This is a genomic window from Dokdonia sp. R78006 (assembly GCF_042466145.1).
Lineage (GTDB): Bacteria > Bacteroidota > Bacteroidia > Flavobacteriales > Flavobacteriaceae > Dokdonia.
Map to the genome: position 1 here is coordinate 463,872 of NZ_JAXHBU010000001.1, position 56,129 is coordinate 520,000.

Consider the following 56,129-nt stretch of genomic DNA (forward strand, 5'->3'; position numbering starts at 1 on the left):
GCCAACTATAGAACTACCTCCATCAAATAAATTCCATCGTAAGGTTGCTCCCGTTTGAAAACCAGTAGATGTACTTGAAGCAAGAAAGTTAGTCGCCGGAAAATTTCCTTCATTCCATCCATAGCTTCCTGTTATTCCTACTGTAGGAAGTAAAAGTGATTTAGCCTGCTTTATCTGGTAATCACTAATGATTATATTTTGTTCTGATTGCAAAAGCGAAATGTTATTTACAGTCCCTTCATTAATATACTCTTCTATGCTTATAGGGTTTATAAAAGCAATTGTAGTATCTGCCACCTTCAGGTCTTCTAGCTCTCTTGCAAGCACCACATTAAGATCACGCTGTGCATTGCGCAGCTGCTGTCTTGCGTTAAGGATATTTGTACTATCGGTTACGATATCTACTTGCGCATTGAGGACCTCAAGCTTATTTACTTGCCCGTAATCAAATTGATATTGCGCTCTAAGCTCACGTTCTTTTGAAATTTCAAGTGCATTTTCTAGCACACCCAGATTTTCTTCAACGCGTGCAACTTCATAATACACCGTAAAGAGTTGCACCATCACATTTTCAATTGTCTCTCTAGCCTGCAGCTTAGATAAGCCATATTGTTCCTTGAGAGTCTTGTAGTTATAATACCTCCCTAAGCCATCAAAAAGTGTATAATCTAGATTTACAGATGCGTTGTACCTTGTCGTCTCTGCTCCATTTACAGATCTTGATGTACCATCTTGAAAAGTAGCTTCTTGATTATCTACATTATAATTTATACCCGCTGTAGTGCTTATCGTAGGTAAATATCCTGTATTTAAAATCCCTGTATTATTTTCGGCAACTGCCACTTGATTGTTAGCAAGTAGAATCCCGAAATTATTCTCAAGCATAGTACGTATCGCCTCTTCCTTAGTAAGTAAAGAAGTTGGAGTTTCTTGAGAGTACGCTTTCGCGAAAGCGAACAATAAAAGAAATATTGCTATATTTTGTACTGAAAGTTTCATTATTGATTCCTTAAAATGTTATGCAATAGCGCTTCCATCGTGAGTTTTTGAACTAAATTGTGTGGTGAAGTACGCATAATCTCAATCTCGCCAGCACTTAAAATAAGCTCATCTTCTCCCTCTTCTTCTAGTTTTAAATCGGCTGTATTAAATGTTTGCTCATCCTTAATATCACCTTTTTTGATGGTTACAGTGTCTCGCTGTTGTACAAATAAAAATGAGTTATAATCTAAGAAACGATTAATCCCTCCTAGCATTTTAAATCCAATGAGTCCTAGACTTATCATGAATACGTAGGTAAATAATTTTGTGAGCGTAAATTCATTACTTCCAGTAAAGATAGCAAGTAACAACCAGCAATGAATGAGCCCTACAAGTGATAAAATCACTCCTACAACAACAGCTGCTATGTCCATTAACTTTGCTCCAGAAGCTCTGCGTATGGTGATGGTGCCTGTATTTTTGTCCATCGTATACATGAAACCAATATCCTTTAAGTAGTCAAGGTTATTTATTGCAACCTCTTTTTGATTGATTTGTGACTGTAGCTCATCTGTAGGTGCGTCTATAGAACGCTTGTCTATCTCGTTAAGCAAGTTGAGCTTTGCCTCGTACGTAAGTTTATCGCTTTGCTCTAGCACGGCTAGTATCTCACGGTGGGTATGATTTTTATACAAATTCATATTAAACGATGTCTGTATTATGTGGTAAAGCTGCGTGATCTTCTTGAGCATCATTCTCTGCCTCTTCTTCCATCTCTTTTACTGCTCGCTCTTGATTTTCTCTAGGAGTTTTACGTCCCATAATTAATCTATCTGTTGTAGTCTTTGCCCAGTTACTAAAGGAAAGAAAGATAGGTAACATCACAAGGGTAAGTATCGTGGCAAAACCAATTCCATAAGCAATAGAAATCGCCATTGGTATTAAGAATTGTGCTTGTCTACTTTCTTCAAAAATAAGCGGTGCAAGTCCTGCTATCGTTGTTATAGATGTCAAGAATATTGCTCTAAAACGAGAACGTCCAGCGTCAAAAATAGCATCATCAAAAGTCATCCCCTCTCTAAGATTTGTATTAAACTTACCTATCAATACGAGCCCATCATTCACCATAATTCCTACAAGCGCGATAATACCTAACATAGATAAAATATTAAGTGGAAAATCGTGTATCCAGTGTCCCCACGCTACTGCAGGAAGACTTAAAGGAATCAAGAGCAATAACATTAATGGCTGACTATAACTTCTAAAAGTAAATGCAATCACAATGTAAATAAGCGCGAGTACCGTGAGTCCTACAGGCTTTAAAGATCCTGTTAATTTACCCGCTTCTCTATTCTGACCTTCATAAGATGGTGTTACCGTAGGGTACTTTGATAAAATGTCTGGCATTACGTTAGACTGTAAATCTGCCATCACATCTGTAGCACTTACCTCTTTCGGGTTCTTGAGATCTGCAAGTATTTGTATCTCTCTCCTTCCTTCTAGGTGATTAACAGCAACATCTCCTCTTTCTATGGTATAACTTGCAATCTCATTGAGTGGCACTTTTGATCCACTAGGAGTAAGTATACGCATATCATCAAGATTTGTAATAGAAGATCTATTATCACGATCATAGCGTACCCACACTCTTATTTCATCTTGCCCTCTTTGAAAACGCTGCGCTTGTGACCCAAAGAATCCTGCGCGCACTTGCGTCATTACTGTTTGTAAGTTAAGACCAAGCGCATAAGCAGACTCGTTAAGCTGAAGTCTTATTTCCTTAATTCCTGCTGGATCATTATCTGTTATATCCTTGAGTACAGGATTGGACTCAAGAGATTGTTTTAATTCTGCCTTTGCTGCTTTAAGCTCTGCAATATTATTTCCAAGTAAAGAAACTGCTACTGGACTTCCTCCAAAGTTTCCACCACCACCATACACGAGACTTTCATTTCCTATTACTGGGCCTACTTTCTCACGAATCATATTACCCACTAGAATGGAAGTAATATCGTTAGGCCTTTCCTCACCAGGTAGTAAGTTTACACTCAATGTAGCTGTAGAAGTTCCAGGACCTAAAGTTTTGATGATATTTTCAAACAATGGTCCGTCTATCTCGCTTTTATATTTTTCTGAAAGCTCTTTGTTTACTTCGACAGCTCTCATTTCAATCATAGAGATAATACTATCTGTAACACCCGCATTTGTACCGTTAGGCATGTTGAGTGTTATACGCACATTATCACTTGCAACGTTAGGAAAGAATGCTCCTCTTATGATCCCAGCTTGAAAACTCCCTGATGTCAATAAGATAAAAACAATGAAAAAGGAGAACATCAAAAACTTATAATCAAGTGCAAAACGCAAAGTAGGGCTATACACTTTATCACGTAACCATACCATTATACGATCACCAAACTCATTGACATATCGCAGCTTTGAAAATAAATTTGCAATACCTTTTTTAGGGCGGTTATCTTGCTTTTTCAAAGCCTTAGAGTGCGCAAGGTGCGCTGGAAGGATAATAAGAGCCTCTACTAATGATACCGCTAGGGTAAGCATAACTATTACAGAAACCTCTCCAAAAAACTCCCCTATTCTACCATCTAAGAATAAGAAAATACCAAAAGCAAGAATAGTCGTTAATATCGCCGAAATAATAGGAGGCAATACTTCCATGGTACCATCTACCGCAGCTTGCACTGGTGATTTACCACGTTCATAATGCTGATAGATATTTTCGGCAATTACAATACCATCATCTACTAGAATACCAATAACGATAATCATCCCAAATAATGATAGCACGTTTATGGTTACATTAAAATATCCCGCAAGCATAAACATTCCTAAAAAGGCCACTGGAAGTCCAAAGGCTACCCAAAATGCAAGACGTGTATTTAAAAATAATGAGAGAAATATAAGTACTAGTATCATTCCTACTACCGCATTCTCTGTAAGTAAGGCAGTACGCTGTACAAGTGTTATAGACAAGTCATTTACAACGGCAAGTTGCACGTTATTGTATTTGTCATTAAAATCTGCGATGTACTCTTTTGCTTTCTCTGCAGCACCTATAAGGTCTTCTGTGTTTGTAGAGGTAATAGATACATTTACAGCAAGATTTCCATTGAAGTAATTTGCATTAGGTGTTTCAGAAAAACGGTCTCTTACGGTTGCAACATCTTTAAGACGTATCGTTCTTCCGCTAGCGTCAGATCTTACAATCACATTAGAGAGTTCGTCGCCATAATAAGCCCTGTTATTTGCTCTTATGAGATACTCCTCTGCTTCTGTTTTTATGGATCCTCCCGTAGTAAGAATATTTGATCTACTTACAGCTTGAGAAACATCTGCAAACGACAGATTATAAGCTAGCAAGCTATTTTCGTTTACAGCGATTTCAATTTCCTCATCAGGATAACCTGATACGTTTATTTGTGATATACCCTCAATTGCTCTTAGGTCATTCTCAACCTGCCTCCCTATCTGCTTAAGCGTAGCTAGCGTTACATCTTCTCCACTTATAGAAAAAGATATGGTCTGGCGTATCGCTTCTTGTTTTGCCACTACTAGTGGCTCCATACCAGAAGGAAATGATGGTACTCGATCTACAGCATTCTTAACTTCAAGAAGCATAAAATCGATATCCTTCCCTTTTTCAATCTCTACATTTATATTTCCGCTATTCTCTCTTGAAGTAGAAGTTACACGCTCTACACCGTCTAAGCCTTTAAGGTTATCTTCTATTTTGAGTACAATACCTTCTTCAACTTCCTGAGGAGATGCTCCAGGGTAAACAACGGTAATGTTTATGTTTTTTGAATCTACAAGTGGAAAGAATGAAGACTTTAATGATAAGGCTCCAAATATTCCAAAAACCACAAACATTAATACCACTACGTTTACGGCTACGTGGTACTTTATGAAGTACTCTATAATTTTACGCATCTTACTCTGCTGGTGCTTGTGATGAATCTTTCTCTTGGTATATTTTTACAAGCATACCTGCATATGCTCCTGGAACTGGCTTGCTTACTAGCTTTGTCCCATTAGGCACTCCTTTTACAACAACTTCTTTATCTGAGAAGTATACTGGTTTTACATCGATAATGTCAAGAATTGAATCTCTTACAGTAAAAACTTGATTATTTGGCTGTAACAATCCTCTTGCTATTGCAATCGCATCTGTCTCCTCTTTAGCTTGGAGCACAGCCTCAAGATAAACACCTTCTCTAAGCGCACTGTCCTTTACCTCTATGTATGCATTTATAGTTTGTGAAGCTTGATCTATATTACCGTTTACTCTTGTCACCTTCCCAGTGTACGATTGGTCTCCATCTATCGTTGTAAGCGCTACTTCATTACCCACTTTGAGCAAGTCTGCATAATTCTTACTTATTGCAACTTCAAGCTCATAAACACTTGTATCAATGAATTCACCTAGTTTTTGGCCTGGGCGCACTAAAGTTCCCTCAGTAACCAATGCCTCGGTTAGTATTCCTGTAAAAGGTGCTACTATATTGTACTTACCAAGTCGTTGCTCGAGGTTCTTTACATTGTAGTAAGAAGTCTGAATGTTACGCCCTGAGATAAAATAACCTTCCTTTTCTGAAGTAATTTCTGGAAGTGCAGGAGTAGATTTATTTACATCGAAGTTATTGATATATTTCTGCCACTTAGGGTAAGCCTCTGGATAGTCTAATCTCAAATCTGGCATGATAGCCGTTATTTGATTAAACAAGGCACTTTTTTGTGATTGCACAGATGCGTAATACTCTGCACTATTTAAACGTAATATGGTTTCTCCTCTTCTATAGGTTTGACCAGGCTTAAAAAGTTTGCTGCCCTTTTGCAATATACCTTGCACCTCAGAGAACACCTCTAACCTGCGCTGTGCTACAAGATTACCATTTGCCGAAATCTCTATAGGCACAACACCATTAACAACATCTTCTACAAAGACTGTTTTAACCACCTTTTCTGGTTTTGGTCGTGTACGTTGGTTACTAGCAACAATTGCCTCAGAAGCAAAGAAAGCACCTATTATGAGTACTACTCCTAATAGAGAAAGGATGATTTTACGCATCGTAATTTTTTTGGTTGAAAATGACCTAATGATCAATACGCAAAGCTAACCATGTCAAGGCGCGACAGTTGTTAACGATGTCTTAAAAAATCTCATAGCTCATTAAACGACAAAAAGCACTAGCTACACCTAAAATACTGATTCCATAGCGGATACAACATGAAGAGTCTAGATGCGACTTCTCAACCCTAACGCTCTCATTCTTAACAAAAACCAAATAATACCAGACAACATCTTTAAAAAAATGCTCTTCAAAAACAAAACCCCACTTAAATCGTGGGGTTTATGAGTTATGTAATGTTATAAGTACGCTTTCGCGAAAGCGTAACTAAAATTTTAATTCAAAGCATCTAGCTCTTCAGTGATTTTGCCCCAATCCTCCATATATCCATCTAGCTTCTTTTTCTTACCGTTGTAATTATCAAAGAAGTCTGGCTTTGCCACGGTCTCGTCATAATTAGTTGCTAGCTCTGCGTCAAGTTGCTTTACTTCTCTTTCAAGCTTGTTGATATTAGACTCCACCTTACTCAGTCTATTATTAAGGGACTTGAGCTTCTTCTGATCTTCGTATGATTTTTTTGAACTTTTTACTGGAGCTTCTTTTTTGATGACGTCTCTCTTTTCTATCTCGCGTAAGTTTGTCACCTCACGCTGTTCAAGATAATAATCTACATCACCTAGAAACTCGCGTATGCGGTGGTCTTTAAATTCATAAACGCGATCTGTGAGTCCTTGCAAGAAATCACGATCGTGAGATACAACAATAAGTGTTCCTTCAAACTGCTTAAGACTATCCTTTAAAACATTCTTAGATTTTATGTCGAGGTGGTTAGTAGGCTCATCCATCACAAGCACATTAAAAGGCTGTAACATCAATTTTGCCAGTGCAAGCCTGTTACGCTCACCTCCAGAAAGTACGCGCACATATTTATCTACTTCCTCTCCTCTAAAGAGAAAAGAACCCAGAATATTACGCACAAGCGGTCTTGTGCGCTCATCTGCCGCATCAATCATTGTTTCCTCTACGGTTTTTGATCCGTCTAGGTATTCTGCTTGATTTTGAGCAAAGTATCCTATTTGCACATTGTGCCCTAACTTTACATTACCTTGATGCGCTAGTTCTCCTACTATAATTTTGGCAAGTGTAGATTTACCTTGACCATTTTGACCCACAAAGGCAGTCTTTGTATTGCGTTCTACAAGTAAATCTATCCCCTGCAGTACTGTTTTATCTCCATAGCTTTTCTCAACATCGTTTGCCTCTACTACCACTTTTCCTGGAGTAACAGATACAGGGAATTTTAATGTCATCACGCTATTGTCATCCTCATCTACCTCAATACGATCTATCTTATCAAGCTTTTTGATAAGTGATTGCGCCATAGTAGCCTTAGATGCTTTTGCACGGAATTTCTCGATGAGTTTCTCCGTTTGCTCTATTTGCTTTTGCTGGTTTTTTTGAGAAGCAAGCTGCTGCTCTCTTAACTCACTGCGTAATACAAGATATTCTGTATAGGGCTTGGGATAATCATATATACGACCTAAAGAAATCTCAATAGTTCGATTTGTAACATTATCTAAGAACATCTTATCGTGCGATACAATTGCCACAGCTCCAGAATATCCTTTTAAGAAGGTCTCAAGCCAGATAATAGATTCAATATCTAAGTGGTTTGTAGGCTCATCCAGCAATAATATATCATGGTTTTGAAGCAATAGCTTTGCAAGCTCGATACGCATGCGCCATCCTCCAGAAAATGTATCTGTGAGCTTATCAAAATCTTCACGCTTAAAACCTAGTCCCTGGAGTATACGTTCTGTCTCTCCTTTATAGTTATAACCTCCATGCACCTCGTATTGATGTTGCACATCGTTAATGTCAATCATTAACTGGTTATACCCTTCACTCTCATAATCTGTACGAGTAGCTAGCTGACTATTAATCTCATCAAGCTTCCCCTCTAGTTCTTTAATTTCCTTAAAAGCTTCATAAGACTCTTGAAGAACAGTTCTTCCTTCTACAAAGTCAATATCCTGCTTTAGAAAACCTATACTTATCTCTTTCTCGACAGCTATAGATCCTGTATCATAAGGTTGCTCACCAGAAATAATGCGCAACATGGTAGACTTTCCAGCACCATTTTTACCTACAAGTCCTACACGATCTCCTCCATTAAGACGGAAGGTGATTTCTTCAAAAAGATATTCGCCTTGAAATGAGACAGAAAGGTTATGAATATTAAGCATAAGGAGATAAGTAAATATTATGATTTATAAAGTTTGAGGACTGCAAAGATGCTTAAATTTGTACTCATAAACCAAGGAGATTATGGGAATTCTAAAAGGCACTAAACTTAACAGCATTATTAATGGTAAATGTCCTGTTTGCCATAATGAGTCCATGTACAAAAACCCAAATCCATATATACTTTCACAAACGCTTAAAATGCATGAGCGTTGTTCTCATTGTGACACAAAATATAAGATAGAACCATCTTTCTTTTATGGCGCTATGTATGTGAGCTATCCAGTAGGGATTGCTTTTGCAACGGCTGCCTTTGTCATAACTTACCTGTTTTTTGAGGCAAATCTTGTAAATTCTTTTATAGCAATTGTAGGAACCATGATTGTTTTCATGCCTGTAATTATGAGACTATCCCGCAACATATGGATCAATTTCTTCATGAAGTATGACCCAGCCAAAGATCAACTGTCAAGCTAATTACCAAAACCGACTACCTGAATTTTTTAGGGAAACGCATCACATCCACTTCTGCGGGGAGTGCTTCTTGATATTCTAAAAAGTTATAAAGATACTTTGCAAGTAATGGCCCTGCCATGATTCCTCTTGTGCCTAATCCATTTAATATTGCTAGCTGATTGCAGATAGGATGAACACCAAGCAGCGGCCTTCTATCACCGGTTGTAGGACGCACACCCGCCTCTTGATCGACGACTTCATAGGCAACATTAATTAGTGCGTCAAGCTTCTCTAAAAGCTCTTCACGAGCTTCTGTTGTAGTTTCCCAATCTTTATCTGTCCAATCATAAGTCGCACCAACTTTATAAAGATCGTTTCCTAAAGGAACGATAAAGAATGAAGATTTTATTGCTGCATTTAATTGTAATTGTGGAGCACTGATAATTATGTATTCTCCCTTATTGCCAACTAATGGCAATTTCCCGAAGTAAGGATTTTGCTTCACTCCATAACCTTCGGCAAAGACAATTCGAGAAGCTTTGTAACCATCATAGGTTACTGATGATTCTTGCAATTGTAATAAGTCATAATCAAATACCGCTTTCGCGAAAGCGGACTTAACAGCAAGGTATTGCTCATAACAGGATTGAAGTTTTGTGATTGCAACTCTACCCGTCTCTAGCACTTCTCCATAATGAAATGGCGCCGAAATCTCCTCACGCTCTTCCTTTACTATCGCAGTTTTCACAAACCGATCCAACCCAGGCTTATCACTTGCCGTAAACCAATTATTTTGATCTTCGACAGAGTGGAATACTTTGCGCACGGGTAGTTGCTCCATGAAGGACTCACCAAGTTTCTCTTCTAAAGCTCTAAAATAAGGGATTGCGAGATCAAACTGCTCAATGGCTTTCCAGGGCAGAGAGTAACGTTTTAATATAACTGGATTGTATAAACCAGCTGCTACGCGACTAGCACCTTCTGTACCTTTGTCTATAACAATAAAAGTCTTCCCATTGCGCTCACACTCTTCACAAAATGCGATGCCTGCTAGTCCAAGACCTACGATAATATAATCTACTTCTTTCACCATACAAAAATACAAGAATAGTAGGCTCACAAAGCGCATCACCTTCCTATTTATGAGTCTGAAAATTATAAAATAAAAAAGCCACCTAAACGTATAGCTTAGGTGGCTTATATTCTAATTGGAAATTAATCTAGTAATTCCAAAGATCTTGTTCAATATCTCTAATACGTTCTTTAATACGATCTGACTCTAATAACTGCATCATTGAGTTATCGTTGATGTACTCCTTAACCTTACGGTCACCTTGTACGTTATCCTCTTTATAAATAGTCGCGTTAAAACGTCTACTATTTAACAAGTGGTCAAATGATATAGGCATTGATGTGTTCTTACGGTTAAATGCTTTTGCATTGTGCAATACTTCACGAGCTCCTGGAAACCATATCCAAAAAAGTTCAATATCTGCTGCACTTGAATCGTCTAAGAAGTTTACATCACCAGAAACTGGAGCAATACCTAACAAGCGGTACTTAAGTTCTCCTTGACGCTTGTCGATATACCAGTAACCACGTATGTGGTATGCGTTGATATCATAAGCAGTAATTTCTGTACGTTCAATGTTATAATCAGAAATCGATTCTCCAGCATTTAATTGATCATATCCAGCATCAGAAGTATCAATCTTTACCATTGCGGCAGAAAGATCTCCTAGTTGAATTTTTTCTGTAAAATATGAATCTCTGTAAATAGCATCAATCTTTCCGTTTTTAATATTCTTAACAAGAACATCAAAAAGTGAACGACGATCTGACCCCATATTGATGGTATCAATAGGATAGTACAGAGGGAAATTTACGCGCTCATCAAGATCAACAACCTCCCAAGTGTTTTTTGCCCATAATACGTCACGCTTTTCTACGTAACCATACGGCAATGGATTGTCGTTGTCCTTTGCTTTTTGCTCTTCGGTAACTTCAAACATTTCATCCGGCGTTTTTGCATTAAGGATATTTCCTTGTGCAAATGCTTGAACTGCCATCAATAGACCGAGTGCAACAAAAATTAAACGTTTAAGACTCATAATTACTTTTATTTTAGTTTGCTAGCTCAATGATGATTGGAGAAACTGTCTTCAATCTATATCCTGAGTTACCTTGTATACTTGCTTTAATATCAAAGATCTGTACTGTAGATCCTCTTTTTGCACGCTTTAATGCAGATTGTGCTGCTCCATTAAGCTTATTTCCTTGTACAGAAACCGTAGCCGCATCTCCTGCTCTAAACTTGAAACTATTAACTCTTAAGTTAAGATCAAAGTCAAAATCTGGAAGACTAGCTCCTATTGGCGCTGCTGCAACTGTATTTCTAGGCTTCTTTAAGTTACCACCGTCATCACCTCCTAAAGTTCCCACTGGACGTGGAATATCTTTAATACGGAAAACAGCTTTATCAGAAGCACTACCTCCATCGGGAAGCTTTGCAGTTACATTAATCGTTACTTCACGACCTTGACCAGGAGTCATTGAATAGCTAGTTCCAGATCTTTTAGAAAGACCTGCTCCAGATGCAGAAACTGCATTATCTGACACACCAGCAAAAGATATCGTCATTGGGTTTGCAACACCACGATATACTACATTCATCTTATCTGCAGCAATAGTTGCAGAGTTAGGCTTGTTAATCGTAGTAAAAGCTTGTTCAACTGGAACTTCGATTTCCTTACCATCTTGAGGGTAAAATAATGATCCCGTAATTTTGTGATCACCTACACCTCCAGTGTTTACTCCTAAAACAAGTTTACCACCATCAAAAGAAACTTTATCAGCTGGGATTGCACGTCCATCTAATTTTAATTCCACTCTAGAAGGCTTAGTAGAAGAATCTACACGACCTAAAGAAAGAACACCATCAAATGTTGATCCTGTGTAATAAGCACCTTTTGAAGTTGTCATTACAGTTTCGTAGTTGTTTAAAGAAGCAAGTTCTTTAAGATTACCAGAAAGTAATTTTGACAATAATTCATTCTCAACAACTTTAATGTCATTTTGTAATTGAGACATTTTAGTTAAAGAAGATACTGATGGAAATCCTACGTAGTTATAAGATAAATAATCCTGAGTAACTTTTGCTCCATCTCCTTCTCCGCCTGTGACGATAGGAGCTGTACTAAAATCACTTTGAATTTGCGCCGCAAGCGCTTCATTATCTCCTGCAAGTTTCAACATCCCTTCTCGGTAAGCATCCATCTTTGCAAGAAATTCTTGTCCAGTTGGCGATACTTTACCTCCCTTATAATAACGCTCATCGATAAAGTTAGACTTATCCATAGCTTCATAATCCTTAGGGTCTTTTACTTCAGCCAAAAGTGCTGCTTTTTCAGAAGCTAAGTATGCGAAATATTCATCTCCAAGAGCTTTAGCAGATTTTGCTGTTGCAGCGGCTGCTTTAAACTCTTCGTTTTCATTTGCTTTCTTAGATATATCTGCTAGTGCAAGATCATTTTTTGCTTCAAACGTCGCATTAGAACGATCAAATTTTTCGTTTATTGAACCAAAAGCAGATAATACCTCTTTAGACATATTTAGTGCTAGCATTGCTATAAACACTAAATACATTAGGTTAATCATCTTTTGCCTTGGGCTTTGTTTTCCTCCTGCCATTTTTTAAATTTTAGTTGTTAGTTTATTAATTGTGTAAACAACTAAAATTAGTTTTTGTTCATTGCAGAAAGCATTCCACCATATACTCCGTTTAAAGAAGAAAGGTTTGTTGCAAGACTCTCCATTTGATCTTTAAGCTTCCCAGCATTTTGAGTTACTTGCTCGTTGATTTCTGCTTGACGGCTAGAAGACTCTACCTGTACTTTGTAAAGGCTATTTAAAGACTCCATTTGAGCTGCAGCAAGTGCCATCTCTTCAGAATATTTTTTAGTAGAAGACATTGCATCTGCTGTAGGTGCAATTCCTTTAGCAGCACCTTCGAAGCTACGTATGCTAGTTCCTAAGCTTGTCATAAGCTCAGAATCAATTTTTGCTTCTTTAAGCATGTTATCTAATTTTTTAGATAATTGAGCTTCTGCTTCAACAGGAGCTACTGCTTTTTTCTTAGATCCACTTGCACCACCTGCAAGTTCTGGGTACACTAATGCCCAATCAAGCTCATTATCCACAGGTTCAAATGCAGAAATAGCAAATACTACCGCCTCCGTAATTAGACCAACAATAAGCATCTCGTTACCGAAAGGCCAGTGCATTATTTTGAATAAAGCACCAATAATTACTACTGCTGCTCCTAGTCCGTAGACCATATTCATTAATTTCTTTCCAGTTTTTGATTTAGCCATGTTAAATAGGTTTTTTAGTTTAGTTAAGTAAGTTAATTAGATTAAGTAATTGTTATAATTTGGGAATTATTCAATTCGTTATTTCTTCGGCTTTCTAAGGTTGATTTTTTCATCAACACCCATAAAGTCCTGCACGGTTCTAAAACCGATATAACTACGAGCAGAGTCTTGATACTCATAGTCACGTGAGCTTACCTGTAGGAAGTAAGCAACATCTTTCCATGAACCACCACGTATAACTTTACGACGATTGTCTTTGTCATTTACGTTAGGGTTAATAGTAGACATATATTCATAAGAAGCTGGATCGTAAGAAGAAGCTACCCACTCTGATACATTTCCTGCCATGTTGTACAGGTTGTAATCATTAGGTTCGTAAGCATCTGCTTCTACTGTGTATAACGCTTGATCTGCGCCATAATCCCCTCTTAAAGGTTTAAAGTTTGCAAGGAAGCAACCTCTATCATTCTTAGCATATGGACCACCCCAAGGGTAATCACCACTTTCTAGTCCGCCACGAGCGGCATACTCCCACTCTGCTTCACCAGGAAGTCTAAAACGGTTTACAAATTGTCTCTTCTTAGATTTTTGATGAGCGTTCTTGTACATCGTTCTCCACTCACAAAAAGCTTTTGCCTGCATCCAAGTAACTCCAACAACTGGATACTCTCCATATGCATCATGCCAGAAATAGTCATTATGCATAGGCTCGTTATATGAGTATGCAAAATCTTTAATCCACACTGTGGTGTCTGGATATATATTTACTACTTCTGTTTTAATATGATCTTTACGACGACCGCCGTTTTTCTTTGCTGCTTCTTGAATATCAAGATATGTATAACGGAAATCTAACTTATCTACATCTATAGTGCGCTGTCCATTATAAGCTTCCTCCATTGGGATATACATCGTATCCATAACCTCAGCATAATACTCATCTGGATACTCTGATGTATCAGTAAAAAGATCTATTTCTTTATTGAGCTTACGACCTTCAAAACCAGTCTCTCCTAGTCCGAAATAATTATCATACATGTACTGCTCGTAAGGGGTCATGTTATCAGGATCTGCATCGCTAAATGCAAACTCGCCTATACCACCATTACCAGGAGTCTCTCCAAGCTCATCAGCTAAGATTGCAAGTTTCGTACGTATAGTAGAATCTTGAACCCACTCTACAAACTGTCTATATTCTGAGTTAGTGATTTCTGTTTCGTCCATGTAGAAAGAGCGCACAGTCACCGTTTTAGTAGGAGCGTCATTTACGGCAGCAAAGTCATCATCACTCTTACCCATTATGTAAGCACCTCCAGAAACGAGGGTCATTCCATAAGGTTTTTCAGGGTTCCATCGCTTGCCTTTGGCACCAACGAGTTCCCCTCGATCGCCTTTGCCACAACTAGACAGCAAAGCTACTATCGCAATAAATGCAATATACTTTTTCATAGGATATTAGGTTAAGTATTCTAAAGTTAAGGGCGTAAACCTATTTATTTTATTTGTAATAAACAATTTATTCGCCAAAAATAATCATTTCATCGTTGAAACACATTGTCAAATTTCGTTTTTCTTCCTTGCCTTGAACCAACGTTCAGGGATGTTTTGGTTACAAGCATCCAGATAATCTTGGTATGTGCAAGGTAATAACGTGTGCCTTTTTAATTTATTATTCAAGCCCATAATAAATGGAATCTCAATCCACCATCTGGCTGTTTTTTCACTTTTATAAAATGTTAACACTTCATCTTCAATTGGAACTTGATACGTAAGAAAATTTCCTTTCTCAATATCCATGTTTTCGCTTGCGCGAAAATTTACTCCCTCAATAAAGTACCACATCATTTGAGCAACGAGCATCGCTGCTTTTTCCTCGTGGGCGTCATTCTTATATTCAAAAACTCCAAAAGAGGTCACCTTATCGCTTATACCTGCATATCGAGCAATAGTACATATCTCCTTGCCATCAAACCCGTTAGGCATTTTATTATACCTAGTACTTAGCTCACTACTGCGCACAGCATTTAAGTCTATCGCAACAAGATCTGCATCTCTCATTACAGGCTCCACAATACTCATCATAGCCGAAACATTTCCTAATCGGTAACTATCAAAGTATAACTTATCCATCAAATCTATTTCCTCCTGAGGATTAAAATAGGTTTGGTACCCTATATTTGAGTAGTTGAAAAGATTATATGGTTTCTCAACAATAATCTTTCCTACATACGATTTATTATGAATAGGCTGGCTCGCATCTCCTAAGTCAAAACGACTATCTACATTCACCACATTTACCATTTGATCCAACTTATCATAAGACCTATAAATAGGATACACCAAATCTTGGCTTCCTCCTATGTACATAGGTACAATTCCTTTCTTAAAAAGAGTTTCGTTGACAGTTCTGATGGCAAAATAGGTATCATCTACACTTTCTCCTCCATGAATGTCACCCAAATCGGCAATTGTTGTGTGCCAGTTACCAGGGAAAAGTTCGTAAAAAGTGGCCCTAAGTTCTGTAAATGATAATGATTCTCCGAGGTTATTTTGATCACGCCTGTTTTCGCGCAAGCAAATAATAGCTATTTGCACACCTTCTAGATCTGGCATTCCCAACTCCTCACTGTGTAATCTAATGTTATTACCTAGTGATTGATGATGTTGCAATTGTATATGCGCAAGCGCAATTTCTGGTATAGGGCTTAGCACCTCAAAGGCCATATATTACTTCTTTTTTGCAGTCGTTTTTTTCTTTACAGGCGCCTTTTTCTTTGCTGGAGCTTTCTTTTTGGCCGGAGCCTTCTTCTTTGCTGCTGCTTTTTTCTTAGGAGCTTTTTTCTCTATGTACGCCTTGATTTCATCTAAGGTTAACGCTGCTGCGTCTATATCCTTACTTAGCTCAATTTTAGTCTTTCCTTTAATAATATTAGAGCGACCCCATCTTGCTTTTTCTACACGTATACCTTCTTCTGGGAAGTCTTGAAGCACTTTATCAATTTCCTTCTGCTTCTTCACTTCAATAAGCTCTACAATATCATCGTCAGAAAGATTATCGAAGTCGTACTTCTTATTGACGTTAATAAACATCCCATTCCATTTTATAAATGGCCCGAAACGCCCTGTTCCTTTTTGAACTGGAAGATCTTCATAGGTATAAATAGGAGCATCTGCCTTTTGCTTCTCTTTGATATACACAATAGCTTCATCAAGATCTACATCCATAGGGTCTCGACCTTTAGGTAATGAAACAAAGGTTGCCCCAAACTTCACATAAGGACCAAAACGACCATTATTTACAGACACTTCTTCTTCTTCAAAAGTCCCTAAATCTTTAGGCAGTTTAAACAAGTCCATCGCTTGCTCATAAGTCAGGTTTGCCAGTGTTTGATCTGGACCTAAACTTGCAAAACGTGGCTTTTCCTCATCTTCTACAGAACCTATTTGCACCATAGGTCCAAATTTCCCTAGACGAACACTTACCGGCTTACCACTTTCTGGGTCTTTACCTAAAATACGCTCACCTACCTCGCGGTCTGCATTTTTCTCTACGTCTTTTACATGCGGATGGAAATCCTTGTAAAAGTCCTTCATCATCTTTGTCCACTCCTGCTTACCCTCTGCAATATCATCAAAATCTGCTTCGACTTTTGCTGTAAAATTGTAATCAAGAATATTTTCAAAGTGCTGTACAAGGAAATCATTTACTACCATTCCCACATCTGTAGGAACTAGCTTTCCTTTATCTGAACCTACCATCTCTGTTAAGGTTCTATCTTTTATCTCGTTGTTTTCAAGACTCAAGACATCATACGCTCGTTCTTTACCATCTACAGTACCCTTCTCCACATACTTACGATTTTGTATCGTAGTAATAGTAGGTGCATATGTAGACGGACGACCGATACCAAGCTCCTCTAATTTCTTTACTAGAGATGCTTCTGTATATCTATACGGTGGTCTTGTAAAACGTTCTGTTGCGGTAATGTAAGAATTGAGTAATGTTTCTCCCGTTTTAAGATCTGGAAGTAATCCAGTCTCTTCTTCATCTTCATCATCATGACCTTCGAGGTAAACCTTTAAGAATCCTTCAAATTTTAAAATCTCTCCATTTGCAGTAAAGTTATCTGTTCCTGCGCTTGAAGCTATCTGCACATTAGTACGCTCTAGTTGCGCCTCACTCATTTGTGATGCAATAGCTCGTTTCCAGATCAAATCGTATAAACGCATTTGATCTCGCTCCATATTTACAGAATGCTTAGAAAAATCTGTTGGGCGTATCGCTTCGTGAGCTTCTTGTGCTCCTTTTGACTTCCCTTTATAGTTACGTTCCTTATGAAATTCTTTACCATAAGCAGCTAGTATTTCTGCTTGAGCACCGGCTTTTGCATCTTTAGATAAGTTTACACTATCTGTTCTCATATATGTAATGTGCCCCGCCTCATAGAGACGTTGCGCCATATTCATCGTTTTACTAACAGAGAAGTATAACTTTCTACTTGCTTCTTGTTGCAATGTAGAAGTTGTAAATGGTGGTGCTGGTGATTTTTTGGCTGGCTTTTTTGTAAGCGCATCTACTTTAAAAGTCGCCTTCAAGTTTTTCTCAAGAAATTCTTGTGCTTTTTTCTTAGTAGTAATGTTTTTAGGAAGTTTTGCTCTAAAAGATTTTCCATCTTCTGTAGTAAACTCAGCGTCTATTCTATAAGAAGCTTGTGCTTCAAAGTTTAACACCTCGCGCTCACGCTCTACAATAAGTCTCACAGAAACAGATTGCACTCGCCCTGCCGAAAGTCCTCCTTTTACCTTTCTCCATAATACTGGTGAAAGTTCGTAACCCACAAGTCTATCTAAAACTCTACGCGCTTGTTGTGCGTTTACAAGATCATAATCAATCTTGCGAGGATTATCGATTGCTCTTAAAATAGCAGTTTTTGTAATCTCGTGAAAAACAATACGCTTAGTACGGTCTGGTGTTAACCCGAGCTCTTGCTCGAGGTGCCATGCAATGGCCTCACCCTCGCGATCCTCATCACTTGCTAGCCAAACCATATCGGCTTTTGCGGCTAGTGACTTTAGATTTTTTACTACCTTTTTCTTATCGTCAGAGACTTTATATTTAGGAGTAAAATCTCCATCTACATCAACACCTAACTCCTTAGAGGGAAGGTCTGCTATGTGCCCAAAACTACTCTCAACTTTATAGTCAGAGCCTAGAAATTTTTCTATTGTTTTAGCCTTTGCAGGTGACTCCACAATGACGAGATTCTTTGCCATACATCTTATTTTTCAGGGTACAAAAGTAGATGTTTTATTTATATCGCAATCCGCAAGGGCATTATTTCTGTGATATTTCACTTTTTGAAGCATCGCAAATCACTGTTTTATGGAGTTGTTACGCTTTCGCGAAAGCGTAATAAAAAATCAAAAAAAAAAAAAAAAACCCTCAAAAAAAGGAAATCCTTTAAGAATGACAAAACTAAACCACTAGTTTAGCGGTTGGTACCAATCAAATTTTATAATTCTAAAACAAAAAACGAATGAAATTTACAAGCAATTACTGCCAGTTACAATGATAACAACTCTATCTCTTACTTCTTGTAGTAAAGAAGATATTGAATTAACAAACGAATCGCAAAATACAGAAGCGGCATTTACACTAGAACAAGTCCCTGAAACTAACATCATTTCATTTGATCTACCAGCAAGAGGCCGATCCCAAGGAGGCAATGCAACAATGTTATCTTTTGCATCTATCGAAGATTTTGTTGCTGCCGCAGAAGAACTTGAAGTTGCCATCGAAGCTCACGAAGATAAGTTTGTGGCTCAATATGATCATCTTACAGATGACGAACTTGATGATATGGAGGAAAGCACGCAATTTGATAGTAGAGCGCCTCTACGCCAATTCCAACAAACAAGAAGTTTTTCTAATTCTTTATTTAATTCATATGAGACTAAAGAAACAATATGGCTAGATGATGAAATCTTAGATGAGAACAAAGACCCGTCTTTAGATAATTTATTTGAAGAAGAAGAGATGGTGCTACTTAACCAAGATCAAGAAGTGATGATTGATGGTAAAGTTTTTAATTTTGGACACCCGCAGCTCAACTATGAAATTATAGGAAATTTTGGGGAATCTATTTTAAAAGTTCGAAATGATGAGGATGTCTCTAATGACCCAAATATAATTACTACTTCTAAAGCATCTTCTTCTTGTACTTCTTGGAAGAGATCTTGGGATCGTGACAATTATGCACATAATAAGAGAGTTAAGAGATCCGTCTCAATTAGAAGTCTTCCTTTCTGGACAAAATCTAAGTCAAAAGTAGAATCTTTTAGAAAGAGGGGGAATAGGTGGAAAAGACATCGCACACGTCTAGGTGTTGGTTTACAAAAAAACTTAAAAGGATCAGCTTGTTTTGGAGCAACTGTGAGACAAGGTTATAAGAGTAAAGAAAGAAAAGAAAGAAAAGAAAGGTTATAATGACAGACCATCCCGGGATGACTCTAAAAGCTAGAAACGGGCAAGGAGTAGTTGGTGATTATTATTATGGAGGCAAAACAACGTACAAAGCATTAAGTTGGTAATGAGGAAAGCTAAATTAATTTTAAAGGCAAGCCTATTTGGGCTTGCCTTTTTAACAATAAATATTGCATTGGGTCAGAGTAACTCTTCAAAATCTCAATTTCCAGAGTTTGCTAGTTATAAAACTTGGGGATTCACCTTTAATCCCGTATTAAACAGAGCCCCTAACTACACTAGAACATTAGGAAACATTGATATTAAAGGAAATAGCATTCCTGGAGTAAATTTTGGTTTTAACAAAGTAATTCAACCAGAAAGAGAGCTTTCATTTAGATATGGTGTACATCTTAATTTACTGCCTTTAGAAAGTATTCAATTTAGACTACCAGATGGGGATATACCAGGATTTACGAATTTTGAATCTAACGAGCGTACTTTAGGTCAACTCATAATTTCAGTACCACTAGAAATGGAACTGAAAAAGCAGATGGGATCTAGAATCTATTTTTCTGCTAGAATTGGCGTAAACTTAACCTTATTACGAGAAGGTTCGGTAGAAGGAACAGTAAGCGCTTTTGTAGAAGATCTAAACGAGGGAAGAGAGATTTTTGGAATAAGGGGGCAAACACGTAAGTTTCCTATTTATCCAAATCTAAAAATTAGTCCAGGTTTTTATTATATGACTAAACCTATTTTATATCAAGTGTCTATCATTTACCAGAAAGCAATACCTAATTATTTTACTGGAGAATATCTTTTTGACAATCTAGAAATATCTGAACGCACAGAGGGAACTTATTCTCTAAGTGGTGATCAACTAGGTATCGGTATTACTCTATTTCTAAGAAAAAGCCAAAAAAAACTTAAGAAGCTTGAAGAGAAGGCTGTCAAGAATGTTTACATTAATTAATTGCTTTTTATTTAAATCATAAAGGTCTGTTTATAGCAGCTTTCGCGAAAGCGGACTATTACTACACACCTATCTGAGCAATCATATCTTCATCTTCCGTAAAACCAACCACATCTTTATATATAAGGTAAGCCGGCAAATAGACAACAGAAACGGTTGCATACACACCAATAAAGCAAGCCATAACCCCAACAACAATAGCTAGAAAACCAATAACAAGACAAGTTCCAAAGGTAATTCCCCACTTTTTATTCCCTAGTGCAAAAGCTGCTTTGTAGATATCGTTTACGGACCAATCAGGATTAAAAGCAAATATCACAATGGCAAATTGTAACGGCACCAACACATAAAACAATGGAATTATAAAAAACAGGGCGGCAAGCACAGCAATCCCCACTTGCATCATGGATAGCACTAGCACCTTCTTGAGATACTTTTTCTTGATAAACATCCCGAAACCTACTCCGCGATCTCCACTTCGGTTGCGGTCTTTCATACGTATGATTCTGTAAAAAGCTGCTTGAAGTGCAAAGTTGACTACAGACATAACCACTAGAATCACTAAGTACATCACCATCATAAAAATTAAAGCAATGACACCTACCTCATCATCATTGTAGGAGACATCGCCATATTCTATAAATGCACCACCTAAGCTCATAGGCAACATGACCGCCATTGACACTCCCCAAGAAACAGCAATCGTTAACACTTGCATAAGCAAACCTTGAAGCCATACCTTTTGAAACAAATCAATCGCTCGGCCAAACAAGTCTCCAAAATCAATATGCGGTGCTTGTCTAATTTTGACAAGCATATCTGATAATATCATTTTTTATCTTTTATTACAGTCGTAAAAATATAAGATTAATCGACAGCCAGATTAAAATCTTCTAGCAAATTGCAAGGCTACATACTGACTTCTGCCTTCGCGTTTTGTTTCTCTTGTTCGAAAATTATAAACAATACTATAAAGATTATTTTCTCCACGGTACGTAATACCAGATTTAAAGGATAATACGGTTGATACTATGGGTAATGTAAAGGGAGAATCATCTCCAAAGGGATGCCCTTCAATAAGTGCGTTAAGAAATACATACTCTGCGCCCACTCCCGCAAAGCCATAAAACTCATGCTCACCTCCCAATCTCCCAAAAGCCGAAGAGCTAGCTACCACATTACGATTCCCTATGTAAAGAAGCGCTTCTTGTCTTGCAAAAACTCTTCGTGTACCTAGCGCCACCGTAGACTGAAGTGCAACATTTTTAAATAAATTAGAATTTTCTAACCGATAGTCTTTAACAAAAGTTCCAAAGCCGTTAAAATGCACACTATTACCTATCTCACCCTCCCAAACGGGTATAAATTCATTGATAAGTTCATGATAAGCAACTTGTATATCGCCTGCCTTAGACTGGTCTCCCGCAAGTCCTAGCTCTGCGTCAATTTTAAAAAGCACATCTTCTTGCGCTTTTGAAACGGAGCCTCTTACAAAAAGATACCCTGCATAAGGACGTTCAAAAAAATCAAAATTAGTTTCAAAGAGTTCTCTAGGCGTGTAAGTTTCCTGACCTAACATAAAATCTAACTGCAGCGGATACTCTTGCTTTTTAAAAATAAAGTCTCCTTGTAATTGCCTACTATAACTTAAGAATGTCCCTGCTGTATAATAACGATCTATAGCAAAAACAAAGTCGTTATCATGTTGCACAGCGATTTGCTGCAACAATCGTTGTGCTTTAGTCTCCTCAACAGATTGAGAATAACCAGTCTGAATGACTAGTAACAGCAATAAGATAAATAGTTTATGTAGCAATCTTCGGGTTTTAAAAAAGCAAATAACGAGAATTTTATGTAATTCTTGGCGTCTGCCACTTTGTCACAACTCTACATTAGACGTATCTTTGCATAATCCTTGACAAAGATTTTGGACGAATAAGCAGATGGAAAAAATAATAGAAGAACACAAACAAGGGGAAGCGCTTACACTAGAGCGCAAACTTGAGAATACAAAAAAGCTTTTTATAGAAAGTTACGGTTGCCAGATGAACTTTGCAGATAGCGAGGTGGTGGCTTCCATTCTTGCAAATGAAGGGTATAATACTACTCAAATTCTTGAAGAAGCAGATCTTGTGCTAGTAAACACCTGTTCTATACGTGAGAAGGCAGAGGTAACTGTACGTAAACGCTTAGAAAAATATCAAGCCGTAAAGCGCAAGCAAAACCCTAATATGAAAGTAGGAGTGCTAGGCTGTATGGCAGAGCGTCTTAAAAGCAAATTTCTTGAAGAAGAAAAAATAGTTGATCTCGTAGTAGGTCCAGATGCTTATAAAGATATTCCTAACTTACTTAGTGAGGTAGAGGAAGGTAGAAATGCAGTAAACGTAATCTTATCTAAAGAAGAAACTTACGGAGATATCTCACCAGTACGTTTATTAACTAATGGTGTCACTGCTTTTGTATCAATCACTCGTGGTTGTGATAATATGTGTACGTTCTGTGTCGTTCCTTTTACAAGAGGTCGCGAGCGTAGCCGTGATCCTCAGTCTATACTAGAAGAAGTACAAGATCTTGCTGAAAAAGGTTTTAAAGAAATCACACTACTTGGTCAAAACGTGGATTCATATTTATGGTATGGCGGCGGACTCAAAAAAGATTTTGACAAGGCTAGTGAAATGGCAAAAGCTACTGCGGTAAATTTTGCGCAGCTCATGGACACTGTTGCAAAGGCTCAGCCTAAAATGCGTATCCGTTTCTCTACCTCAAACCCTCAAGATATGACGCTTGATGTAATAGAGGTAATGGCAAAACACAAGAATATATGTAATTACATTCACCTGCCTGTGCAGTCTGGAAGTGATAGAATTTTACAATTAATGAATCGCCAGCATACAGTTGCAGAGTACAAAACGCTCATTGATAATATTAAAAATCTAATCCCTCATATTGGGATTAGTCAAGATATGATTACAGGTTTCCCCACAGAAACCGAAGAAGATCATCAAGGAACACTTGACCTTATCAACTATGTAAAGTATGATTTTGGTTTTATGTTCTACTATTCTGAGCGTCCAGGTACTATGGCAGAACGCAAGATGGAAGATGACATCCCGCTAGCGATAAAAAAGAGACGTTTACAAGATGTGATTGACCTACAAAGAGCAATCTCTAGAGACAACTTACTTCGCTACCAAGATCAAACGGTAGAGATTCTTATAGAAAAGGAATCAAAAAAGAATAAAGATGAGTGGAGCGGTCGTAATGATCAGAATGTCGTTGCCGTTTTCCCTAAAGGAGATTACAAAGTAGGTGACTTTGTTAATGTAAAAATTAATGAATGTACGACAGGGACACTTATAGGTGAGGCAACAGGCTACGCAGCGTACTGGCAATAGAAACACAAAGTACTGTGCTAGCAATAGTTTTTTGAGAATAACGCTTTCGCGAAAGCGCAACACATTTTATACTAATCAAATAGATACCCACTGTAATGGGCGTTTACTATGGAAGGAATACAAACCACAAAACAACGATTTGGTATCATAGGAGATAATCCTGCACTAAATCGCGCTATCGAAAAAGCTATACAAGTGGCTCCTACAGATATTTCTGTACTAGTGACAGGAGAATCTGGAGTAGGTAAAGAGAGTGTCCCGCGCATTATACACTCACTTTCTCATAGAAAACATAATAAATATATTGCTGTAAACTGTGGAGCAATCCCAGAGGGAACGATAGATAGCGAGCTTTTTGGACACGAGAAAGGTGCATTTACAGGTGCAACTTCTACAAGAAGTGGATACTTTGAGGAGGCAGATGGTGGGACGATATTTCTAGATGAAGTGGGAGAACTACCGCTACCTACCCAAGTACGTTTATTAAGAGTTTTAGAGAATGGAGAGTTTTTAAAAGTAGGCTCTTCAAAAACACAAAAAACAGACGTGCGCATCGTTGCAGCGACTAATGTGTCGATGTTTGAAGCTATCCAAGAAGGGAAGTTTCGTGAGGATTTATTTTATAGACTGAGTACCGTAGATATCCCGCTTCCTCCACTGAGAGAGCGCAAAGGAGACATTCATTTATTGTTTAGGAAATTTGCATCAGACTTTGCTATGAAGTATAAGATGCCAACGATACGACTGTCTGAAGAAGCAGTACAGCTTCTAGTTTCATATCGCTGGAATGGGAACATACGCCAGCTACGTAACGTAGCCGAGCAAGTATCTGTATTAGAAACTAACCGTGAAGTATCGGCTGCAACTATAAGCAACTATCTTCCCGACACAGGATCTAGACTTCCTGCCATCGTAAAGTCACAAGAGAAGTCTGACTTCTCAAACGAGCGTGAAATTCTATACAAGGTCCTTTTTGACATGAAAGCCGACTTGAATGATCTAAAAAAACTCACGCTCGAGTTAATGAAAAATGGAAATACCTCAGATGTACGTGAGGAGAATGAGAGCCTCATTAAAAAGATTTATGACGATGATGACGACTCATATGAGACCGTAGAGGAAGTAATGGACGTACTACAGATACCTCATAAATCACAAGCACAAGCTCCTACTCCACCTCAACCAGAACCTACCGCAGACCCCTATCATTTTGCAGAAGAAATTGAGGAAGAAGAAACACTATCGCTACACGATAAAGAGCTTGAACTTATCAAGAAATCATTAGAGCGTCACAAAGGTAAACGCAAAGTAGCCGCACAAGAACTAGGTATAAGCGAGCGCACATTATATAGAAAAATCAAGCAGTTTGATTTGTAAGTCATAATTGCAAGAGTATTTTAGTTAAAATAAATTTCATCAATCATCAATCAAAAAACTTTATTAAATGAACAAAACACTATTATTTTTAATTCTTTCATGTATTGGCATAAATAGCGTTGCACAAACGGAATACGTAAAGGGATATTTTATTGAAAATAACAACAATAAAATTGAATGCTTAATTAAAGACAATGACTGGAATAATAATCCAGAAAATTTTCAATATAAATTATCTAAAGACTCCAAGTCTTTAACGGGTGATATCAGTACAGTTAAGGAGTTCATGATTTTAAACTCTTCTAAGTATGTTAGGGCTACAGTAAAAATTGATATGTCAAGTGCTAGCGCTGATTTTTTAGATAAAAGTAGAGCTCCTATTTTTGAAACAAAAACGCTATTCCTAAATATGTTAGTTGAAGGAAACACTAGCTTATACTCTTACAAAAATGGAACTATAACCAGATATTTTTATAGTAAACCTGGGGCTGAAATCAAGCAACTTGTGTATAAGAAATTCTTAACTACAACTGGCAAAATCAGCACAAATACGCAATATAAACAGCAATTAAAAACAGAGATAACGTGTCCTAAAAACGCTACAAGTAGCCCAGAGAATGTTAGTTACAACAAGAGTAGTTTAATTGGCTACTTTATTGAACACAACGAATGCAATAATTATAGTTTTAAAAATTATAATACGGAGACAAAAGGCAAGGTCATTAACCTTTCTATAAGACCTAGAATAAACAATTCTTCCTTCTCAATTAGTAATCCAGGCGCCACCGTTAAAGAAGCTGACTTAGGCAGTAAGACAAACTTTGGTGTTGGATTAGAACTTGAATTAATCTTACCCACCAATAATAATAAATGGGCTTTCATTATTGAACCTTCATACCAAAGTTTCAAATCTGAAATAACTCAGGAAGCTGGATCTGTTTTTGGCGATGCTATTACTACATCAATTGACTATTCATCTATAGAAATACCATTGGGTCTAAGACATTATTTTTTTCTAAATGATAATTCTAAACTTTTTGTAAACGCATCATTTATTGTAGACATATCTTCAGAAACGGCTGTCGAATTTGACCCTGCAAATAATTCTTCCATTGCTCCGTTAGATGTACAGTCAGGAAGTAATATCGCTTTTGGAGTAGGCTACAAATTTAATAATAGGTATAGTGCTGAGGTTAGATATCAAACAGATAGAAATTTACTTAGCGATTTTATTGAATGGGATTCGAGTTATCAAACTACTTCCTTTATCATAGGATACACGATTTTCTAATATTTGTTTCATCATTCACTTTATAGTTTACACCACATGAAATCATTTAACAACTTCATCATTTTAATTACAACAGTCTTTTTAATTCAAGGCTGTAGCGTGTATTCATTAAGTGGCGTGTCTATAGATAAAGAAGAGACGTTTGAAGTTCGCTTTTTTCAAAACGAAGCAGCTATAGTTGAACCTGGAATCGATAGAGAGTTTACAGAACAGCTAAGAGATATTATCCAGAACCAATCTCCTTTAGTACTTACAAACAGTAATGCAGATGTAGTGTATGAAGGCGAGATAATCGAATATTACATTGCTCCACAAGCCTCTACTTCAGAAAATCTAGCAGCACAAAACCGACTTACTATAACAGTAAATGTTCGTTTTTTTAATAATACTCGCGAAGATGGTGAGTATGATTTTGAACGTAGATTTTCATTTTTCTCAGATGTACCTGGTGAAACACAATTAGTAGGTAGCGCACTGGACACTGCGCTAGACGAGATTTATGAGCGTATTACTCAAGATGTATTTAACGCATCACTAGCTCGCTGGTAATGACTACAGAACAATACACATATTTACTAGAACATCCTGACCAGATTAATACTGAGCAGACAAGCGATTTACGCACTATTATTGACGCATTTCCTTTCTTTCAAAGTGCTCATGCGCTGTATCTAAAAGGATTAAAAAACCAAGAGAGCTTTGCTTATAACAAAGCATTAAAGCGCACAGCTAGCCACACAGCAGATAGAGCCGTACTATTTGACTATATCACGTCAGAGCATTTCTTACAGACAGCGGTAAGTACTCAAATAAAAGATCAAGAAAAGCAACTACGGTCTCTAGAAGTCACAGATGCACAAGATGTATCTATTCTAGTCGAGCAAGAAGAACAAGCAAAAGCATCGCAAATTCTTGATCCAGATTTATTTGTAGAAAAGAAAGACTCTATTATGACTAGAGCAAAGGCGGAGGATACGCTTCAAGTAGGCAAGCCACTACCTTTTACAAAATCTGAAGCGCATTCATTTTCTGAGTGGCTACAACTTTCTTCTTTTCAACCCATAGATCGCTCATCTACATCTGATGACAAAGAGGTTCCTGCTCCTACTTCTACAAAAGAAGTAGTAATTAAAAAGGAAACTACAACCGCATCAAAATCTGATAATGAGGAAACTACAACTAAAGTTTCGCGAAAGCGAAAACAACAAATTATAGATTCCTTTATAGAAACAAATCCGAAAATTGGAAATATAAAGTCAATACCGGCAGATAAAAAGAAAACAAAAAAAGAATTTCTATTTTCTTCTGACGCCTTGATGACAGAGACTTTAGCACGAGTTTATGTCGAGCAAAAAAACTTTCCAAAAGCAAAACAAGCATACCGAATTTTAAGTTTGAAATATCCAGAAAAAAGTGGTTTCTTTGCAGACCAAATTCGAGCAGTAGAACAACTTGAAGAACAAAAAGATTAAAATATTATGAGTACTACGTTTTATATATTTTTAGGATTGATCATTATAGTAGCTTTCCTTCTTATTGTCGTTATTATGGTTCAAAACCCTAAAGGAGGCGGATTATCTTCTTCTTTTGGCGGTGGTGGTACACAGCAAATGGGCGGCGTTCAGAAAACAACAGATTTTCTTGACAAAGCAACATGGGCACTAGCGACTATCTTATTAGTACTTATTCTTGCTAGTAACCTAAGTATTTTTGACGGTACTATAAGAAGCGAGTCTCAAGTTTTTGATGCAGATGCTGTAGAACAAACTACACCTGCTCCAGAGCCAGTAAGTCTTCCAGATAATGGAGGAGATCAATAGACTCTCACAACATAACATATTAAAGAGCCAGCTATTTTAGCTGGCTCTTTTTTGTTATGCAAATTTGTCAGTGCATGGTGAGTGGCATAATTTCTGTCTTTTACGCTCGCGTAACCAGTTAAGGGTTACAATAACAATTCAACTCAATAATTAAATCTATAACAATGGCAATTAAAATCAAACCATTAGCAGACCGCGTTGTAATCGAGCCTGTTGCGGCAGAAACTCAAACAGCATCTGGTTTATATATCCCAGATAGCGCACAAGAAAAACAACAAAAAGGCAAAGTAGTCGCTGTAGGATCTGGAACTAAAGATCACGAGATGACAGTAGTCGTAGGTGATACAGTTATTTATGGAAAATACTCAGGTAGCGAACTCAAATTTGACGGAGTAGATTATATGATCATGAAAGAGGATGATATCCTTGCAATTGTATAATACCGCAATAAGCAATATGCTATAAGCTTTAGGCTATGAGAGATTTTAGAAAGTATAATATTTGGGAGTTAAGCCACAAACTTACTTTAGATATTTATACTGTTTCTAGAGAATTTCCTCAAAATGAAAGTTATGGCATTGTATCACAAATACGAAGAGCATCAGCTTCAATACCAACAAATATTGCTGAAGGGTGTGGTAGAGATAGTGATGCAGAATTCAACCGCTTTCTGACAATAGCAATGGGATCGGCAAGCGAAACAGAATACTTACTTATTCTATCAAAAGATCTTCAATATATAAATAATGAACATTTTGAAAATCTAAATTCAAAAGTGAACATTATCAAACAGAAGATTTATTCTTTAAAACAAAAATTAAAATAACAGCTTAAAGCTTATTGCATAAAGCTTTTCGCGAAAGCAAAGGAAAATGGCAAAAGACATAACATTTAATATAGAAGCACGCGACGGTTTAAAACGTGGTGTAGATAAACTTGCAAACGCAGTAAAAGTTACTTTAGGACCTAAAGGTCGTAACGTGATTATTTCAAAATCATTTGGCGCACCACAGGTGACTAAAGATGGGGTAACAGTTGCAAAAGAAATTGAACTGGAAGACGCTTTAGAAAACATGGGAGCTCAAATGGTAAAAGAAGTAGCTTCTAAGACTAACGATCTTGCTGGAGATGGTACAACTACCGCTACAGTTCTTGCTCAGGCAATCGTTACTGAAGGACTTAAAAACGTTGCTGCAGGAGCAAACCCAATGGATCTTAAGCGCGGTATCGATAAAGCTGTAGAAGCTATCGTTGCAGATCTTGAGAAGCAAACTACTAAAGTGGGTAACTCTTCTGATAAAATCAAGCAAGTAGCATCTATCTCTGCAAACAATGATGATGTAATAGGTGATCTTATTGCTCAAGCATTTGGAAAAGTAGGAAAAGAAGGTGTTATTACTGTAGAAGAAGCTAAAGGAACAGAAACATATGTGGACGTTGTAGAAGGTATGCAGTTTGACCGTGGATTCCTTTCTCCTTACTTTGTTACTAATAGTGAGAAAATGAGTGCAGAACTTGAGCAGCCATATATCTTACTTTTTGACAAGAAGATTTCAAACATGAAAGATTTGCTACCTGTACTTGAGCCTGTAGCTCAAACTGGAAAGCCACTTCTTATCATTGCAGAAGATGTAGACGGAGAAGCACTAGCAACATTAGTAGTAAATAAATTACGTGGAGCTCTTAAAATTGCTGCTGTAAAAGCACCAGGTTTTGGAGATCGTCGTAAAGCTATGTTAGAAGACATCGCAATTCTTACTGGAGGAACTGTAATCTCAGAAGAGAGAGGTTTCACCTTAGAAAATGCTACACTTGATATGCTAGGTACGGCAGAAACTGTATCTATAGATAAGGACAACACTACGATTGTAAACGGAGCTGGAGATTCAAAAGTTATTAAAGCTCGTGTAGGTCAAATCAAATCTCAGATTGAGACTACTACATCAGATTACGATAAGGAAAAACTTCAAGAACGTCTAGCTAAACTTGCTGGAGGTGTTGCTGTACTATATGTAGGTGCTGCTTCTGAAGTTGAGATGAAAGAAAAGAAAGACCGTGTAGATGATGCTTTACATGCAACTCGCGCAGCTGTAGAAGAAGGTATCGTAGCTGGAGGTGGTGTTGCACTTGTGCGCGCTAAGAAAGCTCTTGAAAAAATCAAAACAGAAAATGCAGATGAAGCAACTGGAGTACAGATTGTAAATCGCGCTATAGAGGCACCTTTACGTACTATCGTTTCTAACGCTGGTGGTGAAGGAGCTGTTGTTATTTCTAAAGTTATGGAAGGCAAAAAAGACTTCGGTTTTAATGCTAAAAATGGCGAGTATACAGACATGCTTAAAGCTGGTATTATCGATCCTAAAAAAGTAACACGTGTAGCCCTTGAGAATGCTGCATCTGTTTCAGGAATGATTCTTACTACTGAGTGTGCTCTTACAGATATTAAAGAAGATGCACCTGCAATGCCTCCTATGGGAGGTGGCGGAATGCCAGGAATGATGTAAGTCGCAGTGCGACAAACTTCATTTGAGTTACCTGTGGGTATATTCAATAAAAAACCTCTGCTTTTCGGCAGAGGTTTTTTTATGGTTGATGTCACGCTTTCGCGAAAGCGTACTACTTCTTTTTAAAATATTGCCAGACAGAAACTGCAATCATAATTACCAGTATTGGTAGAATAAAAATCAAATCGTACCGAACCTCAACTCCATAGTCGAGATGCTCATCTGTCAAATATACTTGAATATTATATTCCCAAATAATATAGAATACTACTAACACAATGGTGCAAATCTGGGCAGTGGTAAACTTTAACTTCATACAAGTCTTATAAGCATAATAATTGCCATTATGATCATAATAGCATTCTCAATAAAAGTTGCTTCTGTCATAGGTAGCTTTAAAGCTGTGCCTAAACATGCGCATTGAACTTCCTTTTTACTCAACAGTGTTCTAGTCACGCCCACCGTAGTAATACCAAGAATCACAATGGTGGCTATAAGTGCTATTTCTACTTGAAAACGCATTAAAAACATAAGTCCTAGTACGGTTTCGATAAACGGATAGACTTTACCATAAGCCGGTATTGTACGAGCCAGCGGATCATACATGGAAAAGCTTGTTGAAAAGCCTTTAAGATCTAGCATTTTAAAGAAGCTAAAGACAATATAAAAAAGCCCCATAAAATCTAGCATACCAGACTGCCAGCTGGCTTCTTTATAATTGAGCAATACAGATGCCACAGTGATGTAAAATAATATCAAAAGCAACGGTTTGAGTTGGTGCAATTTTGACTCTTCAACTACTTGCGCAGCTGACTCACTATTTACAAACACTCCAGAACTACTCTCTTGCTTTTCACTTATTGCTTTCGAGACCTTCTTAGATGACAAGCTATATTTTTCTGGCAAAGCATCTTGCAGTGCCTTTATAGAAATGTGATCAACCATCGTGAGGATAGCTTCTTCATCTTCTAGAGACACAATTACATTTGCAACACCATCAATATCGCCTAGCTTTTTTTCTACACCTGCTCTGCAACCATTACAGGTCATTCCCTTTACTGTATACGCTTGCTTTATCATAGTCATTAGTGATTATGGTCATCATGGTGTTCCTCCTCAAGAGGAGCTTCTACGAGCACTTCTTTTTGCTCATATACACTCAGTGACTTCCCTTTATAATTAGTTACATATAACATATCACCTACTAGCAACATATCTGTAGGTTTTAAAATAGCATCATTAATTTCTTGTTTAAAATTTCCTTCATGATCAAAAATTAAGACTCTATTATTCTCAAAGTCTGTAGAGAACACTTCTTTGTCTGAAACGTAGATACCAGTGGCTGCATTCATCTTTTGATCTTCCCCTACTGTCATCAAGTGATTTCCTTTTTTATCAAATTTTTGAAGTCTATTGTTATAAGCATCGGCTACCCAGATGGCATCATCTGTAATTTGCACGTCTGTAGGGTAGTAAAAATCTCCATCTGCCTTACCCTCTTTTCCAAATGAAGACCAAGTCACACCATCTTCAGTATATAAAATACGATTGTTATAAAAATCTGCTATAGCTATCGCATTACCTCTAGCATCTATACCAGCAGGTGCATCAAGACTATCGGTTATTGCGATAGCCTTTTTTGTAGCTCCTAACACAGACAGCACCTCATCATTACCGTATTGCGGGATATATACTATACCAGCATCTGTTGCGATATGCATAGGTCTATCTAGGGAATCTATAGATTGTTGTATATCTCCATTAAGATTTACTTGAACAACCCTATTGTGATCTCCATCACTTAGCCATAGTCCATTTTCATCTTGTGCAATCCCAATCGGGTTTATGCCTTGAAGATTAATTGTCTTGGTATGTACCCAAGCGATTTGAGTTTTTGGTTCCTCTTTACAGCTATATAGAGTGAAAGCTGCAATGAGTATAATGTATAAATTTTTCATAGTTATTTGTGTTTAAAAAAGAGAGGCAGCGGCATGTTTATCACATAACTGCCTCACTCGTCTTTACCTTAGGGGTGAAAGACACTATTGTACTAAGCGCTCATATTTACAACAAGCCGGAAGATTGTCATAAGCTCCTGCTGTTGCTTTATGAGCTTTTGTGTCGTGACCAGCCTTAGCTATTTCTTTTTGTATCGCATCTGTTGTTGTCTGGCTATTATCAAAGCTAACTTCTAACATTTGATTATTCTGATTCCAAGCGGCATCTGTTACTCCTTCTATACCGTTTGTAACTTTTAAAATACGCGCCTCACACATTCCACACTTACCTGCTACAAGCATTTTCTGAGTTTTTACAATGCTCTCTTTTGTAAGCTTTGTAGTATTCGTTTCAGAGAGTTCCACTTCACCATTAGCTCTTGTGATTTTTGAGGTAATAGGAGTATATCCAGCTTTTTCTACCTGTTTTACAACAGCATCCATCGTAAGTGCCTTTTCTGCAGGATACTCAAAACTAAAGTCGCCTGTTTCAATATCGATAGCTACTTTCTTTATTCCTTTAAACTCTTTGAATTTTTTCTCTAATCCGTATGCACAGAATGGACAACCTAGACCGTCTACTTGTACTTCAAATTGATCCATTTCCTTTTGCGCTTGCACACCCATAGTGGTAAACAAGGCCATTACTAATATTGATATTATTGTTTTCATAATGTTTAATTTAATTCTCTATATGAGATACTGTTATTATTAAAGTATAAAACGTGTTCCTAGGTATATAGAATATTTCCTCTCTACTGCCTCAGGAACGTTTTGGCTAAGCGGTACTTGAACCCCTGCTTCCCATGTCCATTGTTTTCTCGCATATTGAATTCCTTGAGCATATAGCAATTCAAATTGATCACGCTCTAAAAACCACTCGCTAGAATATTCAAAATATAAATTGAGCTGATTAACAGGATACGTAGGTTTAAGCAATGGCAATCCAAATCCTAATTTATATACCAACTTATCAAGAGATCCATCTGGCATCCAGCTATATCCTGCTTCATTAGAAATACCATATTTGAGCGATTCATAACCTGCTACCACACCATAATACCCTGAATATTTACCGGTACTTATACCCTCAATATCGAGAGCTTCTCCGGTAGGTAAGGTCTGTAATGTTTTGGCAACCATTCGGAAGGTTTTTCCCGTTCCATCTTTTCTATAAAATTGATATTTACCTACAATGTTGATGTCTCCTAATGTGCTACCGCTTCCGCGAAAATCGTCATAATCATAAGTTACGTAAGGTAAATGCACCGCTACGAGCGTGTTTGATGTAGGTAAACAATGCAGCATAAGAGGTACGCGAGTTGCTGTCCCGTCTTCTGAAACGCGTATTTCAGTAAGTGTTTTTGCTATAAAACTTCCGCCACCTAACATAATAGGTTTATCTGCGGTAAGTGGTGGTCCTTGTGAGTACGCTTTCGCGAAAGCGAATGTCACCAATAAGACTATAAATATTTTTTTCATTGTGATTCTCGTTATACCCAAAGATTGGGTAATTAGTAATAAAAGTGTAGTTACAAAAAGAGCAACTAGCTTATATTTCTATGGCATAAAAAACCATAGTGGAATCCCAAATGCGCAATGATATTGCACGAAGAGATACCTGTGTATACAGGTATTAAATTAGGTATTGATTGTAAGCAACTTGATAATCTGTAATTATCAAGGGAGGAGGGTGACTTGTGACCGATGCAGAATGTTTATCTGCTTCTACAAAAAGATATGTATAGCTGTAGGTGAAAGCTTTTAAAAATACAAGTTGATCTGTAGTAAATTGATCAAATTGCATTTTGAGCTCATCTTGACCTTCAAAAACGGTTTGCTCATTCTTGCAGCATCCCATTTTTTTGTAAGTGTCTTTGCCATACTTAGCGTCTAAGGATTGCATCATCTCACAAGGAGCAGCTTCACCAAAAATCGCCACATCAATTAAGTGATCTCCACAATAGTGCTTATCTACACTAAAAGACATCGTAGATCCTAGCACTAAAAGCGCTAAAAACAAAGATGTTATTTTATGGAAACCGTTTTTCATTAATGCAAAAATAAATAAAAGCCAAATAACAATGGTGTTACTTGGCTTTATAATAACAATTACTGTGCCTATATGATCACATATTAATTATATAGGAGCACTGATTATAATGAGTATTGTAGTCCAACTGTCACAGTCTCCTTGCGCTTGAGCTGCACTCCATTTACATCTTGTAAGAGAGGTGTAGCTACTTCAACACCTAAACGTACATTCTTTAATGCTCCTTTATAGGCGTAAAGATTAAATCCTAATCCCCCATCTATATAAGTACCACCAGAGTTTCTAGTATCTGCAGTGATTACCATAAGCGGATTCAAATCTGGATTTGCGCCATCTATTTCTGAAACTACACTTCCTTTTACACGTGCAGAAAAACTAATCCAATCTGCCGTTTTATAAGCAATCCAGTTATCAAGGCTATATACATTGCCCAATCTATAATCGCGATCATTAGTCCCAGTACGGATTACTCCATTTACTTGATTTCCACCAGAGAATCTATCTGTTTGCCACAAATACGTTGCCCCAAGAAGAGCATCTACGGTGCCGCTTCCTATCTGCATAGGATAAGGTAGTATTACTTCATTGCCATTAGATACAGGAGTAACATCCATTTCATCTATACTTCCTGTAGGTAATGACACCCCTACTTTACCGTGTAACTGCTGTCTGTTCTTATTGAAAACAGTATATAAGGCCGATAATTTGAGATCTGTGATTCCACTAGATGCTGTGCTAAATGTTCCCCCCATGGCTGTAAGGTGTTCCATATCCATAGATGTATATCCAAGCATCGCTGCAAGTGTAACTTTATCTGACACAGCATACATACCTCCTAGCATATGCATGTTCATAGGCATATCTGTAGGTGTAACCATATATTCTCCTCCATTAGGAAGTAATACACTATCAAAACTTACATCATCATTACCTCTCTTAAGATCATTCATTTGCATATTCATATATCTATATGAAAACATGAATTCTCCTTTTTTGTGAGTATGGTCACCCATAACAGATATAGGAGCATGCCCATCTGGACGATTACTTGACCATGATTGTGATAACTCTTGCTCTTGTGCGTATGTGCTAGTAGCGACTACTGCGGCGAGTAGTGCTATATATAATTTTTTCATTTATTGAATTTTAAATATTGTGTATAGTGAAGTGAACGTACTCTTTTGAGTACGCTCATAAACTGCGAGACTAGCGATATTAAAAGACTAGTATCTCTTTATAAATTCAATAAGCTTTGGGTGGTGGATCTATGCGCTCTTGGAAGGTTTTAATACTTCCCAAATGATTTGGAAAATTCTCCTTAGCAAAAGTTATTGCGGTAGATGATATATCTACCTGATCTTCATTTTGATAAAACAATGGGTAAAAAGCCTCTACAATCTGTAGTTGCTGCCCTTGAGAAAGATCTTCTTGGTCTACATCTAGAGTGAGCTGCTTAGAAAGAAAACACTTACCATTACACTGCAAGGCTGGCTTATCTGTATTAACGCAATACGTTTCTACAATGTAATCTATATTAAGTTCATAATATAGCACATACCCCACGTTTATGGCAGGACGTAGCGCAAAGAAAAAGAATATGACAAGTGCACAAGTAGATTTCAAAAATAAAGGCTCTCTATAGCTAATAGCACTTTATTGCTGTATCTCCTTATCTACTACGCCGCATTTAAGCATTTTATCACCGTAGTAAGGATTACGTATTTCTTTAGAATTTGATAACCAGTAAGCACCTTTACCTTCAAAGGCCATCGGGCAGTATTGCTTATATATAGTACCTGATATAATCTCGTTAGATAAGTACACCTCTACCTTTTTTGAAATATTTTCAAAAGCTACGCGTTGCTCTGCAGCATCCTTAGACATTGAGATAAGTGCAAGGTCATCATTTAAACCTCTTGTGATATCACTTTCAGTTTGTGATTCAAGTGTGCTCTTAAAGTTAGAAGCAATCTCTGCCGCTTCATAAGGATCTGTATTTACTAAAGCTCCTTTTAAACTCAAATAAGCTGCGTGAATTTGTGATGCTTCCTCTGTTTTAAATGTTACATCCTCAACAGCATCAGTCACATTTAAATCTTCATTTTCTGTTACTACAGCATCAATCCCTACTTGGGTAGGAGCGGTTTGCACATTAGCACCTTCTTGTTGTTTACATGACACAATTGCTAGAATAGCTATTACTAATAAAGTGTTTTTCATCTTATAACATGTTTAGACTACAAAAATACACATACCCTATTTATCAACCTTACGGTAATAAAAAAAAGCAGGTAATAAGAGAAAAATCAACAATGGCTGTATTAAGAATCTACGCACGTAGAATAACGGCAGATACTCTGAAGGGTTATGATGATGTAGTAAGTAGTAAAACGGCGATAATAATATCACCAAAACTATCAAGTAAAATATACTCGTGAATTTTAAAATACTCCTATCTGTAAAAACTGCCCATAAAATTCCGAGAGACAGTAGCATGTTAATGAAATACCTCAAGAGTACATTTAAAAAGAACTTCCCTTGCGCTAGTTCGGGCAATGCCTTATTCTGATAATCACCATGAAAGTAATCAATAAGCGGATCGTAGAATAGTTCGCTTTCGCGAAAGCGTACATACAACAATCCCAACAATAATAATCCACCTATCAGGACGCGGATTAACTTATTCATCCTTCACCGGTTTTTTATAGGAATTGATCCAACCTATCCATAACAAGAACACGGTACCATAAATTACCGCCGGAAAGATGGTTCCATGAAGTACATCTGCATATTGTGGATACTCATAAATACCTATGGTAAGTAATGCAATGCGCAAGACATTCATCCCGTAAATAAGTGCTACTCCTCCAAAAATGAATAAGAGCGTGCGCTTCATATCACCAAAGAATGCTAGCATGAATGAAATAAACAATAGCATTACACTTACAGCATTACAGCCTTCTACAACCCTTGCAAGCGTTTTCCCATTCATTGTGAGATTCATAGCAGGCTCCCATTTACTTGGCACCACTTGCATGTCATAACCTAAAGATGTGATGACAGATTGACTTTGCCTAGCAACTGTATGTGTAATAATGTCGGGAAAATAGCGACTACTACCTCCGTAGGTTAAAAATAGTTGGTAAAGCACCACAAAAACCAAATAACTTCCTATGAAGATAATGAGAAATCGAAGTACGGACTTATATTTGCGTAGTAGTTTAAGCAAGGGGCGTATTTTAACGTCTAAAATACAAGAAAAATGGCTTTTGAAGATTTAAAAATAGAAGTAAGCCGCATCGCGGATAAAAAAGAAGATAGCGCTACAAGCAAAATGACTGCAATATGTGAGTTATTGCGCGAGCGCATAGAATATTATGACTGGGTAGGTTTTTACATGGCAAACCATGAAAAGCGCACATTACACCTAGAAGCATTTGCTGGAGAACCTACAGATCACACGGTAATTCCTTTTGGAAAAGGGATATGCGGTCAGGTAGCAGAATCTAATGCAAACTTTGTAGTGCCAGACGTAAAAGCACAAGACAATTATATTGCTTGTTCTATCACTGTAAAAAGTGAAATTGTTATTCCATTATTTAAAGATGGTAAAAACATAGGGCAGATAGATATAGACTCAAGTCATGTAGATCCTTTTACAAAGGATGACGAAGATTTCCTTGAGTTTGTAAATGTACAAGTTGCAGCATTGCTGTAAGGAGTACCTACCACTAATTAAAAAGCCCCAATTCTAAATTTTAGAATTGGGGCTTTTTTATGATATAATAGAGATATTACATCCCTGTTCTTATAGCTTCTACAGGGTCTAATCGTGAGGCTCCTATTGCTGGGATTATCCCTGCAATGATACCTATGATAAATGTTGTGAAGAGTCCTAAGAAAATATTATCAAAAGATAATACGAACTCAAAGTCTCCCGCAATCTTAGAGACATCTAGCAGCCAGACAATGAGCTGGACCATGACAAGCCCGATAAACCCACCAAAAATAGATAACAATACAGATTCAAATAAAAACTGAAATAAGATGAAACGGCGCTTTGCTCCTAGCGCCTTCTGTATACCTATGAGGTTTGTGCGCTCTTTGACACTCACAAACATAATATTTGCAATCCCAAAGCCACCTACTAGTAGTGCAAAGCCACCTATTAACCAGCCCACTGTAGTAAGCACACCTATAATCCCATCAATAGCATCTGTAAAACCACTCAGTCTATTGATGAAGAAATCACTAGTTTCCCCAGCTTTTATAGACCTACCTGCTCTCATTTTCTGCTCTGCGATGGCGTAGAACTCGTCTGCATCCTCACCCTCTGCAGGTACGATGGTCATTGTAGGGAATGTAGATCTATTATTATCCCCATAAATACGTCTTATGATATTTACGGGAATTACTATTTTCTCATCTTTAGAATCTCCAAAGGCATTAATACCTTGCTTCTTAAGAACTCCAATGATTGTAAACTTTCTGCTTAAGGTTTTTATTTGTTTTCCTATTGGATCTACACCTTCACCGAAGAGGTTATCACGCAAAACAGATCCTATGATAGCAACGGGAACACCGTTTGTGGATTCTTGTTCATTAAAAAAACGTCCATCTTCAAATTCTAGTTTTTCTATTTCAAAAAGCCCTTCGGTTGCATTATCTACTTGAACACTCTCTACTACTTTCCCTTCATAACTAATCTTTTGTGAAGGAATAGACATTGTGTAATTTATAGCCCCTAAGCCAGGTAGGTTACGCTGTAAGTTCTGATAATCCTCGTAAGTAACTAGCGGAAAACGCTCTCTCTTCCAGCGTGGAACTTCTGAAGGCCCAAAAGAGATATGAGCGATAATCATACTCTCCTGATCAAGGGATGAAAGACTTCCCTTAATGTCTTTTTCAAGCGAATCTACCGCTGCTAGCACCCCGATAATTGAGAAAATCCCAACCGTTACTCCCATCAAAGAGAGAAACGTACGAAGCTTGTTATTGCGCAATGCATTTACAGCAAATCTAAAACTCTCCCCTAAGGCTCTTAAATATATTAGCATTGATTGATTTTATCTAAAGATACGAGTAAGACGCCACACACTAAAAATTGTTACAAAGTCATATCAATTTGTTAATAGAAACCCCAAACAAAAAGGGTTGAAATACCTATTTTTGAAGCTTTTAAAACCCATCCATTTAGGATCAACCAAAATCTATTAATTTTCTCACAATGAGCACAACAAAAAAAATAGGCGCAGCACTAATTTCAGTATTCCATAAAGACGGCTTAGCCCCTATCGTTCAAAAGCTTCACGAACAAGGAGTAACCCTCTATTCTACTGGTGGAACAGAGAAGTTTATTAAAGATTTAGGAATCCCAGTTGTACTTGTTGAGGATGTAACTTCATACCCTTCTATCTTAGGTGGCCGTGTAAAAACGTTACATCCTAAAGTTTTTGGAGGTATTCTTAATCGTCAGGATCACGAAGGTGATGTAAAAGAAATGGAAGAATTTGAAATTCCGCAGCTTGATCTTGTAATTGTAGATTTATACCCTTTTGAAAAAACTGTTGCTTCTGGCGCGCCAGAACAAGATATTATAGAAAAAATAGACATCGGTGGTATTTCACTTATACGTGCCGCAGCCAAGAATTTTAAAGACACACTATGTGTATCTTCTATGGAAGACTATGCAGAAGTTCTTGACATTATTACGGCTGGTAACGGAAGTACTACAATAGAAGAGAGAAAACGTTTTGCCGCAAAGAGTTTTGCAGTTTCTTCTCATTATGATACTGCGATCTTTAATTACTTCAATACAGACCAAGAAATCCCGGTACTTAGACATAGTAGTAATGACGGGAAAGCACTTAGATATGGAGAAAACCCGCATCAAAAAGGGTTTTTCTTCGGAGATTTTGATGAAGTTTTTGAGAAGCTTCACGGTAAAGAATTATCATACAACAACCTGCTTGATGTAGATGCTGCCGTAAACTTGATTTCAGAATTTCAAGGAGAAGCACCTACGTTTGCTATTCTTAAACATAACAACGCTTGTGGTTTTGCACAGCGTGAGACTATGCATCAAGCATATGTAGATGCACTAGCTGGAGATCCTACTTCTGCCTTTGGAGGAGTGTTAATCGCAAACGGAAACATAGATATTTCGACTGCAAATGAAATTCATAAATTGTTCTGTGAGGTAGTGATAGCGCCGTCTTACGACGCAGATGCACTAGAAATTTTAAAAGGAAAGAAAAACAGGATAGTCCTTACGCTCAAAAATATCGTATTACCTGAGACAACCGTGCGCACTTGCCTTAACGGAACACTCGTTCAAGGTCGCGATAACAAGACAGATGTGAAGGAAAATTTAACAAACGCAACAACCACTGCTCCTACAGATAAGGAGATAGAAGATTTACTGTTTGCTTCAAAAATATGTAAGCACACAAAATCTAATACCATTGTACTTGCAAAGAACAAACAACTTTGTGCAAGTGGTACAGGTCAAACTTCTAGAGTTGATGCCTTAAGACAAGCGATAGAAAAGGCAACCTCTTTTGGTTTTGATCTTAAAGGATCTGTGATGGCTAGTGATGCATTTTTCCCATTCCCAGACTGTGTTGAGATTGCAGATAATGCAGGTATCACATCGGTAATTCAACCTGGTGGATCTATAAAAGATCAACTCACCATCGATTACTGTAATGAGAACAATATCTCAATGGTAATGACGGGAACAAGACATTTTAAACATTAATATAAGTTTAAGGGGGTACGCTTTCGCGAAAGCGTAATTTTACCCTTTAATATTTGTACATTTATACAAACGCGTAACTGCTAACATTTAATACCTCCACAATAACCCTATGGGATTTTTTGATTTTTTAACCGAAGATATAGCAATTGACCTCGGTACCGCAAACACACTGATTATTCACAACGACAAGGTAGTGGTAGATAGCCCCTCCATAGTTGCTAGGGATAGGACGACCAAAAAAATCATCGCTGTAGGTAAGGAGGCTGCTCAAATGCAGGGTAAAACGCATGAGAATATCAAAACAATTAGACCTCTTAAGGATGGTGTAATTGCCGATTTTGACGCGAGTGAACAAATGATTGCGATGTTCATTAAAGAAATCCCTGCGCTTAAAAAGAAATTCTTTCCACCAGCATTGCGCATGGTGATTTGTATTCCTTCTGGAATTACAGAAGTAGAGATGCGAGCAGTAAAAGAAAGCGCAGAGCGTGTAAATGGAAAAGAAGTTTACTTAATACACGAGCCTATGGCTGCGGCCATAGGTATAGGTGTAGACATCATGCAACCTAAGGGTAACATGATTGTAGATATAGGTGGTGGTACTACAGAAATTGCGGTAATTGCTCTAGGAGGAATTGTTTGTGATAAGTCTGTAAAAATTGCCGGTGATGTATTTACAAATGATATCATTTATTATATGCGCACCCAGCACAACCTCTACGTAGGTGAGCGCAGTGCCGAAAAAATTAAAATACAAATAGGTGCCGCTACAGAGGATCTTGAAGTTCCGCCAGAGGAAATGAGCGTGCAAGGACGTGATCTTCTTACAGGTAAACCTAAACAAGTGCAAATAAGCTATCGCGAGATTGCAAAGGCACTTGATAAATCTATACTTCGTATAGAGGATGCAGTAATGGAAACATTATCTCAAACTCCTCCAGAACTCGCTGCCGATATTTACAACACAGGAATCTACCTTGCTGGTGGAGGATCTATGTTACGAGGTCTGGATAAGCGTCTTTCTCAAAAAACAGATCTACCTGTTTATATTGCCGAAGATCCGCTGAGGGCTGTAGTAAGAGGCACTGGAATTTGCCTTAAAAATATTGCTAAGTATAAGAGCGTTCTCATTAAATAGAAAACTCTTAAGTTATGCATCAGATTATCAATTTCTTGATCAGGAACAAGCACTTCCTGCTGTTTGCATTTTTACTAATGCTGTCGCTTGTTTTTACGATACAGTCGCATTCTTATCACCGTAGTAAATTTGTAAACTCTGCAAACTGGTTTACGGGTGGCATTTATGGATCTGTAACTAGTGTTCAAGATTATTTTAAACTAAAGACTTACAACAAACAACTTCTAGAAGAGAATGCCCGCTTACGCGAAATGTTGAAATCACCTAACGAGGATAATCTAGATCTTGAAGTTCTTACAGATGCAACATCCCCTATCCCGTCAGATAGTTTGCGAAAATTCTCATACATTCCTGCAAAGGTTCTCAATAACAACTACGCAAAGACAGATAATTTCATTACTCTTCTAGGTGGATCAAAAGATAGTATTCACAAAGACCAAGGAGTAATCACGAGCAAAGGAATCGTAGGTATTATTGACAAAACATCTTCTGGCTACAGCACCGTATTATCTATTCTCAATTCTAACTTTACCACAAGTGCAAAGTTAAGAGCGTCGGAACATTTTGGGACAATGCAATGGGATGGTGAGGACCCAAATATCGTTCAGGTTATTGATATGCAACAGCAAGCACCTGTAAAACTAGGTGATACCATAGAAACCAGTGGGAAATCGGCAATTTTCCCGAAAGGGATTCCTATAGGTACAGTAAACGAGTTTGTATTAGATCCAAGTAAAAACTTCTATACTTTATCTATTAAACTTATTAATGACATGACTAATCTAGGTCATGTGTATGTGGTAGAAAATAGTTACAAGAAAGAAATTATAGCACTAGAAACACAGCAAGATGAAGAATAGTGTCTCTGTAAATATTGCTAGGTTTGTAGCACTCATGATTGTGCAGATTTATATTTTTAATAATGTAAATCTCTTTGGGTACATCAATCCCTACCCTTACGTCTTATTTCTATTAGTCTTTCCATTTACAGCTAATAGAGCGTTATATATTTTTATCGCCTTCTTAACGGGACTTACGATGGATATGTTTGGTAACAGTGGCGGTGTGCATGCGGCAGCCTGCCTCTTCCTTGCATACCTTAGGCCAGTTGCTTTACGATTTTCTTTTGGAGTAAGTTACGAGTACAATGCCATAAAATTATCTAAGGTGAGTTTTTACGAGCGATTCATCTTTATTTCTATAATGGTGCTTATTCACCATTTAGTATTGTTTTTACTAGAGGTATTTAACATAAGTAATATACTCTACACCTTAAACAAAACGTTAGTCACTAGTATCTTTACTATTATACTTTGTTTGACTTTTAATATCCTTTTTAGCAGCCGTAACGAATGAGAAAATTACTACTCCTCTTTATTGTTCTTACTACTGGCGTGCTCTTTATTGCTAGATTATTTTATCTGCAGGTGTATGACACCTCTGCAGCTGTTTTATCTGAGAGTAACGCTATAAAACAACAATTTGAAATCCCACAACGTGGTCGTATTTACGATCGCTATGGAGAACTTTTAGTTTCTAACCAGCCATCATATGACTTAATGGCCATACCTAGAGAAATCAAACCTTTTGATACGCTCAAGCTATGCTCATTATTAAACATTGATAAAGAAAGACTTGTAAAACAACTTAACAAAGCGATACATTATTCTCCTAGGCATCCTTCTGTTATAGTGCCTACCATGTCACAAGAGGAGTTTGCATACTTAGGTGAGCAAATGCGCAAGTTTGAGGGTTTCTTTATTCAGAAACGATCTTTACGTGACTATCAGATAGACTTTGGCGCAAACTTCCTTGGTTACATTCAAGAAGTACATCAAGGGATTATTGATAAACAGCCTTACTATATAAGCGGAGATCTCATAGGACGACAAGGTGTCGAGCAAAAGTACGAAGAGCTACTAAGAGGTAAAAAGGGAATTAAATATCTTCAAAAAGATCGATTTAATCGTGTTATAGGCCCTTACAAAGAAGGTACACTTGATCAAGAACCTGAAGAAGGAAAGAACATATACCTTACCATAGATTCTGAACTTCAAAAATATGGAGAAGAATTGATGCAAGGTAAGCGCGGTGGCATTGTAGCCATTGAGCCATCTACTGGAGAAATTCTAGCACTTGTGGCTGCTCCCAATTATGACCCTGCTCTAATGGTAGGTCGTGAGCGATCTAAAAATTATTCAAAACTTGATAACGACTCTATTGCAAAGCCTCTTTATGACAGAGCATTGCTAGGAGAATATGCGCCAGGATCACCCTTTAAAGCACTTACGGGACTCATTGCACTCCAAGAAGGAGCGATTAGTCTTGACGATCGTGTGTATTGTAATGGAGGAATGCGATATGGTAGAGGAAGGACCTTTGGGTGTCACCACCATAAAAGCCCAGTACAGATGATCACTGGTATTGCTTACTCTTGTAATGCTTACTTTGGAACTGCTTACTTAAATACTCTCAATAAATACAATACACCACAAGAAGGTATTACTGCATGGCAAGGACACCTTAAAAGTTTTGGACTAGGGGATTTTATGGGTTATGACTTACCTATAGGAAGACCAGGTTTCATTCCAGGAGCGTCTTACTATAATAAAATCCATGATTACCCTAATAGAAGATGGGGAAGTGCCGCAACATTATCCAACTCTATAGGTCAAGGAGAGGTTGCCCTCACCCCTATGCAAATGGCACACTTTACAGCAACTATTGCAAATAGAGGTTGGTTTTACAGACCGCACATCATTAAGAAAATAGAAGGACAAGACACGATCCCTTCTCAATTTGAACAGAAAAATTATACCACCATAGATGCAAAACATTTTGAACCCGTTATACAAGGGCTCAATGATGTATATAATTATGGAACTGCAGCAAACTTAAAAGTACCTGGAATAGACATCTCAGGTAAAACAGGTACAGCAGAGAATTATGCGAAGATAGATGGAGTAACTACGCAGCTAACAGACCACTCTACTTTTGTGGCATTTGCTCCTAAGGATAATCCAAAGATTGCTATCGCCATTTTTGTAGAAAATGGATACTGGGGATCTCGTTATGGAGGTCGCATAGCGTCTCTCATGATTGAGAAGTACATCAACAGAGAAGTAACGCGTAAAGATCTAGAACAATGGATTCTCACACATACGCTTGAGGAAGAATATGCTAAACCATTAAGTGGCAAGCCTTTTAAAATAAATTATTAATGAGCCGTTTTACAAGGAATGTTGGTAGTTTTGACTGGGTACTTATTCTATTGTACTTAGCCCTCGTAGCTATAGGATGGGTTAATATCTACTCTGCTGCCTTTGATCCAGACACACAAGCTTTTACAAGTATGAATAACTTGTACTTTAAGCAACTTGTATGGATATTCTTAGGCTTTCTTATCATTACATTTATTCTATTCTTAGACTCAAAATTCTTTGAACGATTCTCAAGTGTTATTTACATAGGCTCGCTGCTGTCATTAATATTATTGTTTGTTTTCGGAAAAACCATATCTGGAGCCACAAGTTGGTACAATCTCGGTTTTATGAGTATACAGCCTAGTGAATTTGCCAAAGCCGCTACCGCACTAGCGCTTGCCAAATACTTGAGCGACATACAGACCAATATAAAAACCATAAAAGATCAAGTACGTGCTCTTGCTATCATAGCAATACCAGCACTTATCATTATACCACAACCAGATCCTGGAAGTGCATTAGTTTATGCCGCATTTTTTTTTCCACTATATAGAGAAGGACTTGCTGCTAGTTATTTAATTCTAGGAGCATCTACGATTACATTATTTGTGCTTACACTAGTTTTAGGACCTATTTATGTGTCTTTAATTGTACTTGTGATTGCATTGATATTATTTGCTAGAAATAGAAAAAAACGACCATCAAAACGTCTTTACATAGGCCTTGTCGCAGCCGCTTGTCTTTTTGCATTTTCTGTAAACTACATTTTTGAAAATATCTTCGAGCAACGTCACCGCGACCGTTTTAATATTGTTTTAGGTAAAGAGGTAGATGCAAAAAGTATAGGCTATAATACTCAACAAAGTGAGATTGCTATAGGTAATGGTGGATGGTTTGGAAGAGGGTTTCTAGAAGGAACACAAACCAAAGGTAAATTTGTACCAGAACAACATACAGATTATATATTCTCAACAGTAGGTGAAGAGTGGGGATTCTTTGGGAGTACACTTGTAATCATCTTATTTGTAGTGCTCATTTTAAGAATTATTCAATTATCAGAAAAGCAGAAGAATGACTTCTCGCGAATTTACGGTTACAGCCTCGCAGGGATTTTATTCATTCACTTTGTAGTAAACATTGGGATGGTCATAGGTCTCTTGCCTACGGTAGGAATCCCTCTACCATTTTTTAGTTACGGAGGCTCAGGGTTATGGGGGTTCACTATATTACTGTTCATCTTTGTAAAACTAGATGGCAATAGAGTAAATGAGTGGTAATCTAAGTACGCTTTCGCGAAAGCGTAAAATATAAAGCAAAAAAAAGCGAGCATTACTGCTCGCTTTTTTTTTACACTAATAACGACTTCTTAATTGTTATCGTCATCACCATTATAATCGTCTGTTCCTTCGATTTCTTCTTCTATTTCTTGGCCAGCTTTGTTAGCTCCATTTTCAATAGCGTCACCAGTTTTATCGGCTGCATTTTCAATAGCATCTCCAGCTTCTTCAAGTCCGTTTTCTATATCTTGTCCTGCTGCTTCTGCAGAGTTTTCAATTTTATCTTGAGTTGTTTCTCTACAAGAGATTGTTGAAAATGTAAATCCTACAAGTGCTAGTACTACAAATACTTTTTTCATAATAATGATTGTTTATTGGTTAGAGTGTAAAAGTACTGCTACTGTTCATCAAGAACTGTTAATGAGTAGTTACAATTAACTTATATTATTCATAATTTTAAGATTAATATCAGATACCTTTGCGGCAAAATTCTTCCAGTGATAAAAGGAGTTGTTTACATGCTTATTGCCGCATTTGCGTTTACGTGGATGAACTTACTGGCAAAATACCTAGAAGATTTTCACCCGCTACAAGTTGTATTCTTTAGATGCGTGGGTACCTTTATTTTCATTTTTCCTTACATGCTTATCAAGAAAGTTCCCGTTATAGGAAAGAGTGTTTTCTGGCTTACCACGAGAGGATTATTGAGTTTTGTTTCTCTTGCTCTTTACTTTGTAGTCATACAGCGCATCCCATTAGGATCTGCCGTTGCCTTGCGATATACAGCTCCTTTATTTAGTGCCATCTTTGCGCTTTGGTTTTTAAAAGAAAAAGTAAAATCATGGCAATGGGTTGCGCTAGTAATTTCAGTCATAGGAGCTCTTGTGTTAAAAGGAGTAGATTTTAGAATAGATACGATGAGTTTTATACTCATCATTATGTCCTCTGTTCTCGTAGGAGGCGTGTTTACCATCGTGCGTTACTTAGGGTCACGTGAGCACTTTTTAACCATAATCAACTACTTTATGGTAATCTCCATCATAGGAAGCCTTTTTTTTATACAACACTGGCGTATGCCTGTGGGTGTTGAGTGGTGGTATGTGAGTGGCATTGGGGTGTTCGGGCTTTTTGGACAGGTTTTCTTAACGCGCTCTTTTCAACTTGCAGATACAGCTACCGTAGCTCCCATTAAATACATGGAACTCGTTTACGCTTTAATCCTGGGCTACTTTCTATTTAACGAACGCTATGACACCGCTCCTCTTGTAGGGATGGGAATTCTGGTCATAGGGATGCTCCTTAACGTTTGGGTAAAGAGAAGAGCTTAGAAGACCTTTAGTATAAGTTTTATTTAGAATTACGCTTTCGCGAAAGCATAAAAAAGCGAACTCCATCAAGAGTTCGCTTTTTATAATTAAGAGATTTAAGTTTCTAGTTCTTCACTGGCTCTTTACTCTCATTCAAGAGCACTGGAGTACCATAACCTAGCTGCTCTAGTTTATCCATCTGTGTTTTCTTATCACCTACTATCAAGTATATCATTTTATCTGGATTAAGATATTTATCTGATAACTTCTTGATTTCTTCTACTGTCATGTTCTCTACAATAGCCTGGCGTTCCTTTATATAATCTGGAGATATACCCAGATTTGCAATATCATCTAGCATATTGAGCTTTGCTCCCATAGTTTCAAAAGCACGTGCTTGACTTTTTAATAAAAAGCTTTTAGATACGTCAAGATCTTGTTGCGTAAAGTTCTTCCCGTAGTTTTTAAGAATATCTTTTACTAGCGCCGAAGATTCATAGGTCACATTAGACCTTACACCACTTGAGATAGCAAATGCTCCAGGAAGTGTAGATCCAGAAAAACCTGAACGTATGCCATAAGTGTATCCTTTTCCTTCTCTTAGTTCCTGCGTAAGTTGTGAGGCAAAACCGCCGCCACCTAAACGGTAGTTCATCATTTGTACTGGGTAAAAGTCCTTATCGGTTTCTGCCATTGCTGGGTATCCAAAACGAAGTACAGACTGCTTTGCGTCTGGCACATCATAAAAATATACGTTAGACTGCTCCGGAGCCTTAGGAACGGCTACTACGGGTATTGTAAACTCTCTAGCTTTCCAGTTACTATTAAGACCTGCAAGAACTGTAGTTGCTTTTTCTTTACTTACGGCACCTACCACCTGCATCTTAGCAACATTAGGAACTACATAATTGGTATAATAACTCTTTAGATCCCCAATTGTAATTGCATTTACAGAAGCTGGAGTTCCTAAGTTATTTTGGGCTAGCAAGCTACGCTCTCCATAAATTAATTTATCAAATTGTATGGCTGCAATACTATTAGGATTTGCCTGTTGCTGCTCCAGACGACTTAAGGTACTCTGCTTTAATAAGTCAAACTCTGTCTTATCCCAGCGCGGCTGCAAGAGGATTTCTTGAACCAACGCAATGGTTTTATCATAGTTTTTAGCCAGTGTATTACCACCTATGTATATATTTTCCTTATCAGAATATGTGTAAATATTTGCTCCAAGACTCTCAATCTCATTTTCAAGTGCTGCGGTAGTTTTTGTCGCAGTTCCCTTCATAAGTAAATCTGCGAGTAAACTAGAAACGCCAACTTTATTGATATCCTCTAGAAGTAATCCTCCACGTATATTCATCTGGAATTGCACAAGAGGCACTTCGTCATTTTCTATTACATACACTTCAAGTCCAGAGGAGAGTTTATCTTCCCAAACATTAGGAACAGCAACTTGAGCAGTGGTGCCATATGCAGGCTCTTTACTACGATCAAAAGATGAAGGAGTACGCTCATAATCTGCTGCGATACTAGCATCAAAAGTTTCCTCTGCACCTTCTACTATCTTTTCTTCCACTACTTGTGCAAGATCAGAATCTTCAAGTGCAAGTGCTGTTTGACCTATAGGCACAAAACTAGTAGCGATATAGTTTTTACCTTTTATATACTGCTCGTAAACACGTTGTACATCTTCCTTAGTCACCGCGAGAATACGATCTACATCTTCTGTGATGTATGCAGGATCTCCTGCAAAAATCTCATACTGTGCTAGCTGAAACCCCTTTCCTAATACACTTGATAAACTGTTATAAAACTGTGTTTCTTGCCCTGCTTTAATTCTGTCTAAATCTTTTTGTGAGATTCCCTCAAGTTCAAATTTTGTAAAAGCCTCATTAATCCCTACAAGTACATCATCAAGATCTTTTCCGGGGTATGCATTGACACTTAGACCAAATTCTCCAGCGATTTCAGAACCAAAATTGAACATTCTCACACCAGCCGTAATCTGCTTTTCATCAATTAAAATCTTATTAAACGGCGCATTCTTTCCTTTAGATAGGTAACTAGCAAGAACTTCAAGCGCATAAGAATCCTTATCATAATTAGGCACCGTAGGCCAGGTCATTGATAATTGTGGCAACCTAGCAAAGTTATCTTCATAATATAGTCGCTTTGTATTTGCTACTGTAACAGGTTGCTTTTCCATCGCTGGAACTTCCTCTCCTCTTGGAATTTCGCCGAAATATTTTTCTACCCATTCCTTAGTTTGTGCAAGGTCAAAATCTCCAGCGATGGTAAGCGTTGTATTATTAGGCGTGTACCATCGATTATAAAAATCCTTTACATTTTGTAATGTTGCGTTTTGTAAATCTTCTAGCGATCCTATTACCTGCCAGTTATATGGATGATTTTCTGAGTAAAGATTCTTCCCTACCACATAACGTGCGTGACCATAAGGACGGTTATCTACAGACTGTCTTTTTTCATTCTTTACCACTTGCTTTTCTTTGGCAAGTACTGGGTCTGTTACCGTATTTATGAAGTATCCTAGCTTATCTGCCTCTGCCCAAATCATTTTTTCAAGAGCATCTTTTGGCACTGTTTGAAAATAGTTTGTGCGATCACGACTTGTAGATCCGTTTGCTCCAGAACCACCTATACGCGCGCTCATTGCATCTAGCCCTCCTTTTCCAAGGTTTTCAGATTCTAAAAATAATAAGTGCTCAAATAAATGAGCAAAACCTGTACGTCCTTCTATCTCTCTTGCAGATCCTACGTGTGCAGTAAGCGCTACTGCAACTACTGGATCTGAGTCGTCTTGATGTAAGATTACGGTAAGCCCATTATCTAGCGTAAACTTTTCAAATGGAACGTTGAATTGTGGGGTTTCCGCTTTCGCGAAAGCGGTATTATCTCCACCTTGTTGCTTACACGAGAATGTGATAGTTACCAGCGCAATAAAGGCTATAAGACGTGTGATTTTCATCGAAAATAAATTAAAATTAAAGAGGATCAAGATAACCAAAACAGAAACCGAAAAATTGTTAAATAGTGTTAACGCTTTTGATGTTAAAATAAGTGTTGATCATGAGTACTAGCTTTAAAAAATTAACATTTAAAATGGGTAATATTTCACACGCAAATACACTTAGCTATAGATTATATAATCTAATACTGTACTAAGTAGAAGTCAATTTTAAAGAATGATTTCTAAAAATATTCTTGCAAGAATAGACATAGACTGTGAGTGTCTCTAAATGTTCATGGTGAAATTAATTTTTAAATATTCCTATTATGTTAAAAAACATTTTAAAATTAGAAGGTGTCAAACCTATAGAAAAAAAAGAACAAGGTCTCATTTCAGGTGGTCTGGGAAATTCTGGAAATAGTTGCCCTAAAGGGTTTTGTAGAGTGACTGACGGTAGTTGCCAAAGACCTGAAACAATGTTGTTCAATGATTGTATAGATTAAATACAAATTTGCACATGCAATAATTTGTAGCGCTATAATTTCCTAAAAGTAAGTAAGTAAGTAAGTAAGTGTCTTACATCAAAAAATTAGACACTTACTTATTATTAAAATTTAAGAGCAACCTCCTATTATAGAAAAATCTTTTAAAACGATATTAAGTGGTTAAAAACACCTTTAAATAAATAATATAGATTCTAAATTAATTGCATAAATTAGGAATATTTCCATAATTTTGGATTAATTCTATATTATGCAACGTACAATAATTCATTTTGATCTTGATACTTTCTTCGTTTCTTGTGAGCGCAGGTTAGATAGTCGCCTTACGGGCAAACCCGTTATTGTAGGTGGTACTGGCGATCGTGGCGTGGTAAGCGCTGCAAGTTATGAAGCTCGCACCTATGGTGTACATAGTGCTATGCCTATTAAAGTAGCTAGACAGTTATGTCCTAATGGTATTTACATACGAGGAAATGGTGGTACGTATTCAAAAATGTCTAAAGAGGTAACGCAAATTCTACAAGAAGAACTTCCAGTACTTGAAAAAGCAAGTGTAGATGAGTTTTATGGTGATCTCACTGGGATGGATAAGTTTTTTGGAGCCTATAAATACTCAAAAGAGCTTCGCCAGCGTATTATGCGAGAAACAGGTTTACCTATTTCCTTCGGGATGTCTCCTAATAAAACGGTATCAAAAGTGGCTACTGGAGAAGCAAAACCTAATAATGAGATTAAAATTGACCCTGGTTATGAGAAAGTATTTCTTGCACCATTATCTATCAAAAAAATTCCTTCGGTAGGACAGAAGACTTTTACTCAGTTTTGTAATCTGGGTGTGCGCACGGTAGATCTTGTACAACAAATGCCTGTAGAAATGATGGCTTCTGTTTTTGGAAAAAATGGACGCATTATCTGGGAGCGTTGTAATGGTATTGATGACAGCCCTATTGTTGAGTATCACGAACGTAAATCTATCTCTAGTGAACGCACTTATGGTCAAGATACTATTGATATGGTTAAGTTACATACTACAATAACTGCCATGGCAGAAAACCTAGCTTTCCAGCTTAGACGAGGCAACAAACTCACTTCTGTCGTAACAGTAAAAATCAGATATTCAGATTTTCAAACATACTCAAAACAGTTACGTGTGCCCTACACTGCTGCAGATCATGTTCTCATCCCAACCGTAACAGAACTTTTCAATAAGCTCAATAATCGTAGGATGCTTATTAGGTTAGTAGGCGTTCGCTTTGGTGGTCTTACAGAGGGACATTATCAAATAGACCTTTTTGAAAATACTAATAAGACCGTAAATCTGTATAAAGCAATGGATGAATTAAGAAATAAATATGGTGATCATAGCGTGCGACGAGCAAATACTATAGGTGAAGGATCTAGGACTATAGGTAATCAAGGTAATCCTTTTAATGGAGAGCCTCCTATACTGTTAGCCCATAGACATCAGTAATAAGTAACTCTTTATTTTATCAAAACCCCAAGTCTAAGACAATGTATCTCAATAATCACTCTTATTATAGTTTACGGTATGGAACAATTTCTGAGGAGGAATTACTAAACCTAGCGATACATGAAGGGTGTACTCATTTTGCACTTACAGATATTAATAATACATCTGGCTGTCTAAATTTTGTGCGTCGCGCAAAAGAAAAAAAAATAAAACCTATCATAGGAGTTGATTTTAGAAACAATACGAGGCAATGCTACGTTGCACTTGCAATGAATAACCAAGGCTTCCTTGAGATAAACAACTACTTATCAAAACACTTACATAACAAAACTCCATTTCCAGATCAAGCTCCGAATTTTGAAAATGTAATTATTGTTTATCCATTTGAAAATGCAATGGAGTTAGGGAAAATAACTTTTACTGATAATGAATACATAGGTGTGCGAGCAAAAGATATTTACAAGCTCAAATTTTCTTCTCTTAATTCTTTATCAAGAAAGTTAGTTATTCTTCACACGGTAAGCTTTCGCGATAAGCGAGATTTCAACACGCATCGTTTATTAAGAGCTATAGATACTAATGTGTTACTTAGCACGCTACCTACCTCAGATCAAGGAAGTCCAAATGATTTGATGTACTCACGAAAAGAGATTGCTCAGGTTTTTAAAGACTATCCATCACTTATTGAGAATACAAATAATCTCTTAAAAGAATGTAACATTGATTTTAATTTCAGTAAAAATAAACCCTCACAAAACTTAACTACACTATTAGAGAGTCCGGAAGCAGATTATATGAAGCTTCTCGAGCTTTGCGAAAAGGGATTAAAAGAGCGTTATGAAGTTGTAGATAACATCATCAAAGGTCGATTAAAGAAAGAGCTTGATCTTATAAAACATCTTGACTATGTCGCATTCTTTCTTATAAATTGGAAAATTATAGAATATGCTCGTAGCAAAGACTATTACTATGTAGGGAGAGGAAGTGGTGCAAATAGTATTGTAGCATACTTGTTACGTATTACAGATGTAGATCCTATAGAACTCGATTTATATTTTGAACGTTTTATGAATCTATATCGAGCTACACCACCTGATTTTGATATCGATTTCTCTACTTGGGATCGTGAGGATGTAACCGATTATATTTTTAAAAAGTTCAAAGGAAATAACCAAGTTGCACTGCTAGGCTCTTATGTTACATTTAAACACAGTGGAGCTGTGAGAGAATTAGGTAAAGTATTTGGGTTGCCTAAGTATGAAATTGACAAACTAAGCGATGGTCGCTATGATCCAAATAGTCTAGATGATATAAAAAAACTAGTTTTAAAATATGCGCAGGTATTACATGGTAGACCTAATTATACGAGTATCCATGCTGCTGGCATATTGATTTCTAGTAAACCTATTCATTACTTTTCTGCTACAAATCTACCTCCTAAAGGTTTTCCTACGGTACAATTTGACATGCACATAGCAGAAGATGTTGGGCTTTACAAATTTGACATCCTAGGACAACGCGGACTCGGAAAAATAAAAGACGCAGTAGCTATCATAAAACAGAATCATCATGGGATTAAACTTCCAGATATACATAACGCAAAACAGTTTTTTACAGATGATCGCATAAATGAAATGATCTCACAAGCAGACTGTATAGGCTGTTTCTATGTAGAATCACCTGCAATGCGCATGTTATTAAAAAAATTAGGCGTTCGAGATTACTTAACACTTGTAGCTGCAAGCTCTATTATACGTCCTGGCGTATCAAAAAGCGGTATGATGCGGGAGTATATTTTACGTCATAAAGATCCTAAACGGGCAGAACGCGAAGGACATCCCGTATTATTACGTATCATGCCAGACACCTATGGTGTGATGGTATATCAGGAGGATGTTATTAAAGTTGCTCATCATTATGCTGGTTTAGATTTAGGTGAGGCAGATGTATTGAGACGAGGCATGAGTGGTAAGTATAGATCAAGAGAAGAGTTCTTACAAGTCAAGGAAAAGTTTAAAAATAACTGTCTTGCAAAAGGAGAATCTATAGCGGTTGTAAATGGAGTATGGCGTCAGATTGAGAGCTTTGCTGGTTACGCTTTCGCGAAAGGTCATTCTGCTTCCTACGCTGTAGAGTCCTATCAAAGTTTATATCTGAAATGTTACTTCCCTTTAGAATATATGGTAGCAACCATAAATAATGGAGGAGGTTTTTATAGAACAGAAACATATGTGCATGAAGCCAAAAAGAAAGGTGCAAATGTACATCCACCATGTATTAATATTAGCGATATACAAACAACTATACATGGAAAAGATATCTATTTAGGATTTCAACATTTACAAACGTTTGAAAAGAAAAACATAGTATTAATTATAAATGCTCGTATAGATGGCCCTTTTAAGTCATTAGACGACTTCTTAGAGCGAGTGCCTATAAGTTTAGAGCAGTTGGACTTACTCATAAGAGTTGAGGCCTTTAG

The 56,129-nt window shown here is 37.3% G+C and carries 50 protein-coding genes (2 of these 50 cut by a window edge); 23 read left to right on the forward strand and 27 right to left on the reverse strand.

Annotated elements, in window-relative coordinates; genetic code table 11:
• The 5 genes from SJY37_RS02190 to SJY37_RS02210 form a co-directional block, all read right to left on the reverse strand.
• On the reverse strand, positions 1–999 hold the 5' portion of the coding sequence (locus tag SJY37_RS02190; RefSeq protein ID WP_379952772.1) for a TolC family protein. 336 nt of this gene lie to the left of the window's left edge; only the first 999 of its 1,335 coding nucleotides appear in the window; it begins with the start codon at positions 997–999; its stop codon lies off the left edge, out of view.
• Positions 999–1,682 (reverse strand): hypothetical protein, encoded by a 684-nt coding sequence (locus tag SJY37_RS02195; protein WP_379952773.1) that lies wholly within the window; start codon positions 1,680–1,682, stop codon positions 999–1,001. The genes SJY37_RS02190 and SJY37_RS02195 overlap by 1 nt, the downstream gene beginning before the upstream one ends.
• Position 1,683: 1 nt before the next feature.
• Complete coding sequence (locus SJY37_RS02200; RefSeq protein ID WP_379952774.1) at positions 1,684–4,932, reverse strand: efflux RND transporter permease subunit; 3,249 nt, start codon at positions 4,930–4,932, stop codon at positions 1,684–1,686.
• A gap of 1 nt (position 4,933) precedes the next feature.
• Positions 4,934–6,070: an efflux RND transporter periplasmic adaptor subunit gene (locus SJY37_RS02205; protein ID WP_144785050.1), complete on the reverse strand. Its 1,137-nt coding sequence runs from the start codon at positions 6,068–6,070 to the stop codon at positions 4,934–4,936.
• Positions 6,071–6,406: 336 nt separating this feature from the next.
• Positions 6,407–8,317, reverse strand: coding sequence for an ABC-F family ATP-binding cassette domain-containing protein (locus SJY37_RS02210; protein ID WP_379952775.1), 1,911 nt, complete (start codon positions 8,315–8,317; stop codon positions 6,407–6,409).
• An 82-nt stretch (positions 8,318–8,399) separates the two neighbouring features.
• Here SJY37_RS02210 and SJY37_RS02215 point away from each other — a divergent pair, with 82 nt between their 5' ends.
• On the forward strand, positions 8,400–8,792 hold the full coding sequence (locus SJY37_RS02215) for a DUF983 domain-containing protein (RefSeq protein ID WP_298330548.1): 393 nt from the start codon (positions 8,400–8,402) through the stop codon (positions 8,790–8,792).
• A 13-nt stretch (positions 8,793–8,805) separates the two neighbouring features.
• On the opposite strand, the gene SJY37_RS02220 is transcribed toward SJY37_RS02215, so the two are convergent.
• From SJY37_RS02220 to topA, 7 genes are all read right to left on the reverse strand, one after another.
• A complete protein-coding gene (locus tag SJY37_RS02220) occupies positions 8,806–9,864 on the reverse strand; it encodes an NAD(P)/FAD-dependent oxidoreductase (protein WP_379952776.1) in 1,059 nt (352 codons plus the stop codon).
• Positions 9,865–9,991: 127 nt separating this feature from the next.
• Positions 9,992–10,882, reverse strand: coding sequence for a gliding motility protein GldN (gene gldN, locus SJY37_RS02225; protein WP_379952777.1), 891 nt, complete (start codon positions 10,880–10,882; stop codon positions 9,992–9,994).
• Positions 10,883–10,895: 13 nt separating this feature from the next.
• Positions 10,896–12,461 carry a gliding motility protein GldM gene (gene gldM, locus SJY37_RS02230; RefSeq protein ID WP_379952779.1) on the reverse strand — a complete coding sequence of 522 codons (1,566 nt, stop codon included), beginning with the start codon at positions 12,459–12,461 and terminating at the stop codon, positions 10,896–10,898.
• Between the two features lie 47 nt (positions 12,462–12,508).
• Positions 12,509–13,144, reverse strand: coding sequence for a gliding motility protein GldL (gene gldL / locus SJY37_RS02235; RefSeq protein WP_339849787.1), 636 nt, complete (start codon positions 13,142–13,144; stop codon positions 12,509–12,511).
• A 78-nt stretch (positions 13,145–13,222) separates the two neighbouring features.
• The gene (gldK, locus tag SJY37_RS02240; protein WP_298330565.1) at positions 13,223–14,593 is read right to left on the reverse strand and encodes a gliding motility lipoprotein GldK; all 1,371 of its coding nucleotides are present in this window, start codon (positions 14,591–14,593) and stop codon (positions 13,223–13,225) included.
• A 108-nt stretch (positions 14,594–14,701) separates the two neighbouring features.
• A complete protein-coding gene (locus SJY37_RS02245; protein ID WP_379952780.1) occupies positions 14,702–15,868 on the reverse strand; it encodes a formimidoylglutamase in 1,167 nt (388 codons plus the stop codon).
• Between the two features lie 3 nt (positions 15,869–15,871).
• Positions 15,872–18,418, reverse strand: coding sequence for a type I DNA topoisomerase (gene topA / locus SJY37_RS02250; RefSeq protein WP_379952781.1), 2,547 nt, complete (start codon positions 18,416–18,418; stop codon positions 15,872–15,874).
• Positions 18,419–18,713: 295 nt separating this feature from the next.
• Here topA and SJY37_RS02255 point away from each other — a divergent pair, with 295 nt between their 5' ends.
• Positions 18,714–19,631, forward strand: a complete 918-nt coding sequence (locus SJY37_RS02255; protein WP_379952782.1) for a hypothetical protein — start codon at positions 18,714–18,716, stop codon at positions 19,629–19,631.
• Positions 19,632–19,734: 103 nt separating this feature from the next.
• Complete coding sequence (locus SJY37_RS02260; protein ID WP_379952783.1) at positions 19,735–20,583, forward strand: hypothetical protein; 849 nt, start codon at positions 19,735–19,737, stop codon at positions 20,581–20,583.
• Positions 20,584–20,644: 61 nt separating this feature from the next.
• Here SJY37_RS02260 and SJY37_RS02265 read toward each other — a convergent pair whose 3' ends face one another.
• Together SJY37_RS02265 and SJY37_RS02270 are read right to left on the reverse strand one after the other, a co-directional pair.
• Entirely contained in the window at positions 20,645–21,415 is a 771-nt protein-coding gene (locus SJY37_RS02265) for a hypothetical protein (RefSeq protein ID WP_379952784.1), read from the reverse strand.
• A 51-nt stretch (positions 21,416–21,466) separates the two neighbouring features.
• Positions 21,467–22,399, reverse strand: coding sequence for a lipid A-modifier LpxR family protein (locus tag SJY37_RS02270; RefSeq protein WP_379952785.1), 933 nt, complete (start codon positions 22,397–22,399; stop codon positions 21,467–21,469).
• Between the two features lie 127 nt (positions 22,400–22,526).
• Between SJY37_RS02270 and miaB the strand changes: the two genes are divergently transcribed.
• The 9 genes from miaB (at position 22,527) to groL (ending at position 30,970) form a co-directional block, all read left to right on the forward strand.
• Positions 22,527–23,978 (forward strand): tRNA (N6-isopentenyl adenosine(37)-C2)-methylthiotransferase MiaB, encoded by a 1,452-nt coding sequence (miaB, locus tag SJY37_RS02275; protein WP_379952788.1) that lies wholly within the window; start codon positions 22,527–22,529, stop codon positions 23,976–23,978.
• A 108-nt stretch (positions 23,979–24,086) separates the two neighbouring features.
• Positions 24,087–25,355, forward strand: a complete 1,269-nt coding sequence (locus SJY37_RS02280) for a sigma-54-dependent Fis family transcriptional regulator (protein ID WP_013751165.1) — start codon at positions 24,087–24,089, stop codon at positions 25,353–25,355.
• A gap of 67 nt (positions 25,356–25,422) precedes the next feature.
• On the forward strand, positions 25,423–26,646 hold the full coding sequence (locus tag SJY37_RS02285; protein WP_298330585.1) for a porin family protein: 1,224 nt from the start codon (positions 25,423–25,425) through the stop codon (positions 26,644–26,646).
• Between the two features lie 36 nt (positions 26,647–26,682).
• The gene (locus SJY37_RS02290; RefSeq protein WP_379952789.1) at positions 26,683–27,195 is read left to right on the forward strand and encodes an LptE family protein; all 513 of its coding nucleotides are present in this window, start codon (positions 26,683–26,685) and stop codon (positions 27,193–27,195) included.
• A complete protein-coding gene (locus tag SJY37_RS02295) occupies positions 27,195–28,118 on the forward strand; it encodes a hypothetical protein (protein WP_298330592.1) in 924 nt (307 codons plus the stop codon). Before SJY37_RS02290 ends, SJY37_RS02295 begins: the two co-directional genes overlap by 1 nt.
• A gap of 6 nt (positions 28,119–28,124) precedes the next feature.
• Entirely contained in the window at positions 28,125–28,466 is a 342-nt protein-coding gene (secG, locus tag SJY37_RS02300; RefSeq protein ID WP_108877017.1) for a preprotein translocase subunit SecG, read from the forward strand.
• A gap of 164 nt (positions 28,467–28,630) precedes the next feature.
• A complete protein-coding gene (gene groES / locus SJY37_RS02305) occupies positions 28,631–28,906 on the forward strand; it encodes a co-chaperone GroES (RefSeq protein WP_013751160.1) in 276 nt (91 codons plus the stop codon).
• A 35-nt stretch (positions 28,907–28,941) separates the two neighbouring features.
• Entirely contained in the window at positions 28,942–29,292 is a 351-nt protein-coding gene (locus tag SJY37_RS02310; protein WP_298330601.1) for a four helix bundle protein, read from the forward strand.
• Positions 29,293–29,338: 46 nt separating this feature from the next.
• Positions 29,339–30,970, forward strand: coding sequence for a chaperonin GroEL (gene groL / locus SJY37_RS02315; protein ID WP_298330604.1), 1,632 nt, complete (start codon positions 29,339–29,341; stop codon positions 30,968–30,970).
• 312 nt (positions 30,971–31,282) lie between these two features.
• Here groL and SJY37_RS02320 read toward each other — a convergent pair whose 3' ends face one another.
• From SJY37_RS02320 to xrtF, 10 genes are all read right to left on the reverse strand, one after another.
• Positions 31,283–32,050 carry a heavy-metal-associated domain-containing protein gene (locus SJY37_RS02320; RefSeq protein WP_298330607.1) on the reverse strand — a complete coding sequence of 256 codons (768 nt, stop codon included), beginning with the start codon at positions 32,048–32,050 and terminating at the stop codon, positions 31,283–31,285.
• A 5-nt stretch (positions 32,051–32,055) separates the two neighbouring features.
• Entirely contained in the window at positions 32,056–32,928 is an 873-nt protein-coding gene (locus SJY37_RS02325) for an NHL repeat-containing protein (RefSeq protein ID WP_298330609.1), read from the reverse strand.
• Between the two features lie 84 nt (positions 32,929–33,012).
• A complete protein-coding gene (locus tag SJY37_RS02330; RefSeq protein WP_298330612.1) occupies positions 33,013–33,639 on the reverse strand; it encodes a heavy-metal-associated domain-containing protein in 627 nt (208 codons plus the stop codon).
• 39 nt (positions 33,640–33,678) lie between these two features.
• Positions 33,679–34,449, reverse strand: coding sequence for a hypothetical protein (locus SJY37_RS02335; RefSeq protein WP_298330615.1), 771 nt, complete (start codon positions 34,447–34,449; stop codon positions 33,679–33,681).
• Positions 34,450–34,603: 154 nt separating this feature from the next.
• Positions 34,604–35,020 carry a hypothetical protein gene (locus SJY37_RS02340; protein WP_298330618.1) on the reverse strand — a complete coding sequence of 139 codons (417 nt, stop codon included), beginning with the start codon at positions 35,018–35,020 and terminating at the stop codon, positions 34,604–34,606.
• Positions 35,021–35,124: 104 nt separating this feature from the next.
• On the reverse strand, positions 35,125–36,156 hold the full coding sequence (locus tag SJY37_RS02345; RefSeq protein ID WP_298330623.1) for a transporter: 1,032 nt from the start codon (positions 36,154–36,156) through the stop codon (positions 35,125–35,127).
• A gap of 106 nt (positions 36,157–36,262) precedes the next feature.
• Positions 36,263–36,643 (reverse strand): hypothetical protein, encoded by a 381-nt coding sequence (locus SJY37_RS02350; RefSeq protein WP_298330626.1) that lies wholly within the window; start codon positions 36,641–36,643, stop codon positions 36,263–36,265.
• Between the two features lie 30 nt (positions 36,644–36,673).
• Positions 36,674–37,240 (reverse strand): DUF3347 domain-containing protein, encoded by a 567-nt coding sequence (locus SJY37_RS02355; RefSeq protein WP_298330629.1) that lies wholly within the window; start codon positions 37,238–37,240, stop codon positions 36,674–36,676.
• 36 nt (positions 37,241–37,276) lie between these two features.
• The gene (locus tag SJY37_RS02360; protein ID WP_298330630.1) at positions 37,277–37,708 is read right to left on the reverse strand and encodes an exosortase F system-associated protein; all 432 of its coding nucleotides are present in this window, start codon (positions 37,706–37,708) and stop codon (positions 37,277–37,279) included.
• Complete coding sequence (xrtF, locus tag SJY37_RS02365) at positions 37,701–38,249, reverse strand: exosortase family protein XrtF (RefSeq protein WP_035335733.1); 549 nt, start codon at positions 38,247–38,249, stop codon at positions 37,701–37,703. Before xrtF ends, SJY37_RS02360 begins: the two co-directional genes overlap by 8 nt.
• A 33-nt stretch (positions 38,250–38,282) precedes the next feature.
• On the opposite strand from xrtF, the gene SJY37_RS02370 reads away from it, so the two are divergent.
• Complete coding sequence (locus tag SJY37_RS02370; protein ID WP_013751147.1) at positions 38,283–38,738, forward strand: GAF domain-containing protein; 456 nt, start codon at positions 38,283–38,285, stop codon at positions 38,736–38,738.
• A gap of 76 nt (positions 38,739–38,814) precedes the next feature.
• Here the strand turns inward: SJY37_RS02370 and SJY37_RS02375 are convergent, their stop codons facing one another.
• Positions 38,815–40,077: an ABC transporter permease gene (locus tag SJY37_RS02375; protein ID WP_298330636.1), complete on the reverse strand. Its 1,263-nt coding sequence runs from the start codon at positions 40,075–40,077 to the stop codon at positions 38,815–38,817.
• A gap of 170 nt (positions 40,078–40,247) precedes the next feature.
• On the opposite strand from SJY37_RS02375, the gene purH reads away from it, so the two are divergent.
• The 6 genes from purH to rodA all read left to right on the forward strand — a co-directional run bounded on the left by purH (position 40,248) and on the right by rodA (position 47,398).
• A complete protein-coding gene (gene purH, locus SJY37_RS02380) occupies positions 40,248–41,780 on the forward strand; it encodes a bifunctional phosphoribosylaminoimidazolecarboxamide formyltransferase/IMP cyclohydrolase (protein ID WP_379952792.1) in 1,533 nt (510 codons plus the stop codon).
• A 109-nt stretch (positions 41,781–41,889) separates the two neighbouring features.
• Positions 41,890–42,918 (forward strand): rod shape-determining protein, encoded by a 1,029-nt coding sequence (locus SJY37_RS02385; protein ID WP_013751144.1) that lies wholly within the window; start codon positions 41,890–41,892, stop codon positions 42,916–42,918.
• A gap of 14 nt (positions 42,919–42,932) precedes the next feature.
• Positions 42,933–43,778, forward strand: a complete 846-nt coding sequence (gene mreC / locus SJY37_RS02390) for a rod shape-determining protein MreC (protein ID WP_298330643.1) — start codon at positions 42,933–42,935, stop codon at positions 43,776–43,778.
• The gene (locus SJY37_RS02395; protein WP_013751142.1) at positions 43,768–44,274 is read left to right on the forward strand and encodes a hypothetical protein; all 507 of its coding nucleotides are present in this window, start codon (positions 43,768–43,770) and stop codon (positions 44,272–44,274) included. The genes mreC and SJY37_RS02395 overlap by 11 nt, the downstream gene beginning before the upstream one ends.
• Complete coding sequence (mrdA, locus tag SJY37_RS02400) at positions 44,271–46,139, forward strand: penicillin-binding protein 2 (RefSeq protein WP_379952793.1); 1,869 nt, start codon at positions 44,271–44,273, stop codon at positions 46,137–46,139. Before SJY37_RS02395 ends, mrdA begins: the two co-directional genes overlap by 4 nt.
• Entirely contained in the window at positions 46,139–47,398 is a 1,260-nt protein-coding gene (rodA, locus tag SJY37_RS02405) for a rod shape-determining protein RodA (protein ID WP_298330651.1), read from the forward strand. Before mrdA ends, rodA begins: the two co-directional genes overlap by 1 nt.
• Before the next feature lie 89 nt (positions 47,399–47,487).
• On the opposite strand, the gene SJY37_RS02410 is transcribed toward rodA, so the two are convergent.
• The gene (locus SJY37_RS02410) at positions 47,488–47,757 is read right to left on the reverse strand and encodes a hypothetical protein (protein WP_298330654.1); all 270 of its coding nucleotides are present in this window, start codon (positions 47,755–47,757) and stop codon (positions 47,488–47,490) included.
• 138 nt (positions 47,758–47,895) lie between these two features.
• Here SJY37_RS02410 and SJY37_RS02415 point away from each other — a divergent pair, with 138 nt between their 5' ends.
• Entirely contained in the window at positions 47,896–48,726 is an 831-nt protein-coding gene (locus SJY37_RS02415; protein WP_379952794.1) for a DMT family transporter, read from the forward strand.
• A gap of 103 nt (positions 48,727–48,829) precedes the next feature.
• On the opposite strand, the gene SJY37_RS02420 is transcribed toward SJY37_RS02415, so the two are convergent.
• Positions 48,830–51,691, reverse strand: a complete 2,862-nt coding sequence (locus tag SJY37_RS02420) for a M16 family metallopeptidase (RefSeq protein ID WP_379952795.1) — start codon at positions 51,689–51,691, stop codon at positions 48,830–48,832.
• Between the two features lie 308 nt (positions 51,692–51,999).
• Between SJY37_RS02420 and SJY37_RS02425 the strand changes: the two genes are divergently transcribed.
• The 3 genes from SJY37_RS02425 to SJY37_RS02435 form a co-directional block, all read left to right on the forward strand.
• A complete protein-coding gene (locus SJY37_RS02425; RefSeq protein WP_298330664.1) occupies positions 52,000–52,176 on the forward strand; it encodes a hypothetical protein in 177 nt (58 codons plus the stop codon).
• Positions 52,177–52,426: 250 nt separating this feature from the next.
• The gene (dinB, locus tag SJY37_RS02430) at positions 52,427–53,647 is read left to right on the forward strand and encodes a DNA polymerase IV (protein ID WP_379952796.1); all 1,221 of its coding nucleotides are present in this window, start codon (positions 52,427–52,429) and stop codon (positions 53,645–53,647) included.
• A 41-nt stretch (positions 53,648–53,688) separates the two neighbouring features.
• A protein-coding gene (locus tag SJY37_RS02435; RefSeq protein WP_379952797.1) for a DNA polymerase III subunit alpha crosses the window boundary here: on the forward strand, positions 53,689–56,129 show its 5' portion. Its footprint extends 592 nt past the window's final position; the window shows 2,441 of its 3,033 coding nt (coding positions 1–2,441); the start codon lies at positions 53,689–53,691; its stop codon lies beyond the right edge, outside the window.

Coding starts and splice junctions, on each gene's coding strand:
- SJY37_RS02375 (WP_298330636.1), bottom strand. CDS start 40,077: ATGCTAATATATTTAAGAGCCTTAGGGGAGAGTTTTAGATTTGCTGTA.
- SJY37_RS02215 (WP_298330548.1), top strand. CDS start 8,400: ATGGGAATTCTAAAAGGCACTAAACTTAACAGCATTATTAATGGTAAA.
- SJY37_RS02195 (WP_379952773.1), bottom strand. CDS start 1,682: ATGAATTTGTATAAAAATCATACCCACCGTGAGATACTAGCCGTGCTA.
- SJY37_RS02425 (WP_298330664.1), top strand. CDS start 52,000: ATGTTAAAAAACATTTTAAAATTAGAAGGTGTCAAACCTATAGAAAAA.
- SJY37_RS02355 (WP_298330629.1), bottom strand. CDS start 37,240: ATGAAAAACACTTTATTAGTAATAGCTATTCTAGCAATTGTGTCATGT.
- gldM (WP_379952779.1), bottom strand. CDS start 12,461: ATGGCAGGAGGAAAACAAAGCCCAAGGCAAAAGATGATTAACCTAATG.
- SJY37_RS02420 (WP_379952795.1), bottom strand. CDS start 51,691: ATGAAAATCACACGTCTTATAGCCTTTATTGCGCTGGTAACTATCACA.
- groL (WP_298330604.1), top strand. CDS start 29,339: ATGGCAAAAGACATAACATTTAATATAGAAGCACGCGACGGTTTAAAA.
- SJY37_RS02345 (WP_298330623.1), bottom strand. CDS start 36,156: ATGAAAAAATTATATATAGCACTACTCGCCGCAGTAGTCGCTACTAGC.
- topA (WP_379952781.1), bottom strand. CDS start 18,418: ATGGCAAAGAATCTCGTCATTGTGGAGTCACCTGCAAAGGCTAAAACA.
- purH (WP_379952792.1), top strand. CDS start 40,248: ATGAGCACAACAAAAAAAATAGGCGCAGCACTAATTTCAGTATTCCAT.
- SJY37_RS02340 (WP_298330618.1), bottom strand. CDS start 35,020: ATGAAAAACGGTTTCCATAAAATAACATCTTTGTTTTTAGCGCTTTTA.
- SJY37_RS02330 (WP_298330612.1), bottom strand. CDS start 33,639: ATGAAAACAATAATATCAATATTAGTAATGGCCTTGTTTACCACTATG.
- SJY37_RS02310 (WP_298330601.1), top strand. CDS start 28,942: ATGAGAGATTTTAGAAAGTATAATATTTGGGAGTTAAGCCACAAACTT.
- SJY37_RS02295 (WP_298330592.1), top strand. CDS start 27,195: ATGACTACAGAACAATACACATATTTACTAGAACATCCTGACCAGATT.
- SJY37_RS02245 (WP_379952780.1), bottom strand. CDS start 15,868: ATGGCCTTTGAGGTGCTAAGCCCTATACCAGAAATTGCGCTTGCGCAT.
- SJY37_RS02220 (WP_379952776.1), bottom strand. CDS start 9,864: ATGGTGAAAGAAGTAGATTATATTATCGTAGGTCTTGGACTAGCAGGC.
- SJY37_RS02335 (WP_298330615.1), bottom strand. CDS start 34,449: ATGAAAAAAATATTTATAGTCTTATTGGTGACATTCGCTTTCGCGAAA.
- SJY37_RS02260 (WP_379952783.1), top strand. CDS start 19,735: ATGAGGAAAGCTAAATTAATTTTAAAGGCAAGCCTATTTGGGCTTGCC.
- SJY37_RS02210 (WP_379952775.1), bottom strand. CDS start 8,317: ATGCTTAATATTCATAACCTTTCTGTCTCATTTCAAGGCGAATATCTT.
- SJY37_RS02205 (WP_144785050.1), bottom strand. CDS start 6,070: ATGCGTAAAATCATCCTTTCTCTATTAGGAGTAGTACTCATAATAGGT.
- SJY37_RS02325 (WP_298330609.1), bottom strand. CDS start 32,928: ATGAAAAATTTATACATTATACTCATTGCAGCTTTCACTCTATATAGC.
- SJY37_RS02265 (WP_379952784.1), bottom strand. CDS start 21,415: ATGATATTATCAGATATGCTTGTCAAAATTAGACAAGCACCGCATATT.
- SJY37_RS02280 (WP_013751165.1), top strand. CDS start 24,087: ATGGAAGGAATACAAACCACAAAACAACGATTTGGTATCATAGGAGAT.
- secG (WP_108877017.1), top strand. CDS start 28,125: ATGAGTACTACGTTTTATATATTTTTAGGATTGATCATTATAGTAGCT.
- SJY37_RS02410 (WP_298330654.1), bottom strand. CDS start 47,757: ATGAAAAAAGTATTTGTAGTACTAGCACTTGTAGGATTTACATTTTCA.
- SJY37_RS02290 (WP_379952789.1), top strand. CDS start 26,683: ATGAAATCATTTAACAACTTCATCATTTTAATTACAACAGTCTTTTTA.
- SJY37_RS02360 (WP_298330630.1), bottom strand. CDS start 37,708: ATGAATAAGTTAATCCGCGTCCTGATAGGTGGATTATTATTGTTGGGA.
- SJY37_RS02370 (WP_013751147.1), top strand. CDS start 38,283: ATGGCTTTTGAAGATTTAAAAATAGAAGTAAGCCGCATCGCGGATAAA.
- groES (WP_013751160.1), top strand. CDS start 28,631: ATGGCAATTAAAATCAAACCATTAGCAGACCGCGTTGTAATCGAGCCT.
- rodA (WP_298330651.1), top strand. CDS start 46,139: ATGAGCCGTTTTACAAGGAATGTTGGTAGTTTTGACTGGGTACTTATT.
- SJY37_RS02200 (WP_379952774.1), bottom strand. CDS start 4,932: ATGCGTAAAATTATAGAGTACTTCATAAAGTACCACGTAGCCGTAAAC.
- SJY37_RS02320 (WP_298330607.1), bottom strand. CDS start 32,050: ATGATAAAGCAAGCGTATACAGTAAAGGGAATGACCTGTAATGGTTGC.
- gldL (WP_339849787.1), bottom strand. CDS start 13,144: ATGGCTAAATCAAAAACTGGAAAGAAATTAATGAATATGGTCTACGGA.
- SJY37_RS02285 (WP_298330585.1), top strand. CDS start 25,423: ATGAACAAAACACTATTATTTTTAATTCTTTCATGTATTGGCATAAAT.
- SJY37_RS02255 (WP_379952782.1), top strand. CDS start 18,714: ATGATAACAACTCTATCTCTTACTTCTTGTAGTAAAGAAGATATTGAA.
- miaB (WP_379952788.1), top strand. CDS start 22,527: ATGGAAAAAATAATAGAAGAACACAAACAAGGGGAAGCGCTTACACTA.
- SJY37_RS02395 (WP_013751142.1), top strand. CDS start 43,768: ATGAAGAATAGTGTCTCTGTAAATATTGCTAGGTTTGTAGCACTCATG.
- gldK (WP_298330565.1), bottom strand. CDS start 14,593: ATGAAAAAGTATATTGCATTTATTGCGATAGTAGCTTTGCTGTCTAGT.
- mrdA (WP_379952793.1), top strand. CDS start 44,271: ATGAGAAAATTACTACTCCTCTTTATTGTTCTTACTACTGGCGTGCTC.
- mreC (WP_298330643.1), top strand. CDS start 42,933: ATGCATCAGATTATCAATTTCTTGATCAGGAACAAGCACTTCCTGCTG.
- SJY37_RS02385 (WP_013751144.1), top strand. CDS start 41,890: ATGGGATTTTTTGATTTTTTAACCGAAGATATAGCAATTGACCTCGGT.
- gldN (WP_379952777.1), bottom strand. CDS start 10,882: ATGAGTCTTAAACGTTTAATTTTTGTTGCACTCGGTCTATTGATGGCA.
- dinB (WP_379952796.1), top strand. CDS start 52,427: ATGCAACGTACAATAATTCATTTTGATCTTGATACTTTCTTCGTTTCT.